General features: G+C 62.7%; 56 protein-coding genes, 1 tRNA gene and 1 riboswitch (2 of these 58 running past the window's edge). Of the genes, 30 read left to right on the plus strand and 27 right to left on the minus strand.

Annotated features, from left to right (window positions below; genetic code table 11):
• From AC1DVN_RS26585 to AC1DVN_RS26595, 3 genes are all read right to left on the minus strand, one after another.
• Nucleotides 1–204, minus strand: partial view of an ABC transporter permease gene (locus tag AC1DVN_RS26585; RefSeq protein ID WP_041815060.1) — the 5' portion only. Its footprint begins 600 nt before the window's first position; 204 of the gene's 804 nt are visible here — the first part of the coding sequence; the start codon lies at nucleotides 202–204; its stop codon lies off the left edge, out of view.
• On the minus strand, nucleotides 182–1210 hold the full coding sequence (locus tag AC1DVN_RS26590; protein WP_019749243.1) for an ABC transporter substrate-binding protein: 1029 nt from the start codon (nucleotides 1208–1210) through the stop codon (nucleotides 182–184). Before AC1DVN_RS26590 ends, AC1DVN_RS26585 begins: the two co-directional genes overlap by 23 nt.
• Nucleotides 1210–1953, minus strand: a complete 744-nt coding sequence (locus tag AC1DVN_RS26595; protein WP_020908359.1) for a TenA family protein — start codon at nucleotides 1951–1953, stop codon at nucleotides 1210–1212. The genes AC1DVN_RS26590 and AC1DVN_RS26595 overlap by 1 nt, the downstream gene beginning before the upstream one ends.
• Nucleotides 1941–2036, minus strand: a riboswitch (TPP riboswitch). Its footprint overlaps the gene before it by 13 nt.
• A gap of 130 nt (nucleotides 2037–2166) precedes the next feature.
• Here AC1DVN_RS26595 and AC1DVN_RS26600 point away from each other — a divergent pair.
• Nucleotides 2167–3735, plus strand: coding sequence for a carboxylesterase/lipase family protein (locus tag AC1DVN_RS26600; protein WP_308370854.1), 1569 nt, complete (start codon nucleotides 2167–2169; stop codon nucleotides 3733–3735).
• Here the strand turns inward: AC1DVN_RS26600 and AC1DVN_RS26605 are convergent.
• Both AC1DVN_RS26605 and AC1DVN_RS26610 read right to left on the minus strand, forming a co-directional pair.
• Nucleotides 3728–5002 (minus strand): MFS transporter, encoded by a 1275-nt coding sequence (locus AC1DVN_RS26605; protein WP_020908357.1) that lies wholly within the window; start codon nucleotides 5000–5002, stop codon nucleotides 3728–3730. The two genes, AC1DVN_RS26600 and AC1DVN_RS26605, sit on opposite strands and share 8 nt — an antisense overlap.
• A gap of 122 nt (nucleotides 5003–5124) precedes the next feature.
• On the minus strand, nucleotides 5125–5394 hold the full coding sequence (locus AC1DVN_RS26610) for a GNAT family N-acetyltransferase (RefSeq protein WP_020908356.1): 270 nt from the start codon (nucleotides 5392–5394) through the stop codon (nucleotides 5125–5127).
• A 575-nt stretch (nucleotides 5395–5969) separates the two neighbouring features.
• On the opposite strand from AC1DVN_RS26610, the gene AC1DVN_RS26615 reads away from it, so the two are divergent.
• Complete coding sequence (locus tag AC1DVN_RS26615) at nucleotides 5970–6296, plus strand: hypothetical protein (RefSeq protein WP_003941297.1); 327 nt, start codon at nucleotides 5970–5972, stop codon at nucleotides 6294–6296.
• Between the two features lie 57 nt (nucleotides 6297–6353).
• Here the strand turns inward: AC1DVN_RS26615 and AC1DVN_RS26620 are convergent, their stop codons facing one another.
• On the minus strand, nucleotides 6354–6977 hold the full coding sequence (locus AC1DVN_RS26620) for a Type 1 glutamine amidotransferase-like domain-containing protein (RefSeq protein WP_020908354.1): 624 nt from the start codon (nucleotides 6975–6977) through the stop codon (nucleotides 6354–6356).
• A gap of 34 nt (nucleotides 6978–7011) precedes the next feature.
• Nucleotides 7012–7830 (minus strand): maleylpyruvate isomerase family mycothiol-dependent enzyme, encoded by an 819-nt coding sequence (locus tag AC1DVN_RS26625; protein ID WP_477994404.1) that lies wholly within the window; start codon nucleotides 7828–7830, stop codon nucleotides 7012–7014.
• Between the two features lie 191 nt (nucleotides 7831–8021).
• Here AC1DVN_RS26625 and AC1DVN_RS26630 point away from each other — a divergent pair, with 191 nt between their 5' ends.
• On the plus strand, nucleotides 8022–9560 hold the full coding sequence (locus AC1DVN_RS26630; protein ID WP_021334160.1) for an AMP-binding protein: 1539 nt from the start codon (nucleotides 8022–8024) through the stop codon (nucleotides 9558–9560).
• 91 nt (nucleotides 9561–9651) lie between these two features.
• Here AC1DVN_RS26630 and AC1DVN_RS26635 read toward each other — a convergent pair whose 3' ends face one another.
• A complete protein-coding gene (locus AC1DVN_RS26635; RefSeq protein ID WP_264613055.1) occupies nucleotides 9652–9813 on the minus strand; it encodes a DUF488 family protein, N3 subclade in 162 nt (53 codons plus the stop codon).
• Nucleotides 9814–10086: 273 nt separating this feature from the next.
• Here AC1DVN_RS26635 and AC1DVN_RS26640 point away from each other — a divergent pair, with 273 nt between their 5' ends.
• The 3 genes from AC1DVN_RS26640 to AC1DVN_RS26650 are packed head-to-tail and all read left to right on the plus strand — an operon-like array spanning nucleotide 10087 to nucleotide 12946.
• Nucleotides 10087–11196, plus strand: coding sequence for a Re/Si-specific NAD(P)(+) transhydrogenase subunit alpha (locus AC1DVN_RS26640; RefSeq protein ID WP_031333613.1), 1110 nt, complete (start codon nucleotides 10087–10089; stop codon nucleotides 11194–11196).
• Entirely contained in the window at nucleotides 11196–11519 is a 324-nt protein-coding gene (locus AC1DVN_RS26645) for an NAD(P) transhydrogenase subunit alpha part 2 (protein WP_003941319.1), read from the plus strand. The genes AC1DVN_RS26640 and AC1DVN_RS26645 overlap by 1 nt, the downstream gene beginning before the upstream one ends.
• Nucleotides 11519–12946, plus strand: a complete 1428-nt coding sequence (locus AC1DVN_RS26650; protein ID WP_020970092.1) for an NAD(P)(+) transhydrogenase (Re/Si-specific) subunit beta — start codon at nucleotides 11519–11521, stop codon at nucleotides 12944–12946. The genes AC1DVN_RS26645 and AC1DVN_RS26650 overlap by 1 nt, the downstream gene beginning before the upstream one ends.
• A gap of 371 nt (nucleotides 12947–13317) precedes the next feature.
• Here AC1DVN_RS26650 and AC1DVN_RS26655 read toward each other — a convergent pair whose 3' ends face one another.
• From AC1DVN_RS26655 to pdhA, 5 genes are read right to left on the minus strand one after another with little or no spacing between them, the layout of a single operon-like run.
• Nucleotides 13318–13971, minus strand: a complete 654-nt coding sequence (locus tag AC1DVN_RS26655; RefSeq protein ID WP_020908349.1) for a hypothetical protein — start codon at nucleotides 13969–13971, stop codon at nucleotides 13318–13320.
• A gap of 29 nt (nucleotides 13972–14000) precedes the next feature.
• The gene (locus tag AC1DVN_RS26660; RefSeq protein WP_019749231.1) at nucleotides 14001–15206 is read right to left on the minus strand and encodes an MFS transporter; all 1206 of its coding nucleotides are present in this window, start codon (nucleotides 15204–15206) and stop codon (nucleotides 14001–14003) included.
• Nucleotides 15207–15216: 10 nt separating this feature from the next.
• Entirely contained in the window at nucleotides 15217–16452 is a 1236-nt protein-coding gene (locus AC1DVN_RS26665; protein WP_477994405.1) for a dihydrolipoamide acetyltransferase family protein, read from the minus strand.
• The gene (locus AC1DVN_RS26670; protein WP_477994426.1) at nucleotides 16449–17417 is read right to left on the minus strand and encodes an alpha-ketoacid dehydrogenase subunit beta; all 969 of its coding nucleotides are present in this window, start codon (nucleotides 17415–17417) and stop codon (nucleotides 16449–16451) included. The genes AC1DVN_RS26665 and AC1DVN_RS26670 overlap by 4 nt, the downstream gene beginning before the upstream one ends.
• A gap of 5 nt (nucleotides 17418–17422) precedes the next feature.
• On the minus strand, nucleotides 17423–18511 hold the full coding sequence (gene pdhA, locus AC1DVN_RS26675) for a pyruvate dehydrogenase (acetyl-transferring) E1 component subunit alpha (RefSeq protein ID WP_070385715.1): 1089 nt from the start codon (nucleotides 18509–18511) through the stop codon (nucleotides 17423–17425).
• A 221-nt stretch (nucleotides 18512–18732) separates the two neighbouring features.
• Here pdhA and AC1DVN_RS26680 point away from each other — a divergent pair, with 221 nt between their 5' ends.
• Entirely contained in the window at nucleotides 18733–19761 is a 1029-nt protein-coding gene (locus AC1DVN_RS26680) for a phosphotransferase family protein (RefSeq protein WP_477994406.1), read from the plus strand.
• Here AC1DVN_RS26680 and AC1DVN_RS26685 read toward each other — a convergent pair.
• The 3 genes from AC1DVN_RS26685 to AC1DVN_RS26695 are packed head-to-tail and all read right to left on the minus strand — an operon-like array spanning nucleotide 19758 to nucleotide 21952.
• Entirely contained in the window at nucleotides 19758–20207 is a 450-nt protein-coding gene (locus tag AC1DVN_RS26685; RefSeq protein ID WP_020970085.1) for an acyl-CoA thioesterase, read from the minus strand. The genes AC1DVN_RS26680 and AC1DVN_RS26685 overlap by 4 nt on opposite strands.
• Entirely contained in the window at nucleotides 20204–21442 is a 1239-nt protein-coding gene (locus tag AC1DVN_RS26690; protein WP_003941402.1) for a benzoate/H(+) symporter BenE family transporter, read from the minus strand. The genes AC1DVN_RS26685 and AC1DVN_RS26690 overlap by 4 nt, the downstream gene beginning before the upstream one ends.
• A gap of 36 nt (nucleotides 21443–21478) precedes the next feature.
• Nucleotides 21479–21952, minus strand: coding sequence for an Lrp/AsnC family transcriptional regulator (locus tag AC1DVN_RS26695; RefSeq protein ID WP_003941284.1), 474 nt, complete (start codon nucleotides 21950–21952; stop codon nucleotides 21479–21481).
• A 102-nt stretch (nucleotides 21953–22054) separates the two neighbouring features.
• Between AC1DVN_RS26695 and AC1DVN_RS26700 the strand changes: the two genes are divergently transcribed.
• Nucleotides 22055–22678 (plus strand): LysE family translocator, encoded by a 624-nt coding sequence (locus AC1DVN_RS26700; RefSeq protein ID WP_003941342.1) that lies wholly within the window; start codon nucleotides 22055–22057, stop codon nucleotides 22676–22678.
• Nucleotides 22679–22700: 22 nt separating this feature from the next.
• Nucleotides 22701–23537 (plus strand): sulfurtransferase, encoded by an 837-nt coding sequence (locus AC1DVN_RS26705; protein WP_477994407.1) that lies wholly within the window; start codon nucleotides 22701–22703, stop codon nucleotides 23535–23537.
• A 1-nt stretch (nucleotide 23538) separates the two neighbouring features.
• Here AC1DVN_RS26705 and AC1DVN_RS26710 read toward each other — a convergent pair whose 3' ends face one another.
• Nucleotides 23539–24000 carry a DUF6328 family protein gene (locus AC1DVN_RS26710; RefSeq protein WP_477994408.1) on the minus strand — a complete coding sequence of 154 codons (462 nt, stop codon included), beginning with the start codon at nucleotides 23998–24000 and terminating at the stop codon, nucleotides 23539–23541.
• A 13-nt stretch (nucleotides 24001–24013) separates the two neighbouring features.
• Nucleotides 24014–24832 carry a shikimate 5-dehydrogenase gene (locus tag AC1DVN_RS26715; RefSeq protein WP_046378825.1) on the minus strand — a complete coding sequence of 273 codons (819 nt, stop codon included), beginning with the start codon at nucleotides 24830–24832 and terminating at the stop codon, nucleotides 24014–24016.
• 127 nt (nucleotides 24833–24959) lie between these two features.
• Between AC1DVN_RS26715 and AC1DVN_RS26720 the strand changes: the two genes are divergently transcribed.
• On the plus strand, nucleotides 24960–26534 hold the full coding sequence (locus tag AC1DVN_RS26720; RefSeq protein ID WP_020908339.1) for a molybdopterin-dependent oxidoreductase: 1575 nt from the start codon (nucleotides 24960–24962) through the stop codon (nucleotides 26532–26534).
• Here the strand turns inward: AC1DVN_RS26720 and AC1DVN_RS26725 are convergent.
• Nucleotides 26521–27156, minus strand: coding sequence for a TetR/AcrR family transcriptional regulator C-terminal domain-containing protein (locus AC1DVN_RS26725; RefSeq protein ID WP_019749222.1), 636 nt, complete (start codon nucleotides 27154–27156; stop codon nucleotides 26521–26523). The genes AC1DVN_RS26720 and AC1DVN_RS26725 overlap by 14 nt on opposite strands.
• 158 nt (nucleotides 27157–27314) lie before the next feature.
• Between AC1DVN_RS26725 and AC1DVN_RS26730 the strand changes: the two genes are divergently transcribed.
• Nucleotides 27315–28547 (plus strand): metal-dependent hydrolase family protein, encoded by a 1233-nt coding sequence (locus AC1DVN_RS26730; RefSeq protein ID WP_021334169.1) that lies wholly within the window; start codon nucleotides 27315–27317, stop codon nucleotides 28545–28547.
• Nucleotide 28548: 1 nt separating this feature from the next.
• Here the strand turns inward: AC1DVN_RS26730 and AC1DVN_RS26735 are convergent, their stop codons facing one another.
• Both AC1DVN_RS26735 and AC1DVN_RS26740 read right to left on the minus strand, forming a co-directional pair.
• A complete protein-coding gene (locus AC1DVN_RS26735) occupies nucleotides 28549–29250 on the minus strand; it encodes an HNH endonuclease family protein (RefSeq protein WP_477994409.1) in 702 nt (233 codons plus the stop codon).
• Between the two features lie 80 nt (nucleotides 29251–29330).
• Nucleotides 29331–30251, minus strand: coding sequence for an NADP-dependent oxidoreductase (locus tag AC1DVN_RS26740; protein ID WP_477994410.1), 921 nt, complete (start codon nucleotides 30249–30251; stop codon nucleotides 29331–29333).
• A 92-nt stretch (nucleotides 30252–30343) separates the two neighbouring features.
• Between AC1DVN_RS26740 and AC1DVN_RS26745 the strand changes: the two genes are divergently transcribed.
• The 3 genes from AC1DVN_RS26745 to AC1DVN_RS26755 all read left to right on the plus strand — a co-directional run bounded on the left by AC1DVN_RS26745 (nucleotide 30344) and on the right by AC1DVN_RS26755 (nucleotide 34829).
• Nucleotides 30344–33160: a DEAD/DEAH box helicase gene (locus AC1DVN_RS26745; protein WP_477994411.1), complete on the plus strand. Its 2817-nt coding sequence runs from the start codon at nucleotides 30344–30346 to the stop codon at nucleotides 33158–33160.
• Entirely contained in the window at nucleotides 33157–33930 is a 774-nt protein-coding gene (locus AC1DVN_RS26750) for an SWIM zinc finger family protein (RefSeq protein WP_477994412.1), read from the plus strand. Before AC1DVN_RS26745 ends, AC1DVN_RS26750 begins: the two co-directional genes overlap by 4 nt.
• Nucleotides 33931–34079: 149 nt before the next feature.
• Nucleotides 34080–34829, plus strand: a complete 750-nt coding sequence (locus AC1DVN_RS26755; protein ID WP_019749216.1) for a GntR family transcriptional regulator — start codon at nucleotides 34080–34082, stop codon at nucleotides 34827–34829.
• Here the strand turns inward: AC1DVN_RS26755 and AC1DVN_RS26760 are convergent.
• Both AC1DVN_RS26760 and AC1DVN_RS26765 read right to left on the minus strand, forming a co-directional pair.
• On the minus strand, nucleotides 34717–35202 hold the full coding sequence (locus tag AC1DVN_RS26760; RefSeq protein ID WP_477994413.1) for a PTS sugar transporter subunit IIA: 486 nt from the start codon (nucleotides 35200–35202) through the stop codon (nucleotides 34717–34719). The two genes, AC1DVN_RS26755 and AC1DVN_RS26760, sit on opposite strands and share 113 nt — an antisense overlap.
• Nucleotides 35199–35429: a PTS sugar transporter subunit IIB gene (locus tag AC1DVN_RS26765; RefSeq protein ID WP_003941324.1), complete on the minus strand. Its 231-nt coding sequence runs from the start codon at nucleotides 35427–35429 to the stop codon at nucleotides 35199–35201. Before AC1DVN_RS26765 ends, AC1DVN_RS26760 begins: the two co-directional genes overlap by 4 nt.
• A 327-nt stretch (nucleotides 35430–35756) precedes the next feature.
• On the opposite strand from AC1DVN_RS26765, the gene AC1DVN_RS26770 reads away from it, so the two are divergent.
• From AC1DVN_RS26770 to AC1DVN_RS26820, 11 genes are all read left to right on the plus strand, one after another.
• A complete protein-coding gene (locus AC1DVN_RS26770; protein WP_019749213.1) occupies nucleotides 35757–37100 on the plus strand; it encodes a PTS transporter subunit EIIC in 1344 nt (447 codons plus the stop codon).
• Nucleotides 37101–37102: 2 nt separating this feature from the next.
• Nucleotides 37103–37372, plus strand: coding sequence for an HPr family phosphocarrier protein (locus AC1DVN_RS26775; protein ID WP_019749212.1), 270 nt, complete (start codon nucleotides 37103–37105; stop codon nucleotides 37370–37372).
• Nucleotides 37372–39045, plus strand: coding sequence for a phosphoenolpyruvate--protein phosphotransferase (gene ptsP, locus AC1DVN_RS26780; protein ID WP_477994414.1), 1674 nt, complete (start codon nucleotides 37372–37374; stop codon nucleotides 39043–39045). The genes AC1DVN_RS26775 and ptsP overlap by 1 nt, the downstream gene beginning before the upstream one ends.
• Nucleotides 39042–40283, plus strand: coding sequence for an N-acetylglucosamine-6-phosphate deacetylase (locus AC1DVN_RS26785; protein ID WP_477994415.1), 1242 nt, complete (start codon nucleotides 39042–39044; stop codon nucleotides 40281–40283). Before ptsP ends, AC1DVN_RS26785 begins: the two co-directional genes overlap by 4 nt.
• The gene (gene nagB, locus AC1DVN_RS26790) at nucleotides 40271–41050 is read left to right on the plus strand and encodes a glucosamine-6-phosphate deaminase (RefSeq protein WP_477994416.1); all 780 of its coding nucleotides are present in this window, start codon (nucleotides 40271–40273) and stop codon (nucleotides 41048–41050) included. Before AC1DVN_RS26785 ends, nagB begins: the two co-directional genes overlap by 13 nt.
• Nucleotide 41051: 1 nt before the next feature.
• The gene (locus AC1DVN_RS26795; RefSeq protein ID WP_020970067.1) at nucleotides 41052–41774 is read left to right on the plus strand and encodes a copper homeostasis protein CutC; all 723 of its coding nucleotides are present in this window, start codon (nucleotides 41052–41054) and stop codon (nucleotides 41772–41774) included.
• 103 nt (nucleotides 41775–41877) lie between these two features.
• Nucleotides 41878–43395 (plus strand): CoA-acylating methylmalonate-semialdehyde dehydrogenase, encoded by a 1518-nt coding sequence (locus tag AC1DVN_RS26800; protein WP_003941275.1) that lies wholly within the window; start codon nucleotides 41878–41880, stop codon nucleotides 43393–43395.
• Between the two features lie 14 nt (nucleotides 43396–43409).
• A complete protein-coding gene (locus tag AC1DVN_RS26805; RefSeq protein WP_007726145.1) occupies nucleotides 43410–44570 on the plus strand; it encodes an isobutyryl-CoA dehydrogenase in 1161 nt (386 codons plus the stop codon).
• Nucleotides 44567–45625, plus strand: a complete 1059-nt coding sequence (locus tag AC1DVN_RS26810; RefSeq protein ID WP_019749206.1) for an enoyl-CoA hydratase/isomerase family protein — start codon at nucleotides 44567–44569, stop codon at nucleotides 45623–45625. The genes AC1DVN_RS26805 and AC1DVN_RS26810 overlap by 4 nt, the downstream gene beginning before the upstream one ends.
• 23 nt (nucleotides 45626–45648) lie before the next feature.
• Nucleotides 45649–46542 (plus strand): 3-hydroxyisobutyrate dehydrogenase, encoded by an 894-nt coding sequence (mmsB, locus tag AC1DVN_RS26815; RefSeq protein ID WP_003941308.1) that lies wholly within the window; start codon nucleotides 45649–45651, stop codon nucleotides 46540–46542.
• On the plus strand, nucleotides 46542–47318 hold the full coding sequence (locus tag AC1DVN_RS26820; protein ID WP_003941374.1) for an enoyl-CoA hydratase: 777 nt from the start codon (nucleotides 46542–46544) through the stop codon (nucleotides 47316–47318). The genes mmsB and AC1DVN_RS26820 overlap by 1 nt, the downstream gene beginning before the upstream one ends.
• Nucleotides 47319–47411: 93 nt before the next feature.
• Here AC1DVN_RS26820 and AC1DVN_RS26825 read toward each other — a convergent pair whose 3' ends face one another.
• Entirely contained in the window at nucleotides 47412–47945 is a 534-nt protein-coding gene (locus tag AC1DVN_RS26825; protein ID WP_020970065.1) for a MarR family winged helix-turn-helix transcriptional regulator, read from the minus strand.
• A gap of 85 nt (nucleotides 47946–48030) precedes the next feature.
• Here AC1DVN_RS26825 and mraY point away from each other — a divergent pair, with 85 nt between their 5' ends.
• Nucleotides 48031–49107, plus strand: coding sequence for a phospho-N-acetylmuramoyl-pentapeptide-transferase (gene mraY / locus AC1DVN_RS26830; protein WP_003941316.1), 1077 nt, complete (start codon nucleotides 48031–48033; stop codon nucleotides 49105–49107).
• Here the strand turns inward: mraY and AC1DVN_RS26835 are convergent.
• Nucleotides 49104–50390 (minus strand): multidrug effflux MFS transporter, encoded by a 1287-nt coding sequence (locus AC1DVN_RS26835; RefSeq protein ID WP_477994417.1) that lies wholly within the window; start codon nucleotides 50388–50390, stop codon nucleotides 49104–49106. The two genes, mraY and AC1DVN_RS26835, sit on opposite strands and share 4 nt — an antisense overlap.
• Before the next feature lie 222 nt (nucleotides 50391–50612).
• On the opposite strand from AC1DVN_RS26835, the gene AC1DVN_RS26840 reads away from it, so the two are divergent.
• Nucleotides 50613–50683 (plus strand) — tRNA-Cys (locus AC1DVN_RS26840).
• Nucleotides 50684–50842: 159 nt separating this feature from the next.
• The gene (gene dcm / locus AC1DVN_RS26845; protein WP_021344871.1) at nucleotides 50843–52138 is read left to right on the plus strand and encodes a DNA cytosine methyltransferase; all 1296 of its coding nucleotides are present in this window, start codon (nucleotides 50843–50845) and stop codon (nucleotides 52136–52138) included.
• Nucleotides 52139–52220: 82 nt separating this feature from the next.
• Here dcm and AC1DVN_RS26850 read toward each other — a convergent pair whose 3' ends face one another.
• Together AC1DVN_RS26850 and AC1DVN_RS26855 are read right to left on the minus strand one after the other, a co-directional pair.
• On the minus strand, nucleotides 52221–52346 hold the full coding sequence (locus AC1DVN_RS26850; protein WP_255246884.1) for a hypothetical protein: 126 nt from the start codon (nucleotides 52344–52346) through the stop codon (nucleotides 52221–52223).
• A gap of 394 nt (nucleotides 52347–52740) precedes the next feature.
• Nucleotides 52741–53388, minus strand: coding sequence for a TetR/AcrR family transcriptional regulator (locus tag AC1DVN_RS26855; RefSeq protein ID WP_019749202.1), 648 nt, complete (start codon nucleotides 53386–53388; stop codon nucleotides 52741–52743).
• 97 nt (nucleotides 53389–53485) lie between these two features.
• On the opposite strand from AC1DVN_RS26855, the gene AC1DVN_RS26860 reads away from it, so the two are divergent.
• A complete protein-coding gene (locus AC1DVN_RS26860; protein WP_020970060.1) occupies nucleotides 53486–55276 on the plus strand; it encodes an N-acyl-D-amino-acid deacylase family protein in 1791 nt (596 codons plus the stop codon).
• Nucleotides 55273–55587: the 5' end (the start) of an alpha/beta fold hydrolase gene (locus AC1DVN_RS26865; protein ID WP_141489198.1), read on the plus strand. It continues 531 nt past the right edge of the window; the window shows 315 of its 846 coding nt (coding positions 1–315); the start codon lies at nucleotides 55273–55275; the stop codon falls past the right edge of the window. Before AC1DVN_RS26860 ends, AC1DVN_RS26865 begins: the two co-directional genes overlap by 4 nt.

The following is a 55587-nucleotide window of genomic DNA, read 5'->3' on the forward strand; positions in this document are numbered from 1 at the left end:
GTGGCCGGAGATGATCTCGCGATTGTCCCACCCTTGGGACAGAACGCGACCAGGAGACGGAAGTACCTGCGGCCGAATCCCACTGATCTCGACGTAGATCTGCCACGCCGCTACGAGGAGCACCACCACGGCGAGCGCGGGAAGCGCCCGCCGCATGGCCGAGACCAGCCGTCCGCTCACGTCAGGACGCGTCGAGATACTCATTGGTGAAGTACTCCGACCAGTCCGGCTTCTGGGTCAGCGGCTTCCCGTCCGGTCCGGCGAGCAATCCGTTGTCGAAGAGGAATCCCGAATAACCCGACCAGGTTTCGAGATTCTGGGCGCCCACGACGCCGTTGGCGTCTTTCATGTAGTCGGCGGCGAGCATCCGCTGACTGTCACGGACGAGGTCTTCGTCGGTGAAAGCTCCGGGGTTCGCGTCGATGAGATCCTGCGCGGCCTGGTCCGGGTTGTCGGCAGCAGTCTGATATCCGCGTTGAACGGCTTTGACGAACTTGCGTGCCTCGTCGGGATGGTCCTTCAACCACTGCTGGTTGCCGTTGATCACGATCGAATACGCATCGGGGAAGCCGTAATCGGTGTACTGGAAGTACCGCATCGGAGTTCCGTTTCGCTCCGCTTCGAGGCCTTCCCACGCAAAGTAGGAGACCGTGAAATCGGCCTGGCCCGAGTACACGGCTTCGTACGCGGACGTACCGAGCGTGACCGTCGTGAAGTTCCCGGTCCCGCCGTCGTTGCGGATGATCTGCTGCAGTGTCTCGACTTCGCCGGGATCGCCGAACCCGGCGTACGTCTTTCCGTCGAGATCACGCGGGCGCGTGATGTCCGCACGATCCGCCTTCACACCGATGCCGGTGGCGCGGTGCTGAAGTGGCGCGATGACGGACGTCGTGGCGGCGCCGGCCGCTCGGGCGAACGTGGCCTGACTCTGTGTGCTGATGCCGAACTCCGCGTTGCCGGCGTCGACCAGGGTGTCGGGCGAGGTGTTGTTGTACGGCAGGATCGAGACGTCCAGACCGGCGTCCTCGAAGTAGCCCTCTTGGAGTGCAACGTACAAACCGGTGTGGTTCGTGTTCGGGGTCCAGTCGAGTGCGAACCGAATGGTCCCGTCGGAAGAGCCGGTGTCAGCGGCGCATCCGGTCAGAACTGTGAATGCGGCTGCGATCGCGGCAGACGTGGCAAGTGTGCGGCGCAGCGCCGCAAACGACATCACGACGCCGGCCAAGGCTGCTGGTGGAGTGCGGAATCCCAGAACATCAACTCGTAGCGACTGGCGATGCGGAATGCTTCACTCATCGCCTCACGCTCTGTCTCGGTGGCTGCTTCGGCCGCAGCATTGACCAGTACGCGGGCCTGCGCCACCGACTCGTGGAATTCGGGTGCGTCGTACGTCGTGACCCACTGTGCGTACGGATGCGACGGATCGGCGTCGAGTACCTCGCGCGCTGAAGCGGCAAGATCGCGGCCGACCTCGGCGTAGATCCAGAAGCAGGGGAGTACTGCCGCTGCGGAGACCGGGTAAGGCGCAGTTGCCGCAGTCGCCGTCAGATACGAGACGTATCCCAGGCAGGCCTGCGAATGCTCGAGCCTTCCCGATCCCGCTGGAAGAATTCCACCGGTGAGAAGTCCGTCGTGAAGCGCAGATTCCACTGTCGCTGCCGTGGACGCGGAATTCGACCAGAAGCCCGCCGACTGCGGATCCGGGGCGTGGGCCGCGACCAGGGACAACGCTTTCGAATACCCCTCGAGATAAAGCTTGTCCTGCTCGATGTACGTGCGGAACGCGTCGAGAGGCAAGGTTCCGTCGCCGAGGCGTTTGAGGAACTCCAGTGAGTCGATCGACTCGCGGAGGACCTTCGTCTCGGCCCAGAGCCGATCGGTGAACCGATCCGTCGACGGCGCTGTGGCCACCGAGTTTTCGGCAGAATTGTATGCAGGCTGCGTAGTAGCCATGACATCCCTTCGTCAGCATTACCTGATCAGGTTCCCGGGTGTGTTCTCAGCCCCGCCCATGCGGAGCACCCCGTGTCAGAACTAGGCGACCTTAACACCGAGCCTCTGCTTCGTCGGCGGCTACCTGGCAGTTGAGTAGTCGGCGCACATCGGCCTTATGTTGGTACGTTTGGTCTTGTTTGCCACACGCGCGGGTCGGGAGGGGATTCAGACATGGAGACCGACGTTCGACCGAATCTCGGCGAGGACGGAACTCTGGTGATCCGTGCCCGCGGCGGAGAAGCCCGCGGGTATCCGGATGGCGGAATGTTCGCGTGGAAGGGCATGCCTTACGCAGCAGCGCCGGTGGGTGAACGGAGATTCCGCGCGCCGCAACCCGCTGAGCCGTGGGACGGGGTGCGCGACTGTCGTGAGTTCGGGCCGATCGCGCCGCAGGGCCAGAGCCCGGCGGTTCCGATCGACCGGGCCTTCAAAATCGACGAAGACTGTCTGTCGATCAACGTGTGGGCCCCGCGCCCCGACGGCACGCCGCGACCGGTGATGGTGTGGATTCACGGCGGCGCCTACTGCCTCGGGTCCGCCGCCCAAACGATCTACGACGGCCGTCATCTGGCTGAAACCGGTGACGTCGTTCTCGTCTCCTTCAACTATCGCGTCGGTGCCCTCGGATTCCTGGACCTGTCTGGATTCTCCACCGCGGATACCGTTTTCGAATCGAACTGTGGTCTGCGAGACCAGATTGCGGCACTCGAATGGGTTCGAGACAACATCGACGCCTTCGGGGGTGACCCGAGTGCGGTGACGGTGTTCGGTGAGTCGTCCGGCGCAGGATCCATCACGACGCTCATGACCTGTCCGAGCGCCGAAGGTCTGTTCAATCGTGCGATTGCCCAGAGTCCTCCCGCGACCTCCGTCTACGGGGCCGAGCGCGCCAAGACCGTGGCGGAGCGGTTTCTCGAACTGCTTTCGATCGCCCCTGAAGACGCAGGCGATCTGCTGACCACGGATCTGGAACTGCTCGTCAAGGCAAGCGATGACCTGGTCAACGAAATTCCGACCCGGATTCCGGGAACTTTGGCGATGGCACCCGTTGTCGATCGTGATCTGGTGCCGCACTACCCGGTTGCGGCTTTCCAGAAGGGTTACGCGCACCGAATCCCACTGATCATCGGTTCCAACAAGGACGAGGCGTCGATCTTCAAGTTCATGAAGTCTCCGCTGATGCCGGTGAGCGCGCAGTCGGTCGAGGCCATGCTGCAACTGCTGGCGGATGATCACCCCGACATCTCCGCGACCAAACTTGCCGAGATCATGTCGGCTTACCCTGATCACGCGAAACCGAGTGGCGCGCTGGCACTGTCGCGGGACGCGGCGTTTCGCATGCCGACTCTGTGGATCGCCGACGCTCACTGCAGGCATTCCCCTACGTGGGTCTACCGCTTCGATCACGCGACGCCGATGCTCAAGGCGGCGCGGATCGGTGCGGGCCACGCGACCGAATTACCTTATGTATTCGGCAATTTCGGAACCCTGAACGTCGACCCCACGTTCTGGCTGGGTGGACGGAAGGCTGCGATGGAGGTAGCCGGCCGTATTCAACGGCGATGGTTGGCCTTCGCGCGGCATGCCGTGCCGGCAGCTCTCGACGGTTCGAAGCACTGGGCGCCGTACGAGGAAGAGAGGCGGTCGACGCTGTTGATCGACTCGGCTGACACCCTCGTCAGCGACCCCGATCACGGACTGCGCGTCGCCTGGGGCAACGACGTGATGGGGTTCAACTGACGTCGGTCGAGTGTCGCGGACGATCCAGTTCGCGAAGCACCGGCAGGGAGGCACAGACTGCGGCGATCAGGATGATCGGAATCGACAGGGCCACAAAGGTCGACGCGATTCCGAGTTGATCGAGCAGAGGTCCGACCGCGAGGTAACCCAGCGGGCCGGCGGCGTAGGCAGTCGACGTCATGACACCGACGACGCGTCCGCGCATGTGCTCCGGGCTGTGCGTCTGCATGGCGTAGTTGGCGATCGGGCCGACTGGTCCGTAGACGAGCCCCTGCAGTCCGGCGAGCACGAGGATCACCCACAGCGGAGGTAGAAGCGCCATGGCAAGCATCGCTATGCCGAGAACGGCGACGGCAAAAATCATGATCAGTCGCCGGGACATGATCGGTGCCAGCGGAGCGTAGGCGAGAGAGCCGATGATGCCGCCGATCGCCAATGCCATCAGCACCGATCCGAGTTGCGCCGGTTGATCCAACTCTGTGAAGTACACCGGGAACACGACACTCTCCACCGGCATGTAGAGCGCGACGACGGCCATGTCGATCAGCGCCAGAGTGCGCAGCAGTTTGTTGTTCCAGACGAACCGAAGACCGTCGAGTGTGCCGTGCCAGATCGATTTCGGACGATGTTCGTGTTCGGGGACTCCGGCGCCAGGAAGGCGGATGAAGGCAACCACGACTATCGAGAACACAAAACCAGCCGCCGTCACCCAGAGCGTGTTCACCGCCCCGATCGTTGCGATCAGGACACCGCCGATGCCAGGGCCGATCAGATATGCGACGTTGAAATTGGCCTCGTACACGCTGTTGGTGCGATCGAGCTTCCACTTGGCGGTCCGAGTTGCTGCAGGCAGCATGGACTCCCTCGCCGCCATTCCGGCGGGGTCGAACACCGCACCGAGCGCGGCCAACGCCGCGATCACCGGGATCGTCAAGCCCGCGGTGGCCGCGATGATCGGGATCGCCGCTACGGACATCGCCGAAAGAGCGTCGGAAATCATCGACGTTCGACGGCGTCCGAATTTGTCGACGAATGTCCCCGAGAACAGGCTCGACACGAGTAGCGGAATGGCTGCTGCGCCGGCAACTATCGCCGCGTCGGTAGCCCTGCCGGTTCGTTCGAGAACAAGCCAGGGGAGTACGACGATGGCGATACCGTTGCCGATCGCCGAGAACAGCGTCGCGAGATTGACGAGGACGAGAGGGAGATAGCTGGGGGTAACTACGTCCTCGGATGCAGGTGGGCGCCGATCTGCTGAGGCGACCACGTTCTTTCCTTCCCCGAGATGGTGCCGACCAGGATTTCGAGAGTTTCGACGACGGCACCATCGACGCTAGCAGCGGGGGTTGCAGGTCCGCGAGTGATTTTTCGCGGGCCGTCCTCGTTCGGTTATGCCTGGTAAACGGGGTTCTCTGCAACAAACTTCTCGACGTACGAGCACGTCGGAAGGATCTTCAATCCCTCGTTCCGGGTCTGATCGAGCGCTTCCCGCACCACGATGGCGGCAAGCCCGCGCCCGCGAAACTGTGGGTACGTCACCGTGTGGTGGAAATCACGGACACCGGAATGGTCCGAGTACTCGGCAAAACCGGCCAGTTCGCCGTCGACACGGATCTCGAAGCGCGTTTCCGCGGAGTTGTGCGCCACTGTCTCGGTCATCTTCGGGCTCCGTTTCGAAAGGGCGGCCGGTTGCGGCGCGCCGCGTCTGCGTTCTGTGGAGTCACGCTACCTGGCAGGCGGTCCGCAATATCGCTTGCCGGCGTGAGTTCCGTTACTTAGCGCAACTACAACTGGACGACCGTTCAAGGGACCTTGGTCGTGTCGGATCAGGAAGAAAACTGGTCTGTACGTGCCGATTTGCCCGTACTTTTGTGCCCACATTGGGTGATACATATGCATCGCGATCGTAAACATCCCAATATGTGGGACTCGTCACAAAGTTTTTTGTCGTCTGTTCGGATGGATTAAGTGGAGGACCTGAAACGGGCAAATTGCAGGTCAGCGGGGCGCTGATTGCGTGCCGACGAAGGGTGCGAGCGCCCGGAAACCCCAGGGGTATTGCCTTGGTCATCAGATCGTTTCTCGGACGTGATCCCAAAGACCCGCTTGGGGGGTTAGCGTTTGAATCGTCGGGGATAGAAGAAGCGTTACAACTTCGCCAAAAAAACTTTGGTGCGGCTTCGCAACGGTTCGATTTCGAGTCTTCGTCGGACAACTTCGAGGAAGGAACGCACATGATTTTCGGGCAGCGTGAGTCGAACAGTTACTTTGCCGCAATTTTTTCGTACGACTTCCTTGACGAAGGTCTGGGATACGAGACCATCGCACGGATCCACCGGGGCGAGATCTGCGAGTGGATTCGCGATCTCGAGGCGTCCGGGTTGTTCTCGGCTGCGGAGGTCCATGCCGCCGAACTGGCATGGCGCGAAAATCCGCGCCTGCTCCTCGACGCCCTTCTCGAGGACGCCGACGAGGTCTCGGTCAAGCGCTGGGAGATTGCGTGGACGAGGCTAGAGCGTCAGTCGCCGGCAGCCGGAACCGCGGTGGCAGAGCACGGCTGATCCAGTCGGGCCGAGTCGACTGCCCAGTCTGCGTCAAGATCAACCGTCTGCGTCAGATCAGCGGTCGACGACTATCACCTCTTGATCAGTAAGCACGGTGAATTGCGCGCCAGCAGTGGTCAGCGCTGCGACCGTCCGCGCGGTCACCTGCGGATCTTCGAGTAACGAATCGCCGCCGTGCGGCACTATCGCGAAGTCGACCAGCGCGAGCCCGGACCAGATCGGGTCGATACCGCACGTAGGCGTGACTTCAGCGGGGTCGTCCGACGCGTCGAGCCCGATCAGAGTCGGAGTCGCCAGACACGCTCCCGCGCTGTATCCCGCATAGGCCACGAGGCCCGAACGAACCAGCATCTCGATGACCCGATCTGCGCCGCTTCGGGCTAGCTGAGCTCGCAGGACGAACGTGTTTCCGCCGCGAACCCACAGGCAGTCGAATTCGCGAAGCCGGACTTCGAGTGCTTCCGGTGCCCCCAGGAAGTCTCGGACGTCAACTTCCTCTGCCGTGAAGCCCGCGGCCCGCAATGGGGTCAATTCGCTTGTCACTGCCGAACTGCGGGCATTGACGGGCCACGAATCTGCAGCCGCGGCGATCACCGCTATTCGCGCGCCGCGGCCTACAAGATCGACAAAAGCCTCGCGGTGGTCGCCGAAACGGTAGGACGAGAGAAACAGTTTCACTTCTCAGTACCTTCGCGACCTACCCGCCCAGCTCTCAAATCGTGAACGCCAGATTGTCGACGACGCGTGCGCCCACCGTGGTGTCGCCGCGAAGTGAGATGTCGGTTCGATGATCGGACGCGTGGACGCGGCCACCGGCAATCCGGGTGAAGAGCGGTGAGCTCATCGAGATGGTCGTGGTCGCCGGACCGTCGAGCTCCGGGACGAGCGTTGCACGCGCATCGACCGAGATGTGAAGTGAACGGGCAAGTGGCCCTTCGAGTTCGAAAGTGATCCGTGCTCCCTCGGGTGCCTTTCCTCGTTTCCCGACGACAAATCCGAGCGCGCTGGTGATTTCGCCGAATGCAGTCTCCGCGCGCAATCCGCCTTCCTCGCCCGGAATGCCGACTGCATCTCTGATGTCGAGTTCGTGCATCCAACAGTCGAAGGTCCGAATGCGCATGAACCGGCCATAGGGCGCAAGACCGACTGGTGTTTGTGTCTCGGCGTCCCAGTCTGCGCCCGTCATCGAGCGAAGAGCGTCGGCTCGCGTGGCAGTGATATCGCGATAGTGGGCCAACAAGTCCGCGTGCGGTGTCCGCCTCAGGCCTTCGACCCAGCGCTCGTTGAACGCCGCAATCTCGTTGTGGACGTGAGGCAATGCGTGCACGCTCAGGTCGATCGACGGCGGATTGATGCCCGCGAGCAGTGATTCCGTACCGATCAGGTGGGACACGATGTCATGGACCGTCCACCCCGGAAGGTTGGACGGTGCCAACCACTGGTCACCGTCGAGTTCGGCAAGCAGTGCGTCGATGACTCTCCATTCCTCGGTCAACGCGTCGACTACTGCGTCCTGGGGCCAACCACTCATGCGGACATCTCCTGTTTCGGACGGTGCGGTTCTCCTCACTGTATGTCGCGCCGGATAAGTGAGCGGGCATTCCCATGCTTCGAGTCGGTGTCGCCAAACCTCCGAGGGAGGCAGAGTTCCTGTGGTAGACCAGGATTGTCGACGCCGAAGCAGGCTCACGCGGCGTTGTCGTCACCGACAGAGGAGTCTTCGTGTTTCCAGGAAATTTTGTCCAGTCCACGCCGGACAAGCCCGCCGTCATTCGCCCGGCGACGGGTGAGTCCATCACCTATCGGGAACTCGACGAACGGTCGACGCAGTTGGCGCGATACTTCCGAAGTGTCGGTGCCAAGCCTGGGGACCACGTCGCTCTCATCTCGAACAACGATCTCCGGGCGTTCGAGGTGTACTGGGCAGCATTGAGATCAGGTCTCTACATCACTGCGGTGAACTGGCATCTCACGGCTGCGGAGACCGCCTACATCGTCGACGACTGCGAGGCGACAATTCTGGTGGCGTCGGGTCAGGCGTCGACAGCAGTTCCGTTGGACGAGAAGCTGATTCCGCGCGTGCGTCACCGATTGGTGTACGGCGGCGCCCTCGAGGGTTTCGACGACTACGAGGATGCGGTCGATGCTCAGTCCGCCGATCCACTCGACTCGCAGCCACGTGGGGCTGACATGTTGTACTCGTCCGGAACCACCGGCAGGCCGAAGGGGATCAAGGGAGACCTTCCGGAGGGCGAGGTGGACACCACCATGGATCCGTACACCGCGGTGTTCGCGCCGATGTACGGGTTCGATTCCGACACAGTCTATTTGTGCCCGGCTCCGGTCTATCACGCGGCGCCCCTGCGCTTTTGTGGCGTGATCAATTCGGTCGGCGGAACCGTGATCTTGATGGATGCATTCGAAGCCGAAACCGCGCTGGAGTTGATCGGTAAATACGCTGTGACGCACAGTCAGTGGGTACCGACGATGTTCGTTCGAATGTTGAAACTTCCGAAGGAGACCCGCGATCGTTACGACGTTTCGACGGTGAAGGTCGCCATTCATGCTGCTGCTCCTTGTCCGCCTGAAGTGAAGGCGGCAATGATCGACTGGTGGGGGCCGGTGATCCACGAGTACTACGCCTCGACCGAGGGTTCGGGCGCCACCTTCATCAACAGCGAGCAGGCCTTGGCGCATCCGGGTTCCGTCGGTCGTGACGGAGTGATGGGGATCGTGCACATCTGTGACGACGCCGGGCGTGATCTTCCGGTCGGCGAGATCGGTACCGTGTTCTGGGAGCGGGAGACTCTGCCATTCCGGTACCACAACGACCCTGAGAAAACGGCTGCCGCGCAGCATCCGGATCATCCGACGTGGACAACGAGTGGAGATATCGGCTATATCGACTCCGAGCGTTTCCTTTATCTGACCGATCGTGCGGCATTCACGATTATCTCTGGTGGCGTCAATATCTATCCGCAGGAGTCCGAGAACATCCTTACCTTGCATCCGAAAGTGTTCGACGTGGCGGTCATCGGTGTTCCCGATGAAGAAATGGGCGAACAGGTCAAGGCGGTTGTCCAACTGGCGGAGGGAGTCGAGCCGAGTGCCCATGTCGCCGAGGAATTGCTGGAATACGTTCGCAGCCAGGTTGCACATTTCAAAGCTCCGAGAAGCATCGACTTTGCCGACGAATTGCCGAGGACCGCGACAGGAAAGCTCGTAAAGCACAAGTTGCGGTCTCAATATGTGAGCAGTTGATCCTCCGGTGAAATACTAGGACATCAGAGTAATTCTGCGAGATAGTCGGCAAGGACCTGCGCGTGGCTGTATGGCAGGTCCTTGCTTGCTGTCAGTAGAACAACGGGTCGAGAATCCGATGCCGGTGCGATGCGTACTGCAGGTTTTCGCGTTTGACGCCGCGCGGCCAGAGTTGGTCGATGAGAAGCCCGACGGCGTTACATTCGGAAGCCGGTTCGTAAACTCCCTCGACGGTGATTATTCGGCGCGTCATTTCATGCCTTTTCGTCTTTCGGCCGTTTCAAATAGTGGAATAGCCCGCCATTCGAGTGTGATCGGCGCCACAGTAGGCTTCTCAAGGTATGTCCAAACATACTGTTCGGACTCGATTCAGATGGAGAAAGTGCGTCGTCGGTTTCCCTACGCCGCGGTAACTCTGGCTACTATCAGTCACCATTCACCCAAAAGCGGGTCATCTTCCGCTCATCACATGCTGGTTGCCGCTCGTCGCAGCAGGCGAACCACCAACCGCAGAAGGTAATGGAAAATGGAAACATCGAAGAGCGCACAAGTGCGTCCGACGGTCGGCGTCCCTCGAGAATCGAGTGATGGTGAGCGTCGGGTCGCATTGGTGCCGAAAATTGTGTCCGCTTTGATCGGCAAGGGCGTCGACGTGGTCGTCGAGTCCGGGGCCGGTCTCGGGGCGTTGATTCCCGACGAGTTGTACACCGCTGCCGGCGCGAAGATCGGCGATCCGTGGACTGCTGACGTCGTGGTCAAGGTTGCGCCCCCGTCGACAGAAGAGATCGCCCGGATCAGTACCGGCGCGAAGCTCATCGGTTTCCTGAATCCGCGTAACGCGGACAATCGCATCGCCGAGTTGAAGGCCGCCGGCATCGAGGGATATGCCGTGGAGGCGATTCCTCGTATCTCCCGCGCGCAGGTGATGGACGCGTTGTCCTCGCAGGCGAACGTGTCGGGGTACAAGGCTGTTCTGTTGGCAGCATCGGAGTCGACGCGGTTCTTCCCGATGCTCACCACCGCTGCAGGCACGGTGAAGCCTGCGACCGTTCTGGTGCTCGGAGTGGGTGTGGCAGGTCTGCAGGCGCTGGCGACAGCCAAGCGCCTCGGTGGCCGCGCTACCGGGTACGACGTGCGTCCTGAGGTCGCCGACCAGGTGCGTTCGGTGGGTGCACAGTGGCTCGACCTCGGAATCGACGCGGCGGGTGAGGGTGGATACGCCCGCGAGTTGACCGACGACGAGCGAGCGAAGCAGCAGCAGGCACTCGAAGATGCGATCAAGGGCTTCGACGTTGTGATCACCACTGCTCTGGTTCCGGGGCGTCCGGCGCCGCGCCTGGTCACCGCTGCCGCGGTCGAAGGCATGAAGCCGGGCAGTGTCGTGGTCGACCTCGCGGGTGAAACCGGCGGTAACTGCGAGCTGACCGAGCCGGGTCAAACCGTCGTCAAGCACGGCGTGACCATTTGCTCTCCGCTGAATTTGCCGGCGTCCATGCCTGAGCATGCGTCCGAGTTGTACTCGAAGAACATTTCCGCGCTGATCGAACTGATGCTCGTCGACGGTGCATTGGCGCCTGATTTCTCCGACGAGGTTCTGGCCGGTGCGTGCGTCACCCGTGAAGAGAAGGGCGCCTGATGTACACATCACTTCTGGCGAACATCGCGATCCTGGTGTTGTCCGGGTTCGTCGGTTTCGCTGTGATCTCCAAAGTTCCGAACACTCTGCACACCCCGTTGATGTCCGGCACGAACGCCATCCACGGCATCGTCGTCCTGGGTGCGTTGGTCGTCCTGGGCAAGGTGCACGATCCCTCGATCGGGCTGCAGATCATCTTGTTCGTCGCGCTCGTCTTCGGAACCGTGAACGTTGTCGGTGGTTTTGTGGTCACGGACCGCATGTTGGCGATGTTCAAGGCCAAGCCGGCCGCCAAGTCTGTGTCGAAGGATGGTGACCAGTAATGGAATACCTGGTCAATGCGCTCTACATTGTCGCGTTCTCGATGTTCATCTACGGCCTCATGGGCCTTACCGGCCCGAAGACCGCAGTCCGCGGCAACCAGATCGCCGCGGTCGGCATGCTCATCGCCGTCGTTGCAACTCTGATCTCCATTCGTGATGCGGAAATGGGGAACTGGATCCTCATCGCTGCCGGCCTTGTCATCGGTGTCGTGCTCGGCGTCCCGCCGGCGCTGCGCACGAAGATGACGGCCATGCCGCAGTTGGTGGCACTGTTCAACGGTGTCGGCGGCGGCACGGTCGCGTTGATCGCGTACGCGGAATTCCTGGACTCGGACGGATTCACCGCTTTCCAGCACGGCGAGTCGCCGACGGTGCACATCGTCATCGCTTCGCTTTTTGCCGCGGTGATCGGATCGATCTCCTTCTGGGGCAGCGTGATCGCGTTCCTGAAGTTGCAGGAAACTCTGCCTGGTCGTCCGATCGGAATCGGTAAGCTCCAGCAGCCGCTCAATGCTCTGCTGCTCATTGCCGCCGTCGCATTCTCGGTAATCATCGGTATCAAGGCGATCTCACCGGAAGGCCCGACCAGCTCACTGTGGATCGTCGGTGTGCTCGTACTCTCGGGCATCCTCGGACTGATGGTCGTGCTGCCCATCGGCGGCGCGGACATGCCCGTCGTCATCTCGCTGCTCAACGCTCTGACCGGTTTGTCAGCTGCTGCTGCAGGTTTGGCGCTCAACAACCAGGCGATGATCGTCGCCGGCATGATCGTGGGTGCTTCGGGCACCATCTTGACCAACCTCATGGCCAAGGCCATGAACCGGTCCATCCCGGCAATCGTGGCCGGCGGCTTCGGTGGCGGCGGCGAAGCGCCGTCCTCCGACGGCGTCGTGCGCACGGCAAAGGCGACCTCGGCCGCCGACGCGGCTATCCAGATGGCCTACGCCAACCAGGTCATCGTCGTACCCGGATACGGACTTGCCGTCGCGCAGGCTCAGCATGCGGTCAAGGACATGGCGAAATTGCTCGAGTCGAAGGGCGTCGAGGTCAAGTACGCCATTCACCCGGTCGCCGGCCGTATGCCCGGTCACATGAACGTTCTTCTCGCAGAGGCGGATGTCTCGTACGACGCGATGAAGGAAATGGACGACATCAACGACGAGTTCTCTCGTACCGATGTCACCTTGGTGATCGGCGCGAACGACGTCACCAACCCGGCGGCGCGCAACGATCCGAGCTCACCGATTCACGGAATGCCGATCCTCAACGTCGACCAGTCGAAGTCGGTCATCGTGCTCAAGCGTTCGATGAACTCCGGTTTCGCCGGTATCGAGAACCCGCTCTTCTTCGCCGAGGGCACCTCGATGCTCTTCGGTGATGCCAAGAAGTCGGTCTCCGAAGTAACCGAGGAACTCAAGGCGCTGTAGCGCTCGAGCTCGGAAGGGGCGTCCACTCGTAACCACGAGTGGGCGCCTTTTTCGTGTCCCTGTGCTGAAACGGCTTCTTGTGCTGAAACGACTTCTTGAAACGACAAAGGCGCCTGGTCCGAGACGAAACTCGGAACAGGCGCCTCTGGCGACGTTTTACGGGACCTCGGGGGTTTCGGGGTCGGAAGAGAAGCCGGAAAGTAGTTCGATCAACTTCTGGATCAGTTCGAGCGGGTTCAGATCTTCGAGGCTCACGGTAAAGACTCCTTCGCTGTGGAACTACTTGATTCGGACATTTCAGAACATACGTCATGCCCCGCCGTCGCGGGAGGGCTTAGCGGCGAGAATCTCTGAATCACAAAGATTTAGGACTAAAGTCGGATGCTCCGGTGCCGGGAGAACGCGATTGCTGCCGTATCCGGGCGTAGCGCTTCACGTTTCGCGGCGATGGGCGATCGCGCCATCAAAATGGCTGCAGCACAGGCCCATACCAGAGCGATCAGAACGCCAGCTATCACTCCGAAAAGGCCGCTCAACTCGGCGGCCAGTGCGCTGGCGCCGATCGCAGCAACCCCCACGAATCCGAGACCGGCGACTACCGGACGCCACTGCGGGGCGGAGATCAAGATCGCCGAGCAGTACAGCGCGGTCGCCGCTGCCACGTGACCGCTGGGCAACAGGTCCTGGGGCACATCGGGGAGCCAGGAGCCGAACGCCGCGTTGGTGAGATTGGCGCCCATTCCGAGGAGCAGGATCGCGCCGATACCGTATGGCAGTCCGCGGACCATTGAGACGACGGCCAGAGCAGTAGTGGCTGCGAGTACAGCGGTGACGTCGAATCGGCCTACCGTCCACTCGGCAAGTGCGCGCACCTGTTCGGGGACGCTCACCCCAGGCGAGGTGGGTCGCACGAAATACAAGACGCCCAGCGCTACGACGGCGATCGCAGCAAGGACGAGGAAGCGAGTGGTTGTGGAGGGAGCGGGGTGCTGGGTGGAGGTCGAGACGGTCACGAGTACCAGCATCCCTGTTGAGTCTGTGCCGATCGTGAGGATCAGCTGTGAGGTCTGTAGGCGGTCGGAGAATCGCGCCGAACGACACCCGCACAAGCCGCTGCGACCAGGACGCATGCAAACGGGATCAACATTGCTGTGGTGAGAGGCACAAGCGTGGTGACCCAGCCGATGGTTGCCGGACCGGCGAGGAATCCGATGTATCCCATGCCGACGACGCGAGACATGTTGGTGCCGGCCGAACCTGAGCCCAGATTTCCCGCCGTGGTGAAGATCTGCGGAATGCATCCCGACAGGCCGGCGCCGAACAGGGCCCAACCGAGCAACGTCAGTGGTAGCCAGCCCGACACCACGACGGTCAGCATTCCGATGGACGAGAGCAACGCACCGTAGCGAACCACTGCCACCGGGCCGACTGCCGCGCTGATCCGATCCGCGGTGAATCGGCCGACGGTCATCATGGCGGAGAATGCACCGAACGACAGTGCAGCAACGGCATTCGAGACACCCAGATCTTCCTTGACCTGCAGTGCGCTCCAGTCGTTTGCCACTCCCTCGGCCAGCATCAGAACAAAGGCGAGGGTTCCGAGGGCAAGTACGCGAGCCGAGAATCTGCCGTGTGTCTTTCCGGTAGTCGACGCGGTTTCGGCATGCACGTCGACGTGAGGGAGCAGGGGTCGCGAGCACAACCAGACCGCGAGCAAGCCGATTGCCGACGCGATGCTGAGCGTGACGTACGGCGGAAGATCCAGTGCGAGAGTGCCGAATCCGATGACGGACCCTAATACGCCGCCGACCGAGAACATGCCGTGAAAGGCCGCCATGATCGGGCGCCGGTACAACTGTTCGGCCTCGACAGCCTGCGAGTTCATCGACACGTCCAACGCGCCGTTCGCGAAGCCGAATACAACAAGTGCAGCGCCCAGTTGCCAGGTGTTCGTGGCAAATCCCGGGCCGAGAGTGGCGAATGCCAGCCCGCTACCCGCCAGGATGACCATGCGCCTGCTGCCGTATCGATCGGCGAGCGGACCGCTCAATTGCATACCGGCAATGGCTCCGACAGCAAGAAGGAGAAGCAGTGAGCCGAGCGTCGAGTGACTGATTCCCACACGGTGTTCGATGGACGGAATGTGGACGACCCACATCGCGAGCAGAAATCCGTTGATGCCGAAGATGCCGAAGATGCCGGCCCGGGCGCGTACCAGGGCGGAGGTGGGGACTACTCGGTCGGTGGGGTTGACGCTCACTCGTTCCTTTTTACAGGTGAGACAGCAACAGGTCCGGGTCCGCGAGCATCTGTGCGACAAATGAGAGGAATCTCGCGGCCTGCTCACCATCGAGTATCCGGTGGTCGAACGTCAACGTCAGTGTCGCGACGCTCCGCGCTTCGATCTTGCGCTCGATTACCCAGGGACGCTCGCTCACTGTGCCCATGCAAAGGATGACGGCTTCTCCCGGATTGAGGAGCGGAATGCCCCCGTCGACGCCGAAGACTCCGACATTGGTGATCGTGACGGTGCCACCGGTCAGGTGATGGACATCGGTCACTCCCGCGCGGGCAGCGACGGTCAGTTCGGTCACCGCGCGTGCAAGTTGGACCAGGCTCAGCGTCTCCGCGCTTTTGATGTTGGGCACGGACAGTCCACGTTCGGAGGCGACGGCGATGCCGAGATTCACGTGATCGTCGATGACGGCGTCGCCGCGGGCCTCGTCCCAATGCGCGTTCACCATCGGGTGCGACGAGATCGCCGTAACCAAGGCCTTGGCCGCGAGAGTCAGCGGAGTGAGAGAAAGTCCGGTGAATGCGTCCGAGGGACGGAGCCTGCCGAGTAGTTCCATCGAAGGCGTGACATCGGCGGTGAGGAAGACGCTGGCTTGCGGGGCGCGGGCACTGGCAACCATCGCCGACGCCATCTGTTTCCGGATGCCGGACGAGACCTGCTGTTTCTGCATACCGGATCCGGCCGGCCGCGGAGCTTCATTCGACGCGGCCTTCAAACGAAGCGCGTCTGCGACGTCCGCTGCCGTGACGGCACCGTCGAATCCGCTTCCGGTGATTTCGCTCAGATCGATGCCGGCTTCGCGGGCCGCGCGCCGCGCCGAGGGTGTTGCGGGCCGACGCTCGGTACTCGCCGCGGTTTGCGAGTGTGGCGTAATCCTGTTCCGTCGTCGGCTCGGTCTCTCGGCCGCGGGTCCGTATCCGACCAGCACGCTCGGAGACTGTGAATCACTTGGAGACGGTGAATCTGCAGGCTCCTCGATACGGATGATCGGAGTGCCGACCGGGACGGTAGTGCCAGGTTCGACGAGGAGTTCTCTGACAACGCCGACGTAGGGCGACGGCAGTTCGACGAGAGCTTTGGCTGTCTCTACCTGGGCGAGAACTTGATTGAGTGCCACCGTGTCGCCGACGCCGACCGTCCATTCGACCAGATCGGCGGACGTCAGGCCCTCGCCGAGATCCGGCAACCGGAATTCGTGCCCTGTACTCATGCTGCCAGCGTCCGGTCGAGTGCTGCGAGGATCCGGTCGGCGTTCGGAAGGTGAAATCGCTCGAGCTTGGCGGGCGGGTAGGGGATGTCGAATCCGGTGACCCGCAGGATCGGTGACTCGAGCTGATAGAAGCAGTGTTCCGCGACGTGTGCTGCGATTTCGGCGCCGACGCCGAGAAACCTCGGCGCCTCGTGGACGACGACCAGCCGGCCTGTCTTGTTCACCGACGCCTCGATCGTGTCGAAGTCGATGGGGGAGAGTGAACGCAGATCCACGACCTCCAGATCGTGGCCTTCTTCTTCGGCGATCCGCGCGGCGTCGAGCGCGGCGGCGACCATGGATCCGTACGCAACTACTGTCGCGTCTTCTCCAGGGCGAGCGACGCGGGCACTGTGGAGCGGAAGCTCGGGCGCGGCATCGGTATTCACGTCGGCGGTATCCCAGTAGCGCCGTTTGGGTTCGAGGAATATCACCGGGTCGTCGGCCGCAATGGATTGGCGGATCATGTGAAAGCCGTCGATCGGATTGCTCGGGTACACCACCCGCAGTCCCGCGGTGTGAGCGAAGTACGCTTCCGGCGACTCCGAATGATGTTCCACCGCACCGATTCCGCCGCCACTGGGAATGCGAATCGTCAGTGGCGCAGAGGCAGCGCCTCGGGTGCGGTACTGGATCTTGGCCACCTGCGAGACGATCTGATCGAAAGCCGGGTAGACAAACCCGTCGAACTGGATCTCGCAGACAGGCCGATATCCGCGCAAGGCAAGACCGAAAGCTGTTCCCACGATCCCTGATTCGGCGAGGGGCATGTCGATCACCCGAGTATCGCCGAAGTCCTTCTGCAGGGCGTCGGTAACCCGGAATACACCGCCGAGACGGCCCACGTCCTCTCCCATGATGACAACGCGACGATCGTCTTCGAGTGCGCGTCGCAGGCCGGTGTTGAGCGCGGTCACCAGATTCATGACGGTCACGACGAAGCCCCTTCCATGCTGCGGAGATACGCGCGATGCTCTTCGCGTTCAACGTCGATCAGTGGGTGTGCCTCGGCGTAGACGTGATCGAAGAGCGCTGACGGGGGTGGATCGGCGAGCGCGATGGTTGCGCGTCGCAGTCCAGCTGCGACGCCGTCGGCCGCCGCCGCGATGGTGCTGAGTTCGTTTTCTCCGAGAAGATCGCGACGGCCGAGGAACAGACGCATTCGCTCGAGCGGATCGCGGCTTCTCCACTCCGACATGTCCGTATCGGCGCGGTACCTGCTCGGATCGTCGGACGTCGTGTGCGGGCCCATTCGGCAGGTGATCGCCTCGATGAACGTCGGGCCGCTGCCTTCGCGTGCGCGATTGAGCGCCGAGCGCGTGACTGCGAGAACGGCGAGGACGTCGTTGCCGTCGACGCGGATCGCGGGGATGCCGTAACCGATCGCCCGATGTGAGATGGGCGTGCGTGACTGGAGGGATACCGGTTCACTGATGGCCCACTGGTTGTTCTGGCAGAAGAAGACAACGCCGACACGGAAACTGGCGGCAAATCCCATCGCCTCGGCGATGTCGCCCTGACTTGTGGCGCCGTCGCCGAAGTACGCGATCGTTGCGATCTCGGCGCCGTCCAGGTGTGCGCCGAGTGCGTATCCGGTGGCGTGCAGCCCTTGGGAGCCGACGACGATCGCCGGATTGGTGACGTTGAATTGTTCTGGATCCCAACCGGAATGGGAGATTCCTCGCCACATGGTGGTCAGCAATTCGGGGGGAACTCCCCGGCAGTACGCGACGGCGTGTTCGCGGTAGCTGGTGAACGCGAAGTCGTCTGGGGCGAGCGCTCTCGCGGAACCGACCTGGGCGGCTTCCTGGCCCAGCATCGGAGCCCACAAACCTATTTCGCCTTGACGCTGCAGGGCAACAGCTTCGGTGTCGATTCGGCGACACACGACGAGATCGCGATACAACGACAGCAGTTCGTCAGGCCCGATGTCTGTTATCAGACGGTCGAATTCGGGACGGCACACTCGTGCGCCGTTCGGTTGGATGAGTTGGACCGGATAATCGAGGTTGTCGATCATCTTCGCTCACCTCGGTTTCTGCTCATGCCCGGCGCGCCTCGTGAGTACGCCGCACAATCCCGATGTGTTGTATGCAGTTGACGCTCTACCATCAGGATCCCCCTGATTGGGAAATCCGCAAGTATTTTCAGTGCCGTATCAAGACCTGAACTGCGAACTGGCGAGTAACAAACGTGTCGGTACGGCCAACCGATCGGAATTCAACCGCTAGCATCGGTGCGGTGACTGCAGTCGGTTTGAACGAAGAAGCTGTTTCCGCGTGGATCGCCGAACTGGGGGTCGGCGCTACGACACCACTGACTTTCGAGAGGATCGGTAACGGGCAATCGAACCTGACCTACTCCGTGACGGATGCGGGCGGAGGACGGTGGGTACTGCGCAGACCTCCACTCGGCACGTTGTTGGCGTCCGCGCACGACGTCGTTCGCGAGCACCGCATCCTGTCCTCGCTCCAGGGAACCAAAGTGCCGGTTCCGAAGATCCTCGGCATCACGGAAGATCCGGAGATCACGGACGCTCCGCTGGTCCTCATGAGCTACATCGACGGCGTTGTGATCGACGGCGTTCCAGTGGCTCAGAAGTTGACCGAGGACGAGCGTCGCGCGGTTGGATTGGCGATGCCGAAAACCCTCGCAAGCATCCACGGGGTTGACCTGGAAGAGACCGGCCTCGACGATCTGGCCAGCCGCAAGCCCTTTGCCGAGCGTCAGCTCAAACGGTGGTCGGCGCAGTGGGAGAAGTCGAAGACCCGCGATGTTCCGGACGTTGACCGGTTGGCCGAGATTCTGCACCGAAACATTCCGGAACAGAACGAAGTGACCTTGGTCCACGGCGACTTCCACCTCAACAACAACATCACCGACCCGGTCGAGGGGCGCATCGTTGCCGTCGTCGACTGGGAGCTGTGCACGTTGGGGGAGCCGCTCGCGGATCTCGGTGCGCTACTCGCGTACTGGCCGGAAGCCGGTGACAAAGTTGCCGGTCCGTTCATGGCGTCCACGCTGGAAGGCTTCCCGAACCGCAACGAGCTGGTCGCTGCCTACGTCGAGGCGACCGGCCGCGACGTGTCAGCGGTCGGATATTGGCACGTACTCGCTCTGTGGAAGCTCTCGATCATCGCCGAGGGCGTGCTGCGACGCATTCTCGACGATCCGCGGAACAAAGCCGAGCACGGCGGCCCGACGGTCGCGCTGATCGACGGAATCGTTGCACGCGCCGTCTTGACGGCAGATCAGCTCGGTCTGAGCTAGTTTTCGGTCAAGGTCCCGGCTGCTGATCTGATCGCAGCCGGGATCTCCACCGGCTTACGGGTGTCGGCATCGACGTAGACGTGCACGAAGCGACCAGTCGCGGCAGGTTCCCAATGGCCGTTTTCGACCTCGTGGAATATCGCCAGGGCGTAGACGATGCTCTTGGTGCCCAGCTTCTCGACGGAGATACCCACCTGCAACTGCTCGGGGAACGACAGTTCGCTCAGGTACCGGCACGACGTCTCGGCGACGACGCCGATGGCAGGCAGGGTGCGGATGTCGGTTCCAGTGGAAGACATCAGCCAGGCGTTGACCGCGGTGTCGAAGTACGAGTAGTAGGTCACGTTGTTGACGTGGCCGTAGTGATCGTTGTCGTCCCACCGCGTCGGGACGGGCCAGAGAACGGGAAACTCGCTGATCGACGGGGGCGTCTGCGCTGTGCTCACGGCTTCGACTGTAGTGAGGACTTTCGCGAGAGTGAGGGCAGGGTGGTGCCCTGTAGGACTGCACGCACGATCAGCCCCACCAACAGTGCCCAGAATGCCGAACCGATTCCCAGGATACTGACCCCGGATGCGGCGATCAGAAACGTGACCACGGCGCCTTCACGTTCACTCGCCTCGCTCAGCGCCGACGTGAGGGCGCCGGCAAGCGTTGCCAGGAGCGCCAGTCCGGCAACAGTTTCCACGACTCCGGCCGGTGCGGCGGCTACCAGAGCGGCCACCGCGGCCGCGCCGGCAGCGAGAACGAGATACGCCCAGCCTGCGGTGAAGGCAGCGATCCATCGACGTTTGGGATCCGGATGTGCGGTGGGGGCGGCGGCCAGGGCCGCGCTGATCGCCGCGAGGTTGATCGCATGGCCACCGGCCGGTGCGCCGACGATGGTGCCGATACCCGTCACGATCATCGACGGCCTCCAGGGAACGGTGTATCCGAACGAATTCATCACGGCCACACCGGGAATGTTCTGCGAAGCCATCGTGACGATGTAGAGGGGAATCGCAATGCCGATCATTGCCTGCCAGGTCCACGACGGCGCGGTGAGATCGATGCGGGGAATCATGGCGCCGGCGTCGAGCACTCGATCCGACGTGACGAGGCTGATCCCGATCACGACCGCTGCTGTGAGAAACGCGAGCGGAACCGCCCATCGCTTGGAGAAGCGCTGCGCGGCAAGCCAAACCAGGATGACGGGCGCGACCGCTGCCGGTGCGTCCCGGACGGCGATGATCGGCGCCAGGCACAACGGCATCAGAACCCCGGCGAGCATCGCTTGCGCGAGGGGCGTCGGGATTGCCGAGATGATCCTTCCGAGCGTCGGCCACAGTCCGGTCAGCACGATCGCGATTCCGACGACGATGAATGCTCCGACCGCGGCCGGCCACCCACCCTCGACCGCTCCGGCGCCGGCGAGCAGAGCGGCACCGGGCGTCGACCAGGCCAGGGTGATCGGCATCCGATACCGGCGTGAGAGCCAGAGCATTCCCAATGCTTGGGTCACACACAGAACCAGCAGTCCGGACGCCGCCTCGGTCGCATCCGCACCGACAGCGGCGAGGCCGGTGAGCACCACCGCGAACGAACTGGTGAAGCCGACGAGGGCCGTGACGATGCCTGCGCTCATCGGTTGCGAGTTGCTGCGAACGGCTTCCGGTTCGGTGGTATCTGTGGAGTCCGACATGGTCAGTGATTCTGCCCGACCCGCCCCAGACCCGATTTACCTGTCCGGTCGGATGGGTGAGGTGACCGCTTTGCCGTAGATGAGGTGCGTTTGGGCGTGCCAGACCTCGGGATGTGCGGCGAGGTGGTCGATCAATACCCGTTGTAGATGAGCGCTGTCACGGACCGCGACGTGGAGGAAGAAGTCCTCGGGCCCCGAGACGTTGAAGAGCGCAAGCGTTTCCGGCAGCGCTAGCGCGTCGGCGGTGAACCGGTCGACGAGGTCGCGGCGGTGTGGTCGCAATTGAACGGCGATGATCGCCTGCATCGACCGGCCAACGGCTGCCGGATCGACAACCGCGTGGATACCGCTGATCGTTCCGTTGGCACGTAGGCGTCGTACGCGCTCGTGGCACGAGGACGTCGCCAAGCCGACTCGATCGGCCAACACCTTGTTGGTGATCGACGCGTCGTTCTGCAATTCGGCCAAAATCTTCCAGTCCACCGGATCCAGAGGCTCATTCTTCGTCATCTGCCGAACTATATCCGGAGTCGTTTTGAACTTCCCGGATCCAGTTGCACACTCCTGGCATGAACATGTGTCTCGAATCAGCTCGGGTGTGAGGTATTTCGGATGAGTGTCGGTCAATGGCTCGCTTTCGGCTCCCTGCTATCCATCGTCCTGTTCACGCCGGGACCGGATTTTGTCCTGATCCTGCGTCATTCTCTGGCAGATCGTCGGACCGGCGCGGTGGTGGCCGCCGGTGTGATTTCCGGGCTCTTCGTTCACACCGCTGCCGCGTCACTTGGTCTCTCCGCACTTGTGGCGACACGGCCACAGTTGCTCTCTGCGCTCACATACGCCGGGGCGGCATATCTGACCTGGCTCGGTATCTCCGCGATTCGAAGTGCTTTCAAAGCCCGAGCCTCGGACGAGGGAATTCCGGCAGCGAAAGAACCGATCGCGGTCACCACGGCATTTCGCTACGGCTTCCTCTCGAACCTGCTGAACCCGAAGGCGCTGTTGTTCTTTCTCGGGCTACTCCCGCAATTCATCGAGCCGGGTGAAGGCGCAGGGCTGCGCACGTTGATGTTGGCGGGCGCGACGGTGGTCGCCGCGGCACTGTGGTGGGCGATCGTGGTGGTGTTGGCGGCCGGAGCCGGCAAGAAGCTGCGTCGTCCTGGCGTCGGCAAGCGAATCGACGTGGTGACGGGAGTGTTGTTGGTGGGTCTCGGTGCCTTCTTCGGGGTTGCATGAGTGGTCGTGTCAGGATGGGTTCATGACACTTCCCGTGCTGATCGACGTCGAAGAACTGTCCGCTCTCATCGAGGCCGGCGCTGCGCCGCGATTGCTCGATGTCCGATGGGCGCTGGGTGATTCGAACGGCGAGCAGCATTTTCGCGACGGCCATATTCCCGGCGCGGTATTCGTGAACCTCGATGAGGAACTTGCCTCGCCGCCGTCGCCGGACAAGGGAAGGCATCCGCTGCCGAGTCTCGAAGACCTGCAGGACGCTGCGCGTCGTTGGGGAATCGACGACGGTGATTCGGTGGTGCTTTACGACGCCACCGGCAACACGGCCGCTGCCCGTGGTTGGTGGCTGCTGCGGTGGGCCGGGCTCTCGGATGTCCGACTGCTCGACGGCGGACTACAGGCCTGGGAGTCCGCGGGACTGCCGTTGACGGCCGGTATCGGTGAGTCGGCCACTCCGGGCAATGCGACTTTCACCGGCGGCAACATGCCGACGGTCGACATCGACGGCGTCGGCGACTGGACGCGTGCGGGCGGTGTGCTTCTCGACGCCCGAGCGGGGGAGCGGTACCGCGGCGAGGTCGAGCCGATGGATCCCGTCGCAGGGCACATCCCCGGTGCGGTGAGCGCGCCGACCGCGGAGAACATCACCGGCGACGGGCGGTTCCTGGATGCGACCCGCCTGCGTGAGCGGTTCGCCGGACTGGGCGCCGGAGACAGTGTCGCGGTGTACTGCGGATCCGGAGTAACTGCAGCGCATGAGATTGCGGCACTCGCGATCGCCGGTTACGACGCGACGCTGTTCCCGGGCTCGTGGTCACAGTGGTCGAACGACAGCACTCGCGCCGTCGACACCGGAGCCTGAGTCAGCTCTTGGTGCGATCGATGAATGACGGCACGAGAAACCACAGTGCCGTGAACATGATCGCGGCGCACGCTGCCAAGACCTTCGCAGCAACTCCGCCGACGGCGACCTCGGCGATCAACAGGACCGTGCCGGTCATGGAGGCGGCGAGAAAGGCTATGCCGCACAGGGCGAATCGGTTCGCGACGGGCAATATGTTCTCGCGGTGCCCACGGCGGAAGAGCATGCGATGCCAGACCGCGGGTGCCATCAGGAACCCGAACGAGATGGCAACAAGTATCACCGTCACCAAGTGGATGCCGCGGATGTACGCCGACGCTTCCTCGTAGCGTTCGGTGAATGCCACGGCCAGCAAGAAGGCAAACAGGATCTGAACACCAGAGAGCGCGACGCGCAGTTCTTGCAACAACTCGTTGAAGTTCCGCGCGAGTTGTTGAGGTTGAGTCTCCCCGGTCTCGTTCACGGCGACGTGGTTCCTACGCCCGTGAGTATTCCGACGCTCGCTGGATCTGCTCCGCGCTCGGACGCACGCCGGTGTAGAGCACGAACTGCTCGGCGGCCTGAAGGGCAATGACCGACGCTCCCGTGATCGCCGTCTTGCCGAGTTCGGTCGCCAACGCGATCAGTGGCGTGTTCGCAGGCATCGCGACGACGTCGAAGACGACATCGGCGGCGCGCACTGCTTGTTCGGGGAACGACAGTGCATCTGCTTCTGCGCCGCCGGACATACCGATCGGAGTGGCGTTGATCAGCACACCGGGACGAAGCTCGCCGAGTTCGGCCTGCCAGTCGAAGCCGTACTGCTTCGCGAGCGACGACCCCACTTGCTGGTTGCGGGCGATCACGGTGACGTCGGTGAATCCGGTGTCGCGCACCGCAGCGACGACTGCTTTTGCCATGCCACCGCTGCCGGCGACAGCGACGGACAGGCTCGTGTCGACGTCGTTGTCACGCAGCAGATCGGCCACCGCCTGATAGTCGGTGTTGTAGGCGTGCAGCACTCCGGACTCGTTGACGATCGTGTTCACGGAGTCGATGGCGCTGGCCGAATCATGCATGACGTCGATGTGCTCGATGACCTGTTCCTTGAACGGCATCGACACCCCGCAGCCTCGAATCCCGAGTGCTCGGATGCCGCCGATCGCGGCTGGCACGTCTTCGGTGGTGAAGGCTTTGTAGACGAAGTTCAGGCCCAATTCCTCGTAGAGGTAATTGTGAAACCTGGTGCCGATGTTGCTCGGTCGCCCGGAGAGCGACATGCACAGGAGCGTGTCCTTGTTGAGGTCGACGGTCATTGTCCCCACTCTAATCGCGAGTTCGGAGTAGTTCTTGATGGAGGAGTGGACCCATCCGGATGTCCCGCAGCGCCGAATGTCGGGTATCCGATCGAAGCACCACTCGCACCGACAGAGCCGAGACGACATGGTCACACAGAACATCGACGAGCACCCGAGCACCGAATCTCGTCCACCGCGTCGTAGATGGGCTGCTCACGCGATCTCCGGGGTCTTGGCCGCGGCTGTCGTCCTGGGCGTCGGTGAACTGGTGGCGCTGCCGATCAACCCGGACGCGTCGCCCTTCTACGCCGTCGGGGCAACGACCGTCGACCGAACCCCGGCGTGGGCTCGCGAGTTCGCGATCGACACCTTCGGCACCAATGACAAGCCGGCGCTGTTCATCGGAATGTCGATATTGATCGTTCTGCTCGGTGCGGTGGCCGGATTGTTGGAACGGCGACGCCGCCCGATCGGCAGTGTCATCCTCGTTCTTCTGGGCGCGGTTGGTGTGTATGCGGCGATGCAGCGCCCGACTGCCGATGCGATGTACGTGTTCCCGACGCTGGTCGGTGTGGTGGCGGGCGTCGCAACCTTGCGGTTGCTGATCACGCAACTCGAGGTGCCGCTCTCGCCTGGCGTCGCCGACTCGTGGTTGCCTCGTCGTCAGTTCCTTCTGCTGGCAGGTGCGGCGTTGGCAGTGGCTGCGGCAGCGGGTGCCGCCGGGAAGTTCGTGGGGCAGAGAATCGCCGGAGCAGTAGCGAATCGTGAAGACTTTGTCGTGCCCACTGCCGCTGACCCGGCGCCGCCGATTCCGGCGGGTGCGGACATCGCGATTGCGGGTGCGTCGACGTACATCACGCCCAACGACGACTTCTATCGAATCGACACTGCACTCCTCGTTCCGCAATTGACGACGGATTCGTGGGAACTGCGGATTCACGGAATGGTGGACCGCGAGATGACGTTGTCGTTCGACGATCTGGTGGCGCGAACGCCCATCGAGCGAGTCATCACGCTGACGTGTGTTTCCAACGAGGTGGGCGGCGTTCTGGCCGGGAACGCGAAGTGGATCGGTTATCCCATGAAGGACCTGCTCGACGAAGTCGGTGTCCATCCCGACGCCGACATGCTCCTGTCGACCAGCGTCGACGGCTTCACAGTCGGCACCCCGGTCGAGATAGTCACCGACGGCCGTGACGCGATTCTCGCCGTGGCGATGAACGGTGAGCCGTTGCCGTTCGAGCACGGCTATCCCGTTCGGCAGGTAGTTCCCGGCCTGTACGGTTTCGTCTCCGCCACCAAGTGGGTGACGGAGTGGGAACTCACGCGTTTCGACAAGGTCGAGGCCTATTGGACCCAGCGCGGTTGGGGTGCGCAGGCACCGATCAAGACGTCCTCGCGTATCGAGGTGCCGGCAGCTTTGGCGCCGATCGAGCCGGGCCAGGTGCTGGTGGCGGGAACGGCCTGGGCGCAGCATCGCGGGATCGAGAAGGTCGAGGTTCGCGTCGACAACGGCGAATGGCAACCGGCGACACTGGCGCAGGAGTACTCGATCGACACCTGGCGTCAATGGTCGTGGATGTGGGATGCAGGCTCAGGTTTGCACACCGTGCAGGTCAGAGCGACGGATTTGGACGGGAACGTTCAGGTGGAAGAGCGCACTCCGCCGATTCCCGGTGGAGCCACTGGATGGCATACGAGGTCGTTCACCGTGAAGTGACAGGTAGATCCGAATGGGATTCGGTATACAGGCGGACGACGCACTGGGCCATCCATCCAGCGATCAGCGTTCGCAGGCCGAAGTCGAAGGTGTCGTCGGTTCGCAGTGGGTTCGCGGCCTCACGCGTGACCTCGCTCGGGTTGGAGGATTGAGTCCACGCGACATCCGGCGTCGAGAGTTTCACGACGGATCCGAGAACCAGACTGTCCAGCGTGGAAATTGCGTGACGCGTATCGGTCGAATCGAAACCCCCGTCCGAAAATGCTTGAACCAGTGCAGTATCGATATCAAAAGTCACCTCGGTGCGGACGCTGCGTGTCATGAGTAGCGGGATGAGGCGCCAATGTTCGACGGCAGCTCGGCGATATGCCCACCCCCACGCGCTGATCCGTTCGCTCCATCCTGCGGGTGGGTGGGGGACAGAGATCGACGACATCACGCGGATGCGCATGAGTTCGACGATCTCGGATCGACCCGAAATATGTGTGTAGAGCGAAGACGGAGTCACGTTCAGTTGCTTGGCGATCCCGGGCATGGTGAAGTCGCCGGTTGCGTCGACAGCATCCAGAGCCGCGTCGGTGATGTTTCGCGTGGACAGTATCGGCTGAGTGGGACGCGGCATCGATTCTCCTGGTGAGGGATTCGTCGGCAATCTCGGACTTGATCGATTGATGACAACTCCTTGATTTCGGGAGCCGGTATGCATCATACTAACCGAACCCTATTCGGTATGTCGGCGGAATCTTCCGGCGATCGGTACACGTCGGAGGAACATTCAATATGTCTGTCGTATGGCTGACCGGTGCAACGATCATCGACGGCACGGGCGCCGACCCGATCGAGAACTGCGCTGTTGCCGTGGAAGATGGCCGCATCAGTGCACTCGGTGGAACGCCGCCTGCGGGGGCGGAGGTGCTGGACTGCACCGGGCTGACAATCACGCCCGGCCTCATCGACGCGCACGTTCATCTCGGTGGATCGAGCGATCTCGCACCGAGTCTGCGGCGTCAGATCTCGGTAGCCGAGCTCGCTGCAGACATGTTCGCGACCTGCGCATCGACCCTCGACGGGGGATTCACCACTGTTCGTGACTGCGGCGGAATCGACGGTGGACTCGCCGGAGTTGTCGCCTCGGGCAAGATTCCGGGTCCGCGGATCATTCAGTGCGGCCCGATCCAGTGCCAGACCGGTGGACACGGACACCTGGCGGCCGAGTGGGAGCCGACTTCGGACTGGTCCGATCATGACATCCCCGGATTACGTTGTATGTCTCTGCTTTCCGACGGTCCGCACGAAATGCGAAAGAACGTTCGCGAGACGTTCCGCAGGGGTGCGGACTTCCTCAAACTGTGTGTCACCGGGGGAGTGGTATCCACTCATGACAAGCTCACCGACACGCAGTTCACGGTCGACGAGATCGAAGTTGCCGTCGAGGAAGCCAATGCGCGCGGTACCTATGTCACGGTGCATGCCCACAACAACGAGGGAATCCGAAACGCTGTCACTGCCGGCGCGAAATGCGTCGAGCACGGCTCAGGTATCGACGACGAGACTGCCAAGTTGATGGCCGAGCACGACGTCGCGTTGGTGCCGACGTTGGCTGTGGTGCAGGCGCTCTCGGACAGCGCGGCGTCAGCAGGTCTACCCGAATCGATTTCGGCTCGGATCGGTCAGATGATGCAGGGTCAGATCGACGGGCTTCTTGCTGCTCGAAATGCCGGCGTCAGAGTGGGATTGGGATCGGACCTCATCGGTACCGATCAAACGGGCCGGGGAATGGAGCTAGTCCTGCGCGCCAAGGTCGAAACCCCGATGGACGCATTGGTTTCCGCTACCCGGATCAACGCCGACATTCTCGGCATCGCCGACGAGGTCGGCACCATCGAAGTCGGCAAGTTCGCCGACCTCGTTGCATTCCGCGGCAATCCGTTGACGGATCCGTCCATCTTCGCCGATCGTGAGCGCATCGCACTCGTCATTCAGAGCGGTCGAGTGGTGAAGGACGGCCGGTAGCTCAACAGCGAGTGGCGAGTTCTGTCAACGCCGAGTGATCCGCCCGGCTGACCGGTAAGCCGTAGGAAATCGCGACGGTCAAGTACTTGCCGGCGTAGAAACATCGGTATGCAGGATTGGGCGGCAACCACTCACCGGGCGTGCTGTCGCCTTTCGACTGGTTGTCGGGGCCGTTGACGGCCAACAGGTTCAGTGACGTGTCGTTCGCGAACCTCATCCGAAGCGCGGGCGTCCAGGAGTTCGCGCCGAAGTCCCAGGCTGCGGCGAGTGGGAAGACGTGGTCGATCTGGACGGACTTGGCCTGGCTGCGTTCGAATTCGATGCGATCACCGGAGTACGGGTCGGTCATCGCGCCCGACAGTACGACGCAGTCACGTGTTCCCGGTTTGAATACCACGTCCGAGAGATCATGGGCCAGAACGTTGTTGCGGGTATCGCACCCGTCGTGGCCACCTGGTGCGTCCTGGTCGTCGGACCAAGCGGGGCCGAAGACGCAAGCCTCGCCGTTACCGCAGCCGCGCTCGTATCCACCCGGATGTGGTCGGTTGTCGACAATCGCGGTCCGGGACAGCAGCTCTTCCAGTTCCGATCGTGTCGGGCTGCCCGGGGCCGAATCGAGACGCTCGTCCCCGAACCATCCGCAGGCCGCGACGAGACATATGAGCGCGAGCGTCGACAGGATCGCAGATAACCGTGCAACCACCTGTGCCCCCGCCCGTCGTAGACGGTGATTCAACGCCGCCCGTCGTAGACCGTGATTGAACCATCGGGGGCCGACAGAAATCAGCCGAACTCGATCACCACTTTGCCGGCTGCATGGCCGTCTTCGACTGCAGCGAGCGCTTCCCCAGCGCGGGAGAATGGGTAACGGCCGGACACGGACGGGTCGAGGGTCCCGTCGGCCACGAGCGCCGCGACCTCCGTGAATACTGCTGTAGTTCTTCGGCGTTCGACACCGCCGCCGCCGAGTCGGCTCGCCGCCAGAGGATCGGCGATGCTCAGGATCGGCGCGTCCGGTCGGGCGAGCTCAGCGCCGCGAGTGAGAGTGTCCCCGCCGACCAGGTCGAAAACCGCGTCCACTCCGTCTGGGTACAACGCGGACACTTCGCCTGCGAAGGCGTCTCCCGACGCAACCCACCGTGCTCCCGCGCCCTCGATCGAGGTTCGCTTGGACTCACTCGCGACGCCGATGACGTCGATGCCGCGAGACACCGCAAGCGCGGTCGTGCTTCGACCAACGCCGCCGCCGGCGCCGAGGAGCAGGAGTGTTGCCCCGGGTTTCAGACCGAGATCGGGGAGTGCGTCGTAGGCCGTTCCCGCCGCAACCGTCAGCACCGCGGCATCGGCCCAGGACACGGTCGGCGGCTTGTGTGCTGTCGAGGAGACGTTGAGCAATGTTGACGCGGCGTAGCCGCCGAAGCCGGTAGCGGTAGCGCCGAACACTTCGTCGCCGACCTCGAACTCGGTGACCCGCGGACCTACTCCGATGACAACACCGGACACTTCGCGGCCCAGAACCGCAGGCAGCGTCACCGGGACAGTATCTTTTCGAGTACCCGCGCGAACTTTCCAGTCAGCTGGGTTGACGCCCGCCGCTCGGACCGACACCAGCAGTTGGCCGGCACCCGGTGGGGGCAGGGTGACGTCGAAGTAGGACTGTGTGTCGGGTCCGCCGTACTCGGTGAAGCCGTATGCCGTCGTCATGACTGCCAGCCTATTGCCCAGCCAGATCGGAAGGACGGTCCGGAAGGGTGGTGACGAAGAGCGGTGTCGGTGGCACCTGATTGGATGGTCGGATGCTGCATGGACTCTGGTCACCGGGATCGGGGCTCAAACTGTGGGTCGACGGGCACGACGGTGCCGGAACCGACGATCCGCGAGATCCGGTCAGTGCTGTCCTGCATCGTAAGTTCCGTCATCGTGTGAATGTCGCTATGCCGCCCGTGCCTGGCGGGCCTTTGCAGAGTGAGTACGCAGCTGTTGCGTTGGCGCCGCCGGACGCAGTCGATCTCCTGCTGCGGTTCAAGGCCGACGACCAGCGAATCGCGGGAGACCTGCACTTTCTCGTGCACGTGGCGCGAGGGATCGACCGTTGGGTGCGCGCCGGCCGGGTGGTGCCGGCGCTGACGCGAGCCGAGGGTAGTTGGTGGCCGCGGTGGCAGTTGTCGGTGGGGGAACGCCAGCGCGCCTGGATCGGCGAATTGGTAGTGGCCATGCCGCCGGTGCAGCGGGCGGTCGGCTCGCCGAGGGCGACGATCGAAGACATCACGAACGAACTCACGGACCCGATCGTCCGTCGTGTTCTCGGTGGCACGCCTCCGGTGGTGCAGACCCCGCTGTGGCAGGCCGTGTTGTCCGGGGACGCTTTCGACGACGTGTCGGTACGAGCGGCCGAGGGACTCGCCGAATGGGGGTCGACGTTCACCGCCGGAGAGCCGGACCTGGTTCTGCGGCTGATCGAGCCTGAACTCGACGACAATTCCGATCCGGACGACGATGCGCTGTGGCGTCTGCAAGTGTGTTTGCGTCCCGAAGGTGAAGCGCCCGAACGTGTTCGACTGCACCGGGCAGATCCCAAACGTATCCAGCTCGGCAGCCGCAAACTCGAAGAGGCGATCAAGGCTTACCCACGTTTTCGCGACGTGCCGCGCGACGAGGACAGTCTCGACCTGTTGCTGCCCACTCCTGTCGTGATGGACCTGGTCGGACACGGCGCGATAGTCCTGCGAGAGCGAGGGATCACGCTGCTGCTTCCGCGTGCCTGGAACGTGGTGTCTCCATCCCTGCGTGTGCGGGTGACCTCGGCGGCGTCTCCGATCGTTGCGGAGAATCGTACGGTCGGTATGGACCAATTGCTGGAATACGATTGGGAATTGGCGCTCGGAGACAAGGTACTGACCGCCGAGGAAATGACCCGACTGGTCGATGCGAAGTCCGATCTGGTCCAGTTGCGCGGCGAGTGGGTTCAGGCGGACAAAGACGTCCTGGCCCGCGCGGCTCGTTTTGTCAGTCAGCGGCATTCGAGCGGGGACCGAGCGATTGTCGATCTGATCAAGGATTTGATCGCCGACGACCTCAAAGACCTGCCGGTCGAGGAAGTGAAGGCAACCGGATGGGCTTCGGCACTGCTCGACCAGTCGGTAGCTCCGCGGCAGGTCGCGGTACCGTCGACGGTCAACGCGACTTTGCGTCCGTATCAACGACGCGGTCTCGACTGGTTGGCGTACATGAGTGCCCTCGGGCTCGGCGCGGTACTGGCCGACGACATGGGTCTGGGTAAGACGCTGCAACTGTTGGCGTTACTTGCGCACGAGAAGTCCAAGACAGCAACACTTTTGGTGTGCCCGATGTCGGTCGTGGGAAACTGGCAGCGTGAAGCGGCGCGATTTGTGCCGAGCCTGCGCGTCTACGTTCATCACGGTTCGGATCGCGCTACCGGGGCGGAGTTGGAACAGGCAGTTCGTGAGAGTGATCTGGTGATCACCACCTACGCGCTCATGACCCGCGACGTCGCGGCGCTCAAGGATCTCGACTGGCGGCGCGTGGTGCTTGACGAAGCTCAACACATCAAGAACGCCAAGACATCTCAGGCCCGCGCTGCTCGCAGCATTCCTGCGGACCATCGCGTTGCTCTGACCGGAACGCCGGTGGAGAACCGGCTGGACGAGTTGCGGTCCATCCTCGATTTTGCCAATCGCGGGGTACTCGGCTCTGAGCAGATGTTCCGCAAACGGTTTGTCGTGCCGATCGAGCGGGAAAAAGATCAACTTGCCGTCTCGAGACTGCGAGCCGTCACGTCCCCCTTTGTGCTGCGACGGGTCAAGACCGATCCCTCCGTGATCGCGGATCTCCCGGAGAAGTTGGAGATGACGGTTCGAGCGAATCTCAGTGAGGAACAGGCGGCGTTGTACCGCGCCGTGGTGGACGAGATGATGGCGCAGATCAAGGGAACGGAAGGGATGAAGCGCAAAGGCGCCGTCCTGTCTGCGCTGACCAAACTCAAACAGGTGTGCAATCATCCGGCGCACTTCCTGCGCGACGGTTCGCCGGTGATGCGCCGCGGGCAACACCGTTCGGGAAAACTTGGCCTGGTCGAAGATATCGTCGAGTCGGTCACGGCCGACGACGAGAAGGTTCTGTTGTTCACACAGTTTCGTGAGTTCGGGGAATTAGTGGTGCCGTACCTGGCCGACCGGTTCACCACCGAGGTTCCGTTTCTCCACGGCGGAGTGTCCAAGGCTGGGCGCGACGCGATGGTCGAGGGATTCCAAGGCGCAGACGGTCCGCCCATCATGGTGCTCTCGCTCAAGGCCGGCGGCACGGGTCTGAATCTCACAGCGGCCAACCATGTCGTTCATCTCGACAGATGGTGGAACCCGGCGGTTGAGAACCAGGCGACGGACCGTGTCTTCCGCATCGGTCAGAGAAAGAACGTGCAGGTCCGCAAGATGGTGTGTGTCGGAACTTTGGAAGAGCGAATCGACACGATGATCGCGAGTAAAAGTGAACTCGCCGAACTTGCAGTCGGGACCGGTGAGAACTGGGTGACGGAGATGAGCGTCGAACAATTGGACGAGTTGTTGCGACTCGGCGACGACGCGGTGGGCGAATGAATCCGCGCGGCAAAGGCCCCGATTTCAGCGAATACACCGGGCCCCGGCGGCGGGCACCCGCGCCGGTCAAGCCTCGTCCAGCGTTCGGGAGAACGTTCTGGGGCAAGGCTTTTGTCCGCGTCGTCGAAGAGATCGGCGACAAACCTCGTGTCACGCGTGGGCGAACGTATGCGCGTTCGGGTCAGGTTTTGGCGCTCGACATCGAACCGGGAGTGGTGACGGCCGAGGTTCAGGGCAGCCAACTTCAACCTTTCGTTTCCACGCTCTCGATCGACACTCTTGATCAATCGGATATCGACGACATCATCACCAAGATCCGCCGAGTGCCGGGAAGCCTTGCCGCGCTGGTGTCCGGCACTGTCCCGGACATGCTTGCTGCCCAAATGATACCGGACGGCCCGTCGGCTTTCCGTTTCGACTGCACCTGCCCCGATGTCGGCTGGCCGTGCAAACACGCTGCGGCCGTGGCGTTCTTGACTGCCGAGCGAATCGACACCGATCCGCTGAGGTTGCTGAGACTTCGCGGGGTCGACCTGGAGCAGTTGATCGGGGGAGTGGAGGACGAGTCGACTGTTCCGGTAGACGTCGAGAATTGGTTCGGAATCGCGGCTGCCCTCCCCGCGCTACCGAAGGTGCAATTTCGACCGGCGATAGACGATCTGGATATCCGCCGTCTGCGTGAGGCGGTTGCGGCACTGGGATTGGACATGGCTCAGCAGAACGTCGCCTTGGACGAAATACGGTCCATCTACCGACGGTTGGACGGTTGAAATCGGACAACTCCGGACTGATGCTAGTTTCCTACCGTGAATTCCAGTATCGTTAATTGGACCGGTCCGGTCGGGACCTGCCCGCGATTTCAGATCGTTATCGTCGGCGAATAGACGACTATTCATTTCTCGGAGGGACAGTCGCTGTGATGCCCGTTCATTTGCGCGACAGCGCAATACCCAAACATGAGCAGTTGCGCACCATTCTCCTGCGCAAGTGCACCCAAGAACTCCAGCCTGGCGACTTGATGACCAGCGAGCGAAACCTGATGCAGGACTACGGCGTCAGTCGGATCACTGTTCGCGAGGCCATCGGCCAGTTGGTCAATGACGGACACCTCGTGCGTGTGCGTGGCAAGGGCACCTTTGTCGCGCACCGCGCTGTCCAGTCCAAGCTGCACCTTGCGTCGTTCACCGAGGAGATGAGGGCCCAGGGGCATCACCCCACCACAGTGGTCCTGGTCAGTGAGCAGGGGCCGGTCCCCGAAAGCACTGCTGCCGCACTGAATATGAGACCGGGTTCCGAGGGGTATCACGTCAAGCGCTTGCGCCTCGCCGACGGCGAGCCGGTGAGTGTGGACGACGGCTGGTTCAATCCGGAACTGTTGCCTGGTCTACTCGACATGGACTTGACGGGTTCGATCTACCGGGCGACCGCTGACAAGTACGACAAGCCGATCGACCGGGCAGAGCAGACTGTCAGTGCAGATGGTGCCAGTACGGAGATCGCGACTCTCCTCGGCACTCGTAAAGGCGCTCCGGTTCTGTACTTCGATCGAGTGTCGTTCAGTGAGATAGCACCGGTCGAACACACTCGCAGTTGGTACCGATCCGACCGCTACCAGTTGCAGATGGAAGTCCAGGGCCAGGCGCGGCCCAAAACGCGCGGCGACCAATAGCCATCGTTCGAAACGAAAGGGCGAGCACACCTTCCGGTGTGCTGTGCGCTGGATCGAAGCTGACAATGGGATCACCCGCATCGACGGTGTCACCCTCGGCGGCGATGAGCGTGAATCCGTCGCCTTCGAGCTTGACCGTGTCGATGCCGATATGGACCAGCACACCGGTGGCCTTCTCGCCGAAGATCACAAACGCGTGGGGGTGAAGTTTCAGGATCTTTCCGCTGATCGGCGCCACGACCGTGAGCGGGCCTTGACCGCGGGCGGGTTCGATCGCGACGCCCGAGCCGACCATCTGCTGAGCGAACACCGGGTCCGGGACGTCCGCGAGTGCGACGACCCGGCCGGGCAGCGGGGCGAGGACGACCGTCACAGGATGTCCTCGATGTCCTCGGCAAGGGTGTCGGCCTCGGGCCCGACGATGACCTGGACAACCGTTCCGGCTTTGAGCACGCCGTGTGCGCCGGCAGCCTTGAGAGCGGACTCGTTCACCTTCGCTCCGTCCTTGACCTCGGTACGCAGGCGGGTGATGCAAGCCTCGATCTCGACGATGTTCTCTGCGCCGCCGAGGCCCTTGATGATTGCTTCCGCTTTCGACATTTGCTGCTCCTGATTGTCGGGTTGGTCGTGATCGTTGAACGGTCGTACAGGTGGGCTGACTAGTTGCTGGTCAAGGCTATCCCGGTTACGTATGTCACATTTGGGTGTTGACAACTCGCCTCCACCAGGTAAAACTACAACTGGTTATGACCGGACAGTACCCGTTGGAAGTCCGGCTCCACAACAGTTTCGACAAAACGGTTTTGCCCTCACTTCCGAGCATGAACCGTGACCTGCATTTTCACGAAACCTGCACGTGCACGACACCCGAATTTCCAGAACCAGCGGCCGATCGCGACGCGGCCCGGCGAACGAAGAAGGTCCTTGATGACTCTCGAAGACACCCCGAAGAAGGAATCGAAAGTGTTCGCCGGGGTTCAACGCCTCGGCCGAAGCTTGATGCTTCCGATCGCCGTTCTGCCGGCTGCGGGAATCTTGCTGCGCCTAGGCCAGGACGACCTGCTCGGGCGATTCAGTTCGATGCACAGTGCTGCTGCAGTGATCTCTGCGGCAGGACAAGCAGTCTTCACGTGGCTGCCGCTGATCTTCGCCGTCGGTATCGCGATCGGCTGGGCCAAGAAGGCCGACGGCTCGACTGCCTTGGCAGCCGTCGTCGGCTACATGGTGATCGACGGAGTGTTCAAGGCGATGTCGCCCATCGTCCTCGAAGGGAAGACCGACCCGAACGGGGATCAATCACTGATCAACTACGGTGTGCTCGCCGGCATCGTGATGGGCTTGCTGTCGGCGATCTTGTGGCAGCGGTTCTATCGAACGAAGCTTCCCGATTATCTCGGATTCTTCAACGGGCGCAGGCTCGTTCCCATTCTGACAGCGATCACCGGTCTCGTCGTCGGTGTCCTGATGGCATTCGTGTACCCGTTGTTCAACTCCGGATTGAACTGGGTCGGTGAAGCAGTTGCTTCCAATACCGTTGTGGGCGGCGGCATTTACGGCGCAGCGAACCGCCTCTTGATCCCCACCGGCTTGCATCACATCTTGAACTCCGCCGTGTGGTTCCTGATCGGCGACTACCAGGACGCGAGCGGGCAGATCGTTCGCGGCGACCTCAACCGGTTCTTCGCAGGCGACCCATCCGCCGGCACGTTCATGACCGGCTTCTTCCCGATCATGATGTTCGCCCTCCCCGCTGCAGCCTTCGCAATCTGGCGCAACGCCAAGCCTTCTCAGAAGAAGCTCGTCGGCGGCATCATGCTCTCCACCGGCCTGACCGCTTTCCTCACCGGTATCACCGAGCCCCTCGAATTTTCCTTCATGTTCGTTGCGTGGCCGCTGTACGTCATCCACTCGCTCCTGACCGGAACGTCGATGGCCTTGGTCAATGCGCTGGGGATTCACGACGGATTCACGTTCTCCGCAGGCTTCTTCGACTACGTGTTGAACTTCGGCAAGGCAACCAACGCGTGGATGTTGATCCCGATCGGACTCGGCTACGCAGTGATCTACTACTTCCTTTTCAGCTTCGTCATCAAGAAGTGGAATCTGCGCACGCCGGGACGAGAAGAAGAGGTCGAGGTGGCCGCAGGTGAGCCCGACGCCGCGCTGCTCGAGGCCGAACTGGCACTGGCTGCCGAAGGTGACAGCCGCACCGACGCCCCGCTCGTCGCCGAACTGGAAAACAAGCTCGACAAGGAACTGGGAGGACGCTGATCATGGCGATCGCAACCACGACAATCGGATCCCGAGTCGGGCTCCACGCACGACCCGCAGCGCTCTTCGCGCGCGCCGCGGCCGACCTGCCGGTCGACGTCACCATCTCGCTGGGCGACGGCGAACCCGTCGACGCCTCCAGCATGTTGTCTGTCATGACTCTCGGAGCCGCATTCGGGGATTCGGTGACGTTGCGTGCTGACGGTGACGGCGCCGATGCTGCGGTCGGTTCGCTCGCAGAGCTTCTCGCCTCCGAACTGGACGAAGCCTGATGACGGCGAGTGTGGACAACCGCATCGCGGGTATCGGAGTGAGCGCGGGTTCGGTCTGTGCGCCGTGGTTGCGATTCTCCACGCCTGAGCCGACTTCGGCGTCGGACCCGATCACCGGCAGTCCCGAGGCGGAGCTGATCAGGATCCGTGAGGCACTGGACGCCGTCGCGGAGGAACTGCTCTCGCGTGCAAAGACAGTCGAGGGCGTGTCGGCGGAGATCCTGACGACCTCGGCTGCGATGGCGCGCGATGCGGGCATCGTGAGGGCGGCCAAGGCGAACCTGGAATCGGGGCTGCCGACCGCACACGCCGTCGCAGTTGCCTTCGACGCATTCTGTGAAAAGCTCACGGCGCTCGGTGGGTACATGGCCGAGCGGGCAACGGATTTGCGCGATCTCGGGCAGCGAGCCGTGGCCGTTCTTCGCGGGGAACCGATGCCAGGAATCCCCGCTCCCGGTCATCCGTACATCCTGGTGGCGCGCGACCTCGCTCCGGCAGATACAGCGACGTTGGGCAACAGTGACGTGGTCGGATTGTTGACTGCCGAAGGAGGTCCGACCAGCCACACCGCAATCTTGGCGAAGTCGCTCGGAATCCCGGCCGTGGTCAACTGCTCGGGAACCGATCTGCTGGCGGAGGGAAAACTCCTCATCCTCGACGGCACCACCGGGACGGTCACCATCGATCCCTCGGCAGAAATGCGCGAGCGCGCTGTCCTCGAAGCATCGTTCGTGGCAGAGCAGTCAGCTTCGGCACATGGTCCAGGACGCACGCGTGACGGGTTCGCGGTGAGGTTGTCGGCCAACATCGGAACCCTCGAGGACGCCGCGCGGGCCGGGGCGGCGGATTGTGAGGGCGTCGGACTGTTCCGTACCGAATTCTCGTATCTCGGGCGCCACGACGCACCTTCGGTGGAGGAGCAAGCGCAGATGTATGCGTCGGTGCTCGGGCACTTCGCCGGACAGAAGGTGGTGGTCCGCACTCTCGATTCGGGTTCGGACAAGCCGTTGCCGTTTCTCGATCTCGGGGTCGAGGAGAATCCGGCCCTTGGTGTCCGCGGGCTCCGTGTCGGCACGGTCTATCCCGACACCCTCATCAGTCAGCTCGACGCCCTCGCGGCGGCAGGCAACGCGACGGGCGCCGATCTGTGGGTGATGGCGCCGATGGTAGCCACTGCCGACGAGGCGAAAGACTTTGCAGAACTTGCGCGTTCGCGGGGGATCGGCAAGGTCGGAGCAATGATCGAGATTCCAGCTGCAGCGTTGCGAGCGAAGGATATCCTCGAGCACCTCGATTTTGTCAGTATCGGCACCAACGATCTGAGCCAGTACACCTGCGCCGTGGATCGTATGGCCGGAGGCCTGGCGCAACTGCTCGATCCGTGGCAGCCGGCGGTCCTCGATCTGATCGCGATGGTCGGTCAGGCGGGCGCCGACGCCGGGAAACCTGTTGGTGTGTGCGGAGAATCCGCGTCGGACCCGCTGTTGGCTCCGGTTCTGGTCGGTTTGGGCGTGACGAGTCTGTCGATGTCGGTCCCGGCATTGGGCGCAGTTCGCGCGCAACTGGCCTCTCTCGATCTGGCGGTGTGCAAGGACATGGCCGCTGCGGCGCGGGGCGCGCGAAACCCGCTCGAGGGTAGAGCAGCTGTCGCGCGGATTCGCGAGTCAGCATGAGTACATCAGGCTCGGCTGCTGCCGGCGATCCGCTCGTACTGCGGGGAACGGTGATCGGATCTCCGATCGGCAAGATTCACGACGGAGTTGTGGTCGCGGACGGTGAGAAGATCAGCTGGGTCGGCTCGGCTGCGGACTACGTGGCGTCCGCACCGGTCGTCGTCATTCCGGAACGCACCGACACGGTGATCATGCCCGGCCTGATCGATGTCCACAGCCACGGCGCAGCTGGTGCTGGTTTCCCGAACACCGACGCCGATGGTGCGAGCCTCGCTGCGGCGCACCATTGTGAGCACGGCACGACCGGAATGCTGGCCAGCCTGGTCTCTGCACCGCGCGCAGATCTGGTGCGACAAGCAACGATGCTCGCCGATCTGGTCGAACGCGGAGAACTTCTGGGTATCCACCTCGAGGGGCCGTTCATCAACGGCGTTCGCTGCGGTGCCCAGGATCCGGCGGCGATCGTGCCCGGCGATCCGGACCTTCTCGAAGCCGTCTGTGACGCTGCGCGGGGGACCGTGCGGTCCATGACCTTGGCGCCCGAGACCGAGAACTTCGAAGAGTTGCTCGCGATCATGCGTCGTCGCAACATCGTGCCGAGTTTCGGTCACACCGATGCGGATGCGGCAACGACATCGGCGCGCATCGATGCTGCGGTGCACGGGGATTGGGCCGGACAGATCAGCGCAACCCACCTCTTCAACGGGATGCCGCCCCTGCACCATCGATCTCCGGGTCCCGTCGCGGCGTGCCTGGCGGCTGCCGCGAGAGGCGAGATGGTGGTGGAACTGATCGCAGACGGTGTGCATCTTGCGCCCGAGACCGTGTCGATGGTCTTCGACGCTGTCGGACCGGACCAGATCGCCTTGGTCAGCGATTCGATGGCCGCGGCCGGAATGGACGACGGCGACTACCAACTCGGTGCGCTCGACGTCACGGTTGCCGAGGGAGTGGCAAGACTCGCGACCACTGACGGCAGTTCCGGTGCCATCGCCGGAGGGACTGCAAGATTGCTCGACGTGCTTCGCAGCACTGTCTTCGACGGCGGGGTCGCGCTGGAAGACGCTGTCGCAGCGGCAACTCGGAGCCCTGCGCGTCTGCTGGGGCTTGGCGACCTGATCGGATCGCTGGCCGTGGGCTGCCGAGCCGACATCGTGGTCACCGATCGTCACTTGCGCCTGGGGCGTGTACTACTCGGCGGAAAAGCCGCCGGAAAGGAACAATCATGGAAATCGTAATTCAGCCGACACCCGCGGAGGTCGACTCGACCGTCGCGGACATCGTCGAAGGCTACGTCAGAGCCGGGGCGACGACGCTTGGGCTTGCAACGGGGTCGTCGCCGATCGGAACCTATAGTGAACTGGCAGCGAGGCATCGCGATGCCGAACTCGACTTCTCGCTGGCTCGGGCGTTTCTGCTCGACGAGTACCTGGGATTGCCGAAACGCCATCCGCAGTCGTACTACTCGGTGATTCGGTCGGAGTTCGTCGATCACGTCAATCTGGATCCGGCGATGGTGTCGAGTCCCAACGGTGAAGCACCGTGCCCGGAGAAAGAGATCGCACGATACGACCAGAGCATCGCGGCGGCCGGGGGAGTGGACGTGCAGTTGCTCGGCATCGGCACCGACGGTCACATCGGCTTCAACGAGCCAGGATCGTCGTTGACCTCGAGAACTCGCGTGAAGACGCTGACCGAGCAGACCCGGATCGACAACGCACGGTTCTTCGACGGGGTGGACGACGTCCCACACCATGTGCTCACCCAGGGTCTCGGAACCATCAGCGATGCAAGGCATCTGGTGATGATCGCGACCGGAGAAGGTAAGGCCGATGCGATCGCCGCAGCCGTCGAAGGTCCGTTGTCTGCGTTCTGCCCAGCTTCGGTGATGCAATTGCATCGCCATGTCACCGTCGTGATCGACGAAGCTGCGGCCAGTTCGCTCAAACTTGCCGACTACTACCGGTATGCGCTCGAGCACAAGCCGTCGTGGCAGTCCTTCTGACATGACGGTTCTGGAGCTGGCGGTGCAGGACGTGCGGGGGGCGAGGATCGCACGTTCGGTAGGAGCGACTCGAGTCGAGTTGTGTGCGGCGCTCGGTCCGACGGGGGGATTGACGCCAAGCATTGGAGTGATCGAGGCAGCGTCGGAAGTGGGGATCGCGGTTCACCCGCTGATCCGTCCGCGCGCCGGAGGTTTTGTGTTCTCACCCGACGAAGTGTGGGTGATGGAGCACGACGTACGTGCGGCCGTGGCCGGTGGAGCTTCCGGCATCGTGGTCGGCGCGCTGACAGAAGACAATACGATCGACACCGTCGTGCTGCGTCGCATCATCGGATGCGTGGACCGTGCGAGGGTCGAGGTGACGGTACATCGTGCGATGGACGTGGTGGCCGACCGACTGACCGCGCTGGACGAACTGATCGACCTGGGCGTGACCCGCGTGCTGACGTCCGGGGGTGCGGATACCTGCAGCGAGGGTCTCGACGAGATCGGTCGAATGGTCGAACACGCCGCGGGCCGGATCCAGATCATGGCCGGTGGCGGAATAACCGTCGACGACATCCCGGCAATCGCCGCCGTCGGCGTCGATGCGGTGCATCTCTCGGCACGCAAGGTTGTCGCGGTGTCCGGTGGCCCGGGCGGGGGATCGGACGGATACGACGTCACCGATGCAGTAGTCGCGCAGGAAGCGGCAGCCGCGCTCCGCGCTGTGCGCCTTTATTAACCCCCCGCGGTTAATAAAGGCATGGACATCCAACTATAGGATGGTAGACATATTCACTGCTGCCTCCTGGGCGGTCCATACGAGCAAGGAACGGGTTAGCACAATGGTTGAAAATGCGACAGTTCACGAGTTGACGCACTTCGTCGGTGGCAAGCGTGTTCCCGGGACATCTGATCGATTTGCGGACGTGTTCGATCCCAACACCGGCAAGGTGCAGGCCCGCGTCCCCCTCGCGAGCAAGGCCGAGACCGAAGCCATCATCGCCAATGCCGAAGAGGCGCAGCAGGTGTGGGCAGCATTCAACCCGCAGAAGCGCGCCCGCGTGCTGATGAAGTTCCTGCAGCTCGCTCAGGCCGAGATGGATTCTCTGGCCCGCCTCCTCTCGTCCGAGCACGGCAAGACCGTCGCCGACGCCAAGGGTGACATCCAGCGTGGCCTCGAGGTCATCGAGTTCGCCGTCGGCGCTCCGCACCTGCTCAAGGGTGAATTCACCGAGAGTGCCGGCACCGGCATCGACGTGTACTCCATGCGTCAGCCGCTCGGCGTCGTCGCAGGCATCACGCCCTTCAACTTCCCCGCGATGATCCCGCTGTGGAAGGCCGGCCCCGCCCTCGCCGCCGGTAACGCCTTCATCCTCAAGCCCTCCGAGCGTGACCCCTCCGTCCCGCTGCGACTGGCTGAGCTGTTCCTCGAAGCCGGACTGCCTGCGGGTGTGTTCAACGTGGTCAACGGTGACAAGGAAGTTGTCGACGTCCTGCTCACCGACGATCGCATCAAGGCTGTCGGCTTCGTCGGCTCCACGCCGATCGCTCAGTACATCTACGAGACGGCCGCAGCTCACGGCAAGCGCGCACAGTGCTTCGGTGGCGCCAAGAACCACGCCATCGTCATGCCGGACGCCGACCTCGACGAGGTTGCCGACGCCCTGATCGGTGCAGGCTACGGCAGTGCCGGTGAGCGTTGCATGGCCATCTCGGTTGCCGTTCCCGTCGGCGAGGAGACCGCGGACGCTCTTGTCGCGAAGCTGAAGGAGCGCGTCGCGAAGCTCAAGATCGGTCGCAGTGACGACGAAGGCGTCGATTTCGGACCGCTCGTTTGCCAGGATGCCCTCGACCGCGTCAACAACTACGTGCAGATCGGCATCGACGAAGGCGCAACGGCAGTCGTCGACGGCCGCGGCTTCACCCTCGAAGGCCACGAAGGTGGATTCTTCGCCGGCGCAACCCTGTTCGACAACGTCACCTCGGACATGCGCATCTACAAGGAAGAGATCTTCGGACCTGTCCTTCAGGTGGTCCGCGCTGCCGATTACGAAGAGGCACTGCGTCTTCCGACCGAACATGAGTACGGCAACGGCGTCTCCATCTTCACCCGCGACGGCGACACCGCGCGTGACTTCACCGCTCGCGTCAACGTCGGCATGGTCGGTGTCAACGTGCCGATCCCGGTCCCGATCGCGTACCACACCTTCGGTGGCTGGAAGCGCTCCGGCTTCGGTGACCTGAACCAGCACGGTCCCGACTCCTTCCGCTTCTACACCAAGACCAAGACGGTGACGCAGCGTTGGCCTTCCGGCAAGAAGGAAGAGACCAATCACTTCGTCATCCCCACGATGAACTGATCGGACTACCTTCCATGTTTACTCTGACCGATGACGAGCGGGCGATTCGTGACACTGCCCGCGACTTCGCGGCCGAGCATCTGGCGCCCAACGCAGTGGAGTGGGATCAAACCAAGCATTTCCCGGTGGACGTCCTCCGTAAGGCGGCGTCCCTGGGAATGGGCGGTATCTACATTCGTGAAGACGTGGGCGGCAGTGAGCTGAGTCGCGTCGACGCTGCCCGGATCTTCGAAGAGCTGGCCAAGGGCGATCCGTCGATCGCCGCGTACATCTCCATCCACAACATGGTCACGTGGATGATCGACCAGTTCGGCAACGACGAACAGCGCCACAAGTGGGTCCCCGGACTCTGCTCGATGGATCAACTGGGCAGCTACTGCCTCACCGAACCCGGCGCTGGCTCCGATGCTGCGGGCTTGAGCACCAAGGCCGTTCGTGACGGCGACGACTACATCCTCAACGGCGTCAAGCAGTTCATCTCCGGCGCAGGCACTTCCGACGTGTACGTCGTGATGGCACGCACCGGATCTGCCGGTGCCAAAGGGATCTCGGCGTTCATCGTGCCCAAGGATTCGCCCGGACTGTCGTTCGGTGCCAACGAGGTCAAGATGGGCTGGAACGCGCAGCCCACCCGTCAGGTGATTTTCGAAGACGTGCGAGTTCCTGCCGCCAACATGCTCGGTGAAGAGGGCAGCGGCTTCCGCATCGCTATGAAGGGTCTCAACGGCGGCCGGCTGAACATCGCCGCCTGCTCGGTCGGTGGGGCCCAGGCGGCGCTGGAGAAGGCAGTCGCATATCTGGTGGACCGCAAAGCTTTCGGTTCGGCACTGATCGAGTCGCAGGCCCTGCAGTTCCAGCTCGCCGACATGCGTACCGAACTCGAAGCGGCCAGGACGTTGCTGTGGCGCGCCGCTGCCGCACTCGAAGACGGAGCGTCCGACGTCGTGGAGTTGTGTGCGATGGCCAAGCGCTTTGCCACCGACACCGGGTTCGACGTAGCCAACAAGGCTCTCCAGCTTCACGGCGGGTACGGCTATCTTGCTGAGTACGGGATCGAGAAGATCGTCCGCGATCTTCGGGTTCATCAGATCCTCGAAGGCAGCAACGAGATCATGAGGGTGGTCATCGCGCGAAGCGTGGTCGCATCAGGTCAGGGAAAGCAAGGAGCAGCATGAGCGACGAGCTCGAGGTATTGATCGAAAAGCGTGACGGACTGGGGCTCATCACCCTCAACCGGCCCAAGGCGATCAACGCCCTCAACCACTCGATGGTCAAGGCGATGGCCAAGGCACTCGCGGAATGGAAGTCCGACGACGACGTCAAGGCGGTCGTACTCACGGGCGCCGGCGAGCGTGGTCTGTGCGCCGGCGGCGACATCGTCTCGATCTACCACGACGCCAAGGACGGCAAGACCGGTTCGCTCGATTTCTGGCGTGAGGAGTACATCCTCAATTCCGAGATCGCGAACTACCCGAAGCCGTACGTCGCAATCATGGACGGGATCGTCATGGGCGGCGGCGTCGGAGTGTCCGCACACGGCGACATTCGCATCGTGACCGAGCGCTCGATGATCGGAATGCCCGAGACCGGAATCGGTTTCATCCCTGACGTGGGCGGAACTTACCTGCTCTCGCGTGCTCCCGGTGAACTCGGAACGCACATCGCGCTCACCACGGCGCGACTGAGCGCCGGCGATGCCATCGCAGCAGGCTTCGCGGATCACTTCATCCCGTCGGAGAACATCGAGACGTTCATCGCCGCACTCGCGTCGTCTTCGGTTGCCGACGCCGTGGCGCAGTACGCGGAGCCGGCTCCGGTGTCGGAACTGTTGGCCCAGCAGAGCTGGATCGACGCCGCGTACTCTGCCGACGACGTCTCCACCATCGTCGAGCGTCTTCGAGCGAGTGGAATCCCCGAGGCGGAGAAGGCAGCGGAGCAGATTCTCGGCAAGTCCCCGATTGCACTGTCGGTGACCCTGCGATCCCTGCGACATGCCAAGGAAGCAGCAAGCTTGGAAGAAGTCCTCAACGAGGAGTTCCGGGTCTCGACGGCAGCGCTCGCCTCACACGACCTGGTCGAGGGTATTCGCGCCCAGGTAGTCGAGAAGGACCGAAACCCGAAGTGGTTGCCGGCAACCCTCGAAGATGTCACGGCTGAATCCGTCGATGCCTACTTCGCCCCGCTGGGCGACAACGAGCTCGGACTCACCCCTCAACCGCAAGGCAACTGATCACCGCCGAAGGAGCATCACTAATGAGCACCATTGGATTTATCGGACTCGGTCACATGGGTGGCCCGATGGCGGCCAATCTCGTCAAGGCCGGACACAAGGTCGTCGGTTTCGATCTGGCACCCGCGGCGCTGGAGCAGGCAGTCAAAGACGGTGCATCGGTAGCGGATTCGGCGGTCGATGCCGTTCGCGGTGCCGACGTCGTGATCACGATGCTGCCGAGCGGTAAGCATGTTCTGGGTCTGTACGAAGAGCTGCTGCCGGTGGCAACACCGGGCACGCTGTTCATCGACTGTTCCACCATCGACGTCGCAGACGCCCGCGAGGCACACGACAAGGCCGAAGCGGCCGGTCACCGCAGCGTCGACGCACCGGTCTCCGGTGGAGTCGTCGGGGCTACCGCAGGCACGCTGGCATTCATGGTCGGCGGTTCCGAGGCTGACTTCCAGGCCGCGTCACCGTTGCTGGACGTGATGGGCCGCAAGGTCGTTCACTGCGGCGACGCCGGTGTCGGCCAGGCTGCCAAGATCTGCAACAACATGATCCTCGGCATTTCGATGATCGCGATCAGCGAGGCATTCGTGCTGGGCGAGAAGCTCGGCCTGAGCAACCAGGCGCTCTTCGACGTGGCGTCCAACGCCTCGGGGCAGTGCTGGGCACTGACCACCAACTGCCCGGTACCGGGACCGGTGCCCACCAGCCCGGCCAACAACGACTACCAGCCCGGCTTTGCTGTCGCGCTGATGGACAAGGACCTCGGTCTGGCTGCAAATGCGCTGCGCAACAACGGCGTCGATGCGGAGATCGGGCTCAAGGCCGCGGAACTCTACAGTCGCTTCCACGCCGCGGGCGGTGGCGGTCAGGACTTCTCTGCCATCATCAACGACATCCGTGACCGTTCGACCGAAGGACAGTAGTGACCGACTTCAACACCATCATCCTCGAGCGTAAGGGTCGCGTCGGCGTCATCACGCTCAACCGCCCGAAGGCTCTCAACGCCCTGAACTCCGAGCTGATGAACGAGGTCGTCGCCGCGGTTGCCGACCTCGAAGCGGACAACGGCATCGGAGCCATCCTGATCACCGGTTCCGAGCGCGCCTTCGCCGCCGGCGCCGACATCAAGGAAATGCAGTCCAAGACGTACATGGACGCATACGTCGAAGATTTCTTCACCCCGTGGGACCGCGTCGCAGCCGCTCGTAAGCCGCTGATCGCCGCCGTCTCCGGGTACGCGCTCGGTGGTGGCTGCGAACTGGCGATGCTCTGCGATTTCATCATCGCTTCGGATACCGCGAAGTTCGGCCAGCCCGAGATCAAGCTCGGTGTCATTCCGGGTATCGGTGGCTCACAGCGCCTTACGCGCGCCGTGGGTAAGGCCAAGGCCATGGAGCTGTGCCTGACCGGCCGCAACATGGACGCAGAAGAGGCCGAGCGCGCAGGCCTGGTTGCCCGGATCGTTCCGGCCGCCGATCTGCTCGACGACGCATTGAAGACCGCAACCACCATCGCCGAGATGTCGCTGCCCATCGCGATGATGGCCAAGGAAGCGGTCAACCGTTCCTTCGAGACCACACTCGCCGAGGGCGTCCGCTTCGAGCGTCGGGTGTTCCACTCGACCTTCGCGACGGAGGATCAGAAGGAAGGCATGACCGCGTTCGTGGAGAAGCGGTCCGCCGAGTTCAAGCACCGCTGAAATTCGTTAGCGCTGAACTTTCGAACAGCTGAAACTGCCCTCACACTCGTCGAGAGTGTGAGGGCAGTTTCTTTGTGTGTACGGGTCGTCGGTTCACCACTTGGTGGGCGCGCCGCCGGTGTCGAAGTCACCCGCAGTCTTGCGAAGTTCAGTGAGGATCGTCACCAATTGCTCGAGCTTGTCCTGCTGGAGTCCGGGGTGTGCGAACACTTTGCTGTTGAGCATTTCAGTGGCTTCGAGGGCCAGCGCGCGACCCGCGTCGGAGATCTCGATGAGCGTCGCACGTCGATCGCTGGGATGCGGGACCCGTCTGACCAGCTCCGCTTTCTCCAAGCGGTCGACGGCATTGGTGACGCTGGTGGGGTGAACCTGGAGTCGGGCGCTTGCCTTGGCCATCGGGAGCGCGCCCGACCTGGTGAAGGTGAGAAGCGTCAGCAGTTCGTAGCGGGCGAAGGTCAGCCCGAGAGGCTTGAGTACCTCTTCGACCCGCGCCATCATGATCTGTTGCGCACGCATCACCGACGTGACCGCAGCCATACCGTCGGCGACATCGCTCCAACCGTGCTTCGTCCACTGACGATGCGCCTCTTCGATGGGGTCGAGGGGGAGCGGCGCGGGGGGAGACATAAGTTCGATCATCCCATGCTGGCAAGCGGTCGGGTGCCTTGTCTGATTGTGTGTCGCAGCCGCTTACGTCTGTAGAGTCCCACGGGTGATTTCAATCCTCGTAGCGGGTGGCGTCTCGTTGTTCGTCGCGCTCTTCCTGACTCCGTTTCTCATTCGTGTGCTTTCGCGGCAGGGGCTCGGGCACGAGATTCGGATCGAGGGTCCGCAGAGTCATCAGGGCAAGCGTGGCACCCCGTCGATGGGCGGGATCGCGATCATCGCCGGCATGTGGGCGGGCTACCTGGCGGCACACATCATCGGATTCGGCTCGCGGCTACCGCGGCTGTCTGCATCCGGTTGGTTGGTTCTCGCGCTCGCCACGTCGCTGGGAATCGTCGGTTTTCTCGACGACTTCATCAAGATCCGTAAGAAGCGCAATCTCGGGCTCAACAAGACAGCGAAGACCGTCGGTCAGCTCGCGAGCGCCATCATCTTCGGCATTCTCTTCCTGCAGTTCTCCAACAACAACGGAGTCACCCCCGGAAGCCAGTACCTGTCCCATGTGCGAGATATCTCGGTGTTCTCCATGGGTGCCATCGGCTTTGTGGTCTTCTTCTGCATTCTGGTGTTCGCCTGGTCCAACGCCGTCAATTTCACCGACGGTCTCGACGGTCTCGCGGCCGGCTCGATGGGCATGATCCTGGGGACCTACGTCGTCATCGCCGGTTGGCAGTACCGGAACTCATGTGTCCTCGAGCCTGCCGCCGGTTGCTACGACGTTCGTGACCCCCTGGATCTCGCGATCGTCGCTGCCGCCGCAGGCGGGGCGTGCCTCGGCTTCCTCTGGTGGAACGCCGCCCCGGCTCAGATCTTCATGGGTGACACCGGCTCCTTGGCGCTGGGCGGCCTGGTGGTCGGCCTGTCCGTCACGACGCACACCGAGTTGCTAATGGTCATCATCGGCGCCCTGTTCGTGGCTGAGATCCTGTCGGTGATCATCCAGGTTCTGGTCTTCCGATCGTCCGGCCGACGCGTATTCAAGATGGCCCCGATCCATCATCACTTCGAGTTACTCGGTTGGCCGGAAACCGTCGTGATCGCAAGATTCTGGATCTTCGTCGCGATCTCGTGCGTCCTGGGACTTGCCACCTTCTACAGCGAGTGGTTCTCCGCTGCCGGTTAGACCGATTCACTCTTTCGGGTCGTATCACTCTTTCGGGTCGTAGCCAGAAGAGCGACCAGACCGAGCGACACACACGCCGTCATCGTGACGGCCAGGGCTGTGCTCGTGTTTCCCAGCAGGCCGACGGCCGGCGCGATGGCCGCACCGACGCCGAACTGGAATGCACCGAGCATTGCCGCGGCAGTACCGGCCGCTTCGCCGTGACGAGCGAGCGCCAGTGCCGGGGCGTTGGGAAGAACGAACCCGATGGCACCGGCCATGACCCACAGTGCGATCACGAATCCGGCGAGCCCGCCCAGTTCCAGGACCGCGACGGCAATGACGACGGCCCCGGAGACAACTGCAGCCACGAGGGCCCACTTGGTGATCTGCTGAGGAGTCCAGCGATCGAGCAGTCGGACGTTGACCTGCGAAGCACCGATCAACGCAATCGCGCCCGCACTGAAGAGCAGTGCGAACTCCTGCTGATTGAGGCCGTACTGATCTTGATAGACAAACGACGCGCCTGAGACATACGCGAACAACGACGCCATACCGACGCTGGAGACGAGCGTCAGGACCATGAACGTGCGGTCGCCGAGCAGCGAACCGTAGGTGCGGAGAACCGACGTCAATCCGCTCGGGCGACGCTTTTCCTTCGGCAGTGTTTCGGACAGTCCGAAAGCACCGATCATCGCCGTGCCGACGCCGATCAGTGCCAGGACGACGAAGATCCCGCGCCAGTCGAGGGCGACGAGGAGGGCGCCACCGATGCTGGGCGCCAGGATCGGCGCAACGCCGAGCACGAGCATCAGCCGGCTCATCACGACGGCAACGGTGTTACCGCTGTAGAGGTCGCGGACGATCGCCATGGTGACCACTGCCGCGGCCGCCGCGCCCATGCCCTGGAAAACCCGCAGGATGCCGAGGACCGCGATGCTCGGTGCGAAGACCGCCAGCAGCGAAGCCAGGATGTGCACACCGATCCCGGCGAGCAGCGGCTTCTTGCGGCCGAGAGTGTCCGAGAGCGGCCCGACCAACAGCTGTCCGAGTGCGAGGCCGATGAGAGTTCCGGTGATAGTCAGCTGAACCGTTGACGACGAGACCCCGAGATCGGCGCCGATATCCGGCAGCGCGGGCAGGTACATGTCGATGGTGAAGGGCCCGAGCGCAGTCATGGAACCGAGGGCAAGAATCTTCCCGACGCTGGGCTTACGGTCGACACTGCTCATTTCCAGCGGGGCTGCCTCTATGGGCGGGGCTGCCTTCACGGGCGGGGCAACGGCGGTGTTCTCGGCACTCATGAAACCTTCTGGGTTGTCTGGGTCTGGCGAACTGCTCGGTCGTTCGGGCGAAATTCGTATGATCTGCGCCCGCCGAGGGAGTCAGCATCGAGACTGACCGATTTGTTCCCGAAGGGCTCGCAGTTTTCCCAGAGACTGGAACGGCGGGTGGGATAGCACTCGAATCATGCTGAGCGGAACTGTGGTTCGACGCCGTGACTCAGGGCAGAGTTACTCACTGACGCGGGTGTGGCTGAGTGGCTAGGCACCGGCCTGCAAAGCCGTTCACACGGGTTCGAGTCCCGTCATCCGCTCGTGTCGGAGACCGGCAGGCATACCGCCTGCCGGTCTTCCTTGTGAGGTCCCGGTTCACGGGGTCGGCTGCGATAGTCTGGGCTGCCGGAGCGAGCGGACCATATGAGTGAGGCACTGAATTGATTTCGGGACAGGACCTGCGATCACGGCGCTTGGACGTGGGGATCAGTCAGTTCCAGTTCGCCCGTCAAGCGGGAGTCTCGTCAGCCGTCGTCTCCGCGTGGGAACTCGACAAGGCGTATCCGAAGCCACCGGCGGAACGAGCAGTTCTCACGGCCCTCTCCGCGCTGGAAGCGGCCAAGCGTGAGGGTACGTACGCGGCACCCCGGAAGCGATCGAGCGGCAGTACCCGTGCGCGTCGAGTGACACCGGTCAACGACCCCGCCTCGGTGGCCCGGCGTGCCGTCGCGGGGGCAGGAAGCGGCGGCCCCACCGTATTGACAGCGTTCTCGGGTTGTGGCGGTATGGCCGAAGGCTTTCGGATGGCGGGGTTTTCGGTGGAGGGATACATCGAAGTCGTGCCGGAGGCGCGTGCGACCTTCGATCGGAACTTCCCCGGCGCGAGGTGCCTCGGCGAGGACGTTCGGGCGATCGACGAAGCCCGGGTGAAAGATCTTCTGGCACAAGTGGACATCGATGTGTTGGCTGGGGGACCGCCGTGTCAGGGGTTCAGCCTTGCCGGCCGGCGAGACCGCGACGATCCGCGCAACCATCTCTTCCGGAACCTGCTGCAGCTCGCCGAATTGGTGAAGCCGAAGGTCTTGGTGATGGAAAACGTGCGACTGCTGCTCAGCATGAAGGACCCGGACGGTGGGATGGTCGTCGACCGGATTCTCGGCGAGATGGCTGCATGCGGTTACGACGCGTCGGTCAACACGGTCAATGCGCAGGATTACGGCGTCCCGCAGTTCCGGGAACGAGTGTTCATCGTGGCGACCCGCCGCGACAGTAGTATCGGGCCGCTGCGTTTTCCGCCGAAGACTCACGGCGTGAATGGTGTTGCGCCGCTGAGGACTTTTCGCGATGCCACCGTCGACCTGGCCCCGCTGGAATCCGGGCAGGCTTGCGAGACGGACCCGCTGCACTGGGCCGTCGAGCATCCCGAGCACGTCTTGCGGTGGCTGCGTGATGTACCAGAAGGAATGTCGGCGCACGACAACGAAGATCCGGCCATGCGACCGTCGTCCGGGTACAACACGACGTACAAGCGCCTCCGGTGGGACGAGCCGGCGTCCACGGTCGGAACCACTTTCGGGATGATCTCGGCTTCACGCAACGTGCATCCGAAACACACGCGATCGTTGACCGTTCGAGAAGCTGCTCGCCTCCAGACCTTTCCCGACGACTACGTCTTCGAGGGTAAGTGGGGAGCGGTGCGCACGATGATCGGCAATGCGGTGCCGCCGCAGCTGGCGTCGGTACTGGCAGGAGAGATCAAGAAGGCACTCGGCTGAGATAGAGCACCTACGGAAAATGGGGCCGACAATGTCGGCCCCATTTCGAGTTACGCCCTGGCAGGGGTGTGGTGCAAGCGAATCAGCTGAGGTTGAGCTTGGCGATCAACGGCTGGACGACCTTGATGATGTCGATGACGGCGCTGAGGGTGTTGATGGAACCCATGTTTCGGTCCTCCGTGTCGTATGTACAGGTTTGTATGTACAAGGTTGTGTCTGCGTGGTGTTTCTGTACGACCTTGTGTCGCAGACACAAGTTAGCAAACTGGACGCTTGTTTTGGTCGAAATGGCCACTTTGCGCTGAAGTTGCTGAAAAGTTCACGGATTGTTCAGGAGCGGAAACAAAAAACAGGCCGGACTCCCCGAAGTCCGGCCTGTCGATGACGCTTTGCGATCAGCTGAATGCCGAAAGTGCGCTGATGAGGCCGATGCCCGCAACTGCGACCTTGAGGACACTCAAGACGTCTTCGAGCTTGACACCCTCGGGCAATACGTTTTCGACAGACTCCATGTTGGATCCTTCATGTGTTGGGGTCGTGGTCCAGCGCCACTGCAAGCAAGATACCCAATCGTGACCACCTGTGAAACCCCGGCGCGAAGATCACAGTTTTGTTGCGCCGGACTCACTGGCCGTCGCAGCCATGGTGGCCGCCACTATTTGTTCCACGCTGATGCCCGCCGCCGGTAGGCAGTGGTAGAAAATTCGTTCGCAGAGGTCGACCATCTCGCCTCGTTCGAGGGTCGGCTCGTCGATCCAGTTGACGACTATTTCCTCCATGAATGCCTGCCACCCGGCGATGGTCGCCTCGACGGTCGCATTCGATTCGATGCCCAGATTTGTGAGCGCCGCGACGATCCACGTGGTGAACGTTCGGCGCATCCCGCGGTAGATCGTGCGCATCCGGACGTCGCCACTGCCGGCCATCCGCATCACGGCGAGGTAAATGGTGGGGTGCTCGATAACGGCATCGACGAATGTTTCGATACCTGAACGCAGCTGGGACGTGATCGGTAGTTCGGGATCCGGTCGCATTCGATCTTCGAGATCGGCCGAGGCGGCCTCGAGGATGGCGTTCTGGAAACCCTTCTTGTTCTTGAAGTAGTGAAACAGCAGTGGCGGCGAGACACCGGCCTCGGCTGCGACACGATCCATCGACAGTTGGTCGAAAGGCTCGGTCCGCAACATGTGCACTGCTACCTCGAGGATTTGCCTCTGACGGTCTTCGGGGGAGCGGGGGACTGCGGCCATTCCGACATCTTATGTATTGGTTCGGAAGGTTCATTGACTTTTACTCAACGCTGTCTATAACGTGAGGTAACACATACGTGAGGCGAGGAGTCCGACAGTGTCTGCTTTCGACATCGTGGTCAACGACGGGTTGTGGTTCGACGGGACGGGGGCTCCTGGTCTGCGTCGAAATCTCGGAATTCGAGACGGCGTGGTCGCGGAGGTGTCCACGACGCGCCTGGAGATCGGGCCGGACACCGAGGTGATCGACGCGGCCGGCAAGTGGGTTCTCCCGGGCTTTGTCGACGTCCACACGCACTACGACGCCGAAGCCTTGGTCAGTCCAGGCCTTCCGGAATCGGTTCGCCACGGCGTCACTACGGTCGTGCTCGGCAATTGCTCGCTGTCGACGGTGTATTCGACCCCGCGTGAGATAGCTGACCTGTTCAGCCGGGTCGAAGCAGTTCCCCACGACGCGGTGCTGCGCATCCTCGAAGCGAACAAGACCTGGACCGGTCCCGCGGCCTACACCGCCGCACTCGAAGCCCTTCCCCTCGGACCCAATGTCGCGGCATTCATCGGCCACTCCGACATCCGCACGCACGTACTCGGATTGGGGCGCGGCACCGACAAGAAGGTCAAGCCGACCCGCTCGGAACTCGGCCGGATGGGCTCGATGCTCGAGGACGCCATCGATGCGGGGATGCTAGGCCTGTCGTCGATGACCAATGCCCTCGACAAGATCGACGGCGACGAATACCGTTCTCGCTCTTTGCCGTCGACGTATGCACGGTGGAAAGAGTTCCGATTCCTCAACCGCATCCTTCGTGATCGCGGAAAGATCTTGCAGAGCGCTCCGACCATCAACCTGCATCCGAACGTCGCGGCGTTCTTCGCCGAAAGCTCCGCCATCGGACGCAAGAAGCCGCTCAAGACGTCGCTGCTCTCCGGTGCGGATTCGAAGGCCTACCCGGTGATCGTGTACTTCATGCTCGCTGCGGCCCCACTGCTCAATCGCTTCGCGAAGACCGATTTCAAGTGGCAGCACCTTCCGGTTCCCTTCACCGTCTACGCGGATGGAATTGACCTCGTCGTGTTCGAGGAGTTCGGTGCCGGCGCCGCCGCTTTACATCTCAAGGACCAGGTGGAGCGCAACGAACTGCTCCAGGACGAGTCGTACCGTCGCGCATTCCGTAAGGACTACGACAACAAGTTCTCACCCCGCATCTGGCATCGCAATTTCTACGATGCGGTCATCGTGGGATGCCCGGACGAGACGTTGATCGGCAAGAACTTCGGTCAGGTCGGTGACATCCGCGGAGTGCACCCGGTGGACGCGTACCTCGACCTGGTGGTGAAGTACGGGCGAGATCTTCGCTGGCGCACCACCATTGCCAATCACCGGCCCAAGTTCGCGAAGAAACTCGCCGCGAGTTCCGGTGTGCAGATGGGCTTCGGCGATGCCGGCGCACATCTGCGCAACATGGCGTTCTACAACTACCCGGTGCGACTCCTCAAGCGCGTCAAGGACGCTCAGAGTGACCGCAAGCCGTTCCTCACCATCGAGCGCGCAATCCACCGCCTGACCGGTGAACTGGCGGACTGGTACGGCATCGACGCCGGACATCTACGCCAGGGCGACCGCGCGGACTTCGTTGTCATCGATCCAGCCGGGCTCGACGAGTCGGTCGACGGCTTGTTCGAGGCAACCGTTCCCGAGTACGGCGGGATCAGTCGAATGGTCAACCGCAGCGACGATGCGGCCGTCGCGACAGTGATCAACGGCCGACTCGTCTACCGCGAAGGTGAATTCGCCCCGGGATTCGGCATCGAAAAGACAGGCCAGTTCCTGCGCGCAGGTGAAAAGGCTCCGATTACACGGGCCGCGAAGACTAGCGTGGCGCTATGACTACGCCGGCGGATCGCCTCACCTCGTACTCCCGGTCCGGGCTGACTTTCGACGTACGCGACGAAGGACCGGCAGACGGTCCGGTCGTGGTCCTCCTGCACGGATTTCCGCAGGATTCCCGCTCATGGGATCACCTCGCGCCGTTACTGCACGCCCGCGGCTTCCGCACCGTGGCGCCGGACCAGCGAGGGTACTCACCCGGTGCCCGGCCGAAAGCGCGCTGGGCCTACCGCGGGTCCGAACTCGCCGCCGACACTGTCGCGCTGATCGACACACTCGGTGTGGGGAAGGTGCACCTGGTCGGCCACGAC

The sequence above is a fragment of the Rhodococcus sp. P4_E4 genome (assembly GCF_056401575.1).

Bases quoted from the DNA above. Each gene is read 5' to 3' on its own strand.
- AC1DVN_RS26795 (WP_020970067.1), top strand. From the start codon at position 41,052: ATGACGGTTCTGGAGCTGGCGGTGCAGGACGTGCGGGGGGCGAGGATC.
- AC1DVN_RS26720 (WP_020908339.1), top strand. From the start codon at position 24,960: ATGGTCACACAGAACATCGACGAGCACCCGAGCACCGAATCTCGTCCA.
- AC1DVN_RS26700 (WP_003941342.1), top strand. From the start codon at position 22,055: ATGAGTGTCGGTCAATGGCTCGCTTTCGGCTCCCTGCTATCCATCGTC.
- pdhA (WP_070385715.1), bottom strand. From the start codon at position 18,511: ATGATCGACAACCTCGATTATCCGGTCCAACTCATCCAACCGAACGGC.
- AC1DVN_RS26770 (WP_019749213.1), top strand. From the start codon at position 35,757: ATGACTCTCGAAGACACCCCGAAGAAGGAATCGAAAGTGTTCGCCGGG.
- AC1DVN_RS26690 (WP_003941402.1), bottom strand. From the start codon at position 21,442: ATGTCGGACTCCACAGATACCACCGAACCGGAAGCCGTTCGCAGCAAC.
- AC1DVN_RS26750 (WP_477994412.1), top strand. From the start codon at position 33,157: ATGAATCCGCGCGGCAAAGGCCCCGATTTCAGCGAATACACCGGGCCC.
- AC1DVN_RS26855 (WP_019749202.1), bottom strand. From the start codon at position 53,388: ATGGCCGCAGTCCCCCGCTCCCCCGAAGACCGTCAGAGGCAAATCCTC.
- AC1DVN_RS26600 (WP_308370854.1), top strand. From the start codon at position 2,167: ATGGAGACCGACGTTCGACCGAATCTCGGCGAGGACGGAACTCTGGTG.
- AC1DVN_RS26645 (WP_003941319.1), top strand. From the start codon at position 11,196: ATGTACACATCACTTCTGGCGAACATCGCGATCCTGGTGTTGTCCGGG.
- AC1DVN_RS26615 (WP_003941297.1), top strand. From the start codon at position 5,970: ATGATTTTCGGGCAGCGTGAGTCGAACAGTTACTTTGCCGCAATTTTT.
- AC1DVN_RS26655 (WP_020908349.1), bottom strand. From the start codon at position 13,971: ATGCTGGTACTCGTGACCGTCTCGACCTCCACCCAGCACCCCGCTCCC.
- AC1DVN_RS26835 (WP_477994417.1), bottom strand. From the start codon at position 50,390: ATGAGTGCCGAGAACACCGCCGTTGCCCCGCCCGTGAAGGCAGCCCCG.
- AC1DVN_RS26755 (WP_019749216.1), top strand. From the start codon at position 34,080: ATGCCCGTTCATTTGCGCGACAGCGCAATACCCAAACATGAGCAGTTG.
- AC1DVN_RS26805 (WP_007726145.1), top strand. From the start codon at position 43,410: ATGTTTACTCTGACCGATGACGAGCGGGCGATTCGTGACACTGCCCGC.
- AC1DVN_RS26725 (WP_019749222.1), bottom strand. From the start codon at position 27,156: ATGCCGCGTCCCACTCAGCCGATACTGTCCACGCGAAACATCACCGAC.
- AC1DVN_RS26625 (WP_477994404.1), bottom strand. From the start codon at position 7,830: ATGAGTGGTTGGCCCCAGGACGCAGTAGTCGACGCGTTGACCGAGGAA.
- AC1DVN_RS26745 (WP_477994411.1), top strand. From the start codon at position 30,344: ATGCTGCATGGACTCTGGTCACCGGGATCGGGGCTCAAACTGTGGGTC.
- AC1DVN_RS26705 (WP_477994407.1), top strand. From the start codon at position 22,701: ATGACACTTCCCGTGCTGATCGACGTCGAAGAACTGTCCGCTCTCATC.
- AC1DVN_RS26695 (WP_003941284.1), bottom strand. From the start codon at position 21,952: ATGACGAAGAATGAGCCTCTGGATCCGGTGGACTGGAAGATTTTGGCC.
- AC1DVN_RS26715 (WP_046378825.1), bottom strand. From the start codon at position 24,832: ATGACCGTCGACCTCAACAAGGACACGCTCCTGTGCATGTCGCTCTCC.
- nagB (WP_477994416.1), top strand. From the start codon at position 40,271: ATGGAAATCGTAATTCAGCCGACACCCGCGGAGGTCGACTCGACCGTC.
- AC1DVN_RS26640 (WP_031333613.1), top strand. From the start codon at position 10,087: ATGGAAACATCGAAGAGCGCACAAGTGCGTCCGACGGTCGGCGTCCCT.
- mmsB (WP_003941308.1), top strand. From the start codon at position 45,649: ATGAGCACCATTGGATTTATCGGACTCGGTCACATGGGTGGCCCGATG.
- AC1DVN_RS26740 (WP_477994410.1), bottom strand. From the start codon at position 30,251: ATGACGACGGCATACGGCTTCACCGAGTACGGCGGACCCGACACACAG.
- AC1DVN_RS26665 (WP_477994405.1), bottom strand. From the start codon at position 16,452: ATGAGTACAGGGCACGAATTCCGGTTGCCGGATCTCGGCGAGGGCCTG.
- AC1DVN_RS26590 (WP_019749243.1), bottom strand. From the start codon at position 1,210: ATGTCGTTTGCGGCGCTGCGCCGCACACTTGCCACGTCTGCCGCGATC.
- AC1DVN_RS26595 (WP_020908359.1), bottom strand. From the start codon at position 1,953: ATGGCTACTACGCAGCCTGCATACAATTCTGCCGAAAACTCGGTGGCC.
- AC1DVN_RS26785 (WP_477994415.1), top strand. From the start codon at position 39,042: ATGAGTACATCAGGCTCGGCTGCTGCCGGCGATCCGCTCGTACTGCGG.
- AC1DVN_RS26610 (WP_020908356.1), bottom strand. From the start codon at position 5,394: ATGACCGAGACAGTGGCGCACAACTCCGCGGAAACGCGCTTCGAGATC.
- AC1DVN_RS26635 (WP_264613055.1), bottom strand. From the start codon at position 9,813: ATGACGCGCCGAATAATCACCGTCGAGGGAGTTTACGAACCGGCTTCC.
- AC1DVN_RS26765 (WP_003941324.1), bottom strand. From the start codon at position 35,429: ATGTCGAAAGCGGAAGCAATCATCAAGGGCCTCGGCGGCGCAGAGAAC.
- AC1DVN_RS26775 (WP_019749212.1), top strand. From the start codon at position 37,103: ATGGCGATCGCAACCACGACAATCGGATCCCGAGTCGGGCTCCACGCA.
- AC1DVN_RS26670 (WP_477994426.1), bottom strand. From the start codon at position 17,417: ATGAATCTGGTGACCGCGCTCAACACCGGCCTGCGACGCGCACTCGAA.
- ptsP (WP_477994414.1), top strand. From the start codon at position 37,372: ATGACGGCGAGTGTGGACAACCGCATCGCGGGTATCGGAGTGAGCGCG.
- AC1DVN_RS26650 (WP_020970092.1), top strand. From the start codon at position 11,519: ATGGAATACCTGGTCAATGCGCTCTACATTGTCGCGTTCTCGATGTTC.
- AC1DVN_RS26800 (WP_003941275.1), top strand. From the start codon at position 41,878: ATGGTTGAAAATGCGACAGTTCACGAGTTGACGCACTTCGTCGGTGGC.
- AC1DVN_RS26810 (WP_019749206.1), top strand. From the start codon at position 44,567: ATGAGCGACGAGCTCGAGGTATTGATCGAAAAGCGTGACGGACTGGGG.
- AC1DVN_RS26730 (WP_021334169.1), top strand. From the start codon at position 27,315: ATGTCTGTCGTATGGCTGACCGGTGCAACGATCATCGACGGCACGGGC.
- AC1DVN_RS26825 (WP_020970065.1), bottom strand. From the start codon at position 47,945: ATGTCTCCCCCCGCGCCGCTCCCCCTCGACCCCATCGAAGAGGCGCAT.